Here is a 57,671-nt window from a genome sequence, read left to right on the forward strand (position 1 = left end):
CTATTCCTTTTATGGAAAGGCCGTCTATTGGTAACTGTTGTTCTATTTGTATGCGTCCTTTAAATACTTGATTACCCTCTTTTCTATAACCATTTTCTGGAAGGGTTAAATAGGCAGGGCCATTGGAATACGTGCCATTAGACCATTTAATAGGGTTTCTGTTTGGTGGTAATGATGTCAACCACCTAAACACCTCAGGACTCCCAATTGAATTGATTTTCTCGTCCCTGCCGGATACATCAAAGGACAATTTGGTGGTATTGGTCACCGTAGCATCAATATTGGATCTAAAATTATATCTTTTAAAATTGTCTTCAGGAATGATACCATCCTGGTTCAAAGCACCAAATGATGCCGCATATTGCACTTTTTCAGAACCTCCATTTGCTGATATACTATGGGTTTGCATCAAGGCTGTTTTGTTCAACACCGAAAGCCAATCGCTATCTGGATGTGTGTCTGGTGAACTGCCATCCTGAAACTTTTGAAGGTCTTCTGCTGAATAAATTGGATCATCACCTTGATTGACCAAGGCTTCATTATATAACATTGAATATTCATATGACCCCAAAAACTCAGGGTCTCTCGTTCTCTCTTGAATTCCAAGGTTTGAAGAAACATTGATCTGCATTTTTCCTGCCCTACCTCTTTTTGTGGTAATAAGAACAACTCCATTACCTCCACGTACACCAAAAACTGCTGCACTTGCTGCATCCTTGAGCACTGAAAAAGATTCTATTTCATTGGAATTTAATTGGGAAAAGTCTCTACTGGAACGCACTATCCCATCTATCACATAGATTGGTGATGCATCACCAGTGGTACCAATACCTCTAATAAATATATCGGAGCCATCCCTTCCAGGTTCTCCAGATCGTTGTGTGGCAATAATCCCCGTGGTTTGCCCCACTAGGGCGTTGCTTAAATTAGGAGTAGGGTTCCGGGCTATTTCCTTTTGCTTGATCTCGGAAACAGAACCCGAAATATCGCTTCTCCTTTGTTCACCATAACCTATGACTACCACTTCATCAAGTTGTGCTAGGTCTTCTTCCATAACAACATTGATAGATGATTGACCATTAACCGAAATCGTTTGCGATTTAAAACCGATATAAGAAAATTCAAGGGTGGCGTCAGAAGCTACACCGTCTAGTTGATAGTTTCCGTCAAAATCGGTAACTACCCCTATGGTGGTTCCTTGTACGATAATACTTACTCCGGGTAACGGGCTTCTGTCTGTTGCAGAAGTTACGTTACCAGTTACGGATTGTTGTGCTTGTGTTTTCTCTATTGCAAATAAACATGTGGAAAACAATAAGAGTAACATGAGAATTGGCGAATTGTTTTTCCGCCTCCAATGTTTTTTTAAATAGGATTTTGTTTTCATTTTTAGGATGGTTTGAAAGTTAATCAAGATTAATTAGTATGCAAAAATGCAAGCAATATAACCGGTTGCATTTTCGGTAAATGTATATTTTACATTTATTATTTCAAAATATTTTAAAGAAAAAAATGTGAAATATACATTTATTAGCACAAATAGTAGTATTATTTCAATATTTTATAGAAAGTAGAGTAGGGGTTTTCAATCTGGAAAAGGGCTGACAATATATTCCCCCTACATCCCATCCACTAAAGTTCAGTGGATTTTACAAAGTCCTGTAAAGTAAAGGGGTAATCTCTCCTTTGAATTAAGGGGTATTTTCCTCTTACATCATGATAATCAGAATAATATATTTACATTTATTAACAAACCAACCTGATTTTCCTCGATTTGAAGGAATATCAGGAAACACAAAAACATAAATTATGAATACTAAACTTGTACATGGAATTGTATTGCTGCTATGTATTGGACTCATAGCATGTTCTGGTGAAGATGGTATGGAAGGTCCCCAAGGCCTACAAGGAGAGCAGGGACCGGCTGGACCACAAGGTGAACAAGGACCTCAGGGCGAAACAGGTACTGCCAACGTGAGATATTCGTCCTGGATACCTATAGATTGGAATGTTTTGGACGCAAATACTGTGAAACGAATGGATATTGATATTCCGGAAATCACGGAAGAGTTTATAGAAAATGGAGGGATCGTTCTTTTTTATGTAAGGTCAACTGATAGTGTTTGGGCCGTTCCCATGTCCAGGGATAATTACAGTTTGTATTTTCTGGCTTCCAGTGCAAGCCAGGAGATAAGGTTTCTCGCCAGCCGTATTACAGGTTTGACCGGGGATATAAATGTTAGCTGGATCCTAGAAGTACGTTATGTCCTTATCTTTGATGGAATTCCCTTACAGGGCGAGGTGAGCCTCAATGATTATGAATCGCTAAAAGAATACTACGGGATAACGGACTAAAACTCCTTGATTTGATTACTTTTCAAGTTCAGAACCCGCTGCAAAAGTGTAGGGTGCGAGTAATGCACAAACACATAGGCAGGGTGGGGCGTTAAATTGCTCAGGCTGTTTTTGGATAATTTTTTAAGGGCTGTAATAAGGGGCTTTCCCGCATAGGTTTCTTTGGCAAAATCATCAGCTTGATATTCAAATTTTCGGGAAAAATGATTCATCACTAAACCGGTAATTTCAGAAATGGGACTGTATAAAATCCCAAAAGCGATCAATCCTGCATGAAAACTGGGTTGATTGACCCCTATGGCGAGTGATAATTCAGGGACATTGATAAAAAGAGCAAGGATAAACAAGGTGAATCCTGTTAACAATACAGAAGAAATTATATTAAAAATAATATGATTCTTTTTGTAATGTCCTACTTCATGCGTTAAAACGGCAACAATCTCTTCGCCATCCAAATCGTTGATGAGGGTGTCAAAGAGGGTGATTCGCTTTTGTTTCCCGAAACCGGAAAAATAGGCGTTGGCCTTGGTCGATCGTTTCGAACCATCGATCACAAAAATCTTATCGAGATTAAAACCGGCTTTGTCGGCGTAATTTTCGATACTGCTCTTGAGTGTCCCTTCTTCCAAAGGGGTTTGTTTGTTGAATAAAGGAACAATGAGCTTGCTGTAAAACATATTGATGAAAATGGTGAAAACAGCAATGAATGCCCAAGCATACAACCAGAAATCTTTTCCGGTTTGTTGATAGAACCAGATGATCAGGGAGAGTATTCCGCCTCCTAAAACAATCATGACCCCCCAATTTTTGATTTTATCTAAGAAAAAAGTAGTCTTAGTGGTTTTATTAAAGCCAAATTTTTCTTCAATAACAAAGGTGTGATAATATGAAAAAGGCATGGTCAGCAAGTCACTGGCAAAAGTGATGATTCCAAAGAAAATCAAAGCAATGACAATTTCGTTATTGCTGATCTCTCGAGCGATTTCATCTACATATTCAAATCCGTCCAAAAAGAAAAACAAAAGAGTCAGCATCAATGAAAACAACGAGCTAATACCCGAAAATTTATAATTCGCCTTTTTGTAGGCTTGGGATTTTTTATATTCCCCTTCATCAAAAATGTCATCGAGTTCCACAGGAATAGGGTCGTTAAAATGTTTAGCATTTAAATTCCCTATGATCTTGTCAATAACAAAATCAACAATCAAGATGAAAATGATGATATAAAATAGGGTAGTGGAATCCATAATTTGTTTTTGAAGTAGTTAGTAATGTATGATAATATTGAGTTGTCAGAACCCCCGTTGTCTTTTGGCTTCAAAGATAATAATCGCTGCCGATACTGAAACATTCATGGAGTCAATTTCTCCTTGCATTGGGATAATAATGTTTTGTGTGGAATTTTCCAACCATTCGTCGCTTAAGCCTGTAGCTTCAGTACCAACCACAATGGCAGAAGCTTTTTTGTAATCCACTTTACTGTAGACCTCAGAAGCTGTCAATGCAGCACAGTGAATGGAAATTCCGTTGTCTTTGAGGTATTTGATGATTTCCGTAGTGTTTCCTGTGGTAATATTGTTGGTAAAGACACAACCCACACTCGAGCGGATAATATTCGGATTGTAGAGGTCGGTTTTGGGATTGGCAATAATCACCGCATCCAGATTGGCAGCATCGGCAGTGCGTAGCAAAGCCCCGATATTCCCCGGTTTTTCCGGAGCTTCAGCAATTATAATCAGCGGATTTTCAGTTTTAAAGTCCAATTCTGAAAGGGAGTGTGTTCTGCTTTTTGCTATGGCAATTACTCCTTCAGTAGTTTGACGATAGGCCAGTTTTTGATAGACTTCTCTTGAAATTTGAATTAATTCAGCATTAGATTGCCCTTTTGTCAAAGTGTGTATTTCTTCTTCAGAAATAATATCAGGGGTAAACAAAAAAGTTGAGAAGTCATAACCCCCTTTGATTGCCAATTGTATTTCCCTGACACCTTCAGCAATGAAAAGACCGGATTTTCTTCGTTCCCTTAACTTTTCTTTGAGTTGGAGAATTTGTTTGACCAATGGGTTTTGTGTACTTGTGATTACTTTCAAATGCAAAATTTTGTCAAAAATAAATCAATTTTGACTGAATTATGCATCGGGAGCCGTCATTTCCGATAAAATTCCTTTTAAGTGTGAGGAAACCATTTTCATCAGCAGCTTAAAATTGATTTAGTTTAAGGTTTTCCTTTTAGTGAACGGAATCTAATAGGGGTGTAAAATCATTAATTGGAACTACCTTAGTTGAAGACATCTTATTGTTGTGAAACAAGGGATATTGTTTGCTTTGCATCACTGAAAGCTTACTATCTCGCATCTCAATTTCTTGATTGGACAAGGAAGTGTATGCCAAGCCTTCATTCAAACCATTTTCCCTATATGTTGCTCGAGGATTGGTAAGTAGAACTAAATATTCTAATTTAAAGGAGTCTCCTAATTCTTTTTTTAGTCGGTCTAGTTTATAAGTGTTTGATGAAAAATACGCAGGAATCTGCTGTAAGTTTTGACTTTGAATAGGGACAGCTTCACTTTTAAAAAGAGTGTATGTTAATAAAGTTTTATTTTGATCGGGTTTGATAAATACAAAGAGCTGTACATTCCAATTGTTCAGTAATGTGTCTTGTGAGAATTGCAGATGAGAAGTGATGGCATTGATTTTATTTTTATTGCGATCGAGTTCAACTTCGAAATTCTCTAAAAGGTCGAACTTGCTATAATATTCTTTTTGTTTTTGAACTTCGGATGAATATTTGGTAATACGTTTCTCAGTTTTCCATTTCTCAAAAAAATAAATGCCAGCAACTATACCGATCAAGCCTACGATTCCGATGGAAACCCCAAACAACATTTTTTTTATAAAACTTGAAAGTTGAGGAAATAAAAAAACTGAAACTACACCAATGACACAAATAATTAAGCCTGAGTATAAAAACAGAGGTGTGATATCTCCTAAACCTTTTGATTTATACCTTGTGATAAGGATGATAAAAAGTATAATGCCTAGAGCATATAATAAATAAGCGAAGTTTTTCATGAGGTTCAAATTATTATGTCGTAAAATATATTCTTACTAGGGGGAAATTTAAAGATAGATTTTTAATTATTAGTGAAGTTTAAAATACAAATTAAATTTTTTGTATATCGTAGTTACAACCAATGTCAATGTGACGACGATTTGAATTGGAATAAGGGTTTTTGCTCAGGCAAAACGCCCATCCAAGGAACCAAGACAATTTAGTCTTTAAAAAAAGCCTTGACACATTATCACCAAGGCTTTTAGGTGTTTTTAGGATGTTTTTATTTTTGATTAAACTTTTCTGAATAACGTTTCCACAATTCAGTTTGATGACTTTCAAGACTGATATCCCTTCCCTGGATATATGCTTTTGATAGGATGTTGGTCCTCATGTCCAAAGCATCACCTTCAGAAATAAACAGTGTGGCATCTTTTCCAACGGTAAGCGTCCCGGCGGTATCATCGATCCCTGCAATTTTAGCTGCATTACCGGTAATGAGTTTTACGGCTTTTTCCTTTTCAAGTCCGTAGGCAGCAAATGAACCCGCATAAAAAGGAAGGTTACGAGTATTCATGCGTTCCATGCTTCCACTTACATCAATACTCGTTAACACCCCGGCTTTATCCAAAATAGAGGCGAGCATAAAGGTATGCTTGATGTTTTCGTCTTCTCCCGAAGGCAATCGGTGTGGTCTTCGCAGCAAAACCGGAATATTTTTTGAAGCCAGCATTTTACTCACTTTATCGGCTTGGTCACCACCGACGATCACTACTTTTGATATGCCAATTTTTTCGGCGAAATTAACAACATCGGTGATCTCGCGCTCCCCATTGGTGTGGATATACAGTTTTTGAGTGCCGTCAAACAAACCTTTGGTAGCTTCATGCGGCAGATTTCTCGGATTCATATCCCCTTGTAAATAGGCTTTGGCTGCTGAAAGAAAATTATTTATTTCTTCAACTTCACTGCTGTATTCTTTATTGGGTTTTATGCCCGGGTCCTCACCACGCCACGGATTTCCCCTTTTGGTGGTTCTCGGCCAGTTTAAATAAATACCGTCATCAGTTTTGATTGCTGCATCTTCCCAATTCCAGGCATCAAATTGAACAATGGATGAGGTTCCTGAAATTCTTCCGCCACGCGGAGTGATTTGTCCCATGAGAACGCCGTTGGGTCTCATGGATTCCACTACTTTTGATTCGGCGTTATAGGCAATCAAACTTCGAATGTGTGGAATGAAGGTACCTACTTCGTCTTCATCATCAGTAGCTCTTACAGCATCAATTTCTACCAGTCCCAAAGTTGCATTAAGGGCAATAAAACCGGGATAAACATGCTTTCCGGTAGCGTCGATGACTTTGTTGTATTCGGAAGCATTGATACTTCCGGCACTTCCAACATAGGTTATTTTTCCGTCTATAAAACCAACAGCTGCATTTTCCATGACATTGCCATTTCCGATATGGGCTGTAGCTCCGGTTATCAAAATGAACTCACTTTGAGCAGGTGCCGGTGTCTGCTGTGCAAACGAAATGTAGGTCAGCAAAACGAGTGTTATTTGTATGATTTTTTTCATGCCTTTAAAATTTATTAATGCTCGTTTCATCGTGTTTCTTTTAAAATTATAGTCCATAGATCATCGTGTCGCAGTGGAATTCTTCCTCTTTCTTCGCCTTGGGAGTTTGAGTTTTCATGCCTTTATTTTTGGCACTGATCATCATGTTGATCAACTCATTTTTCTCTGTTTGAATCGCTTTTTCGGTTTGTTGCATTTTTTCATAATCATAATAGATAGCTCCTTCAACAAGAGTTTTTTCTGCGATAGCATAAACCGATAGCGGATGATCGCTCCACAATACCAAATCGGCGTCTTTTCCTTCTTTGATACTACCTATCCTGTCATCCAAATGCAATAATTTAGCAGGATTGATAGTAACGAATTTCCACGCTTCTTCTTCACTCACACCTCCATATTTTACAGTTTTTGCTGCTTCTTGATTGAGTCTTCGCGACATTTCCCCGTCATCTGAGTTGATGGCAACCGTAACACCTTGATTATGCATAATGGCTGCATTGTAAGGAATGGCATCGTTGACCTCATATTTATACGCCCACCAGTCGGCAAAGGTTGAACCACCAACCCCGTGTTCTTTCATTTTATCGGCCACTTTATAACCTTCAAGAATGTGGGTAAAGGTGTTGATATTGAAATCGAATTTTTCAGCAACTTTCATCATCATGTTAATCTCACTTTGTACGTAGGAGTGACACGAGATAAAGCGTTCTTTGTTCAGGATTTCGGCCAGGGTTTCCAGCTCAACATCATATCTCGGGGTTTTTCCTTTAGATTTATTGCTCTTATACGTTTTCCATTGTTCATCATATTCTTTGGCTCTTTGGAAATAATCGGTATAAACCTGCTCCACCCCCATACGTGTCTGTGGGAAACGAATGGTTTGCCTAGAACCCCAATTGGATTGTTTTACATTTTCTCCCAGAGCAAATTTGATAAATTTCGGACGGCCGTCGAGTAAGAGGTCCTCGGGATCTTCTCCCCATTTTAGTTTGATAATGGCTGAACGTCCACCAATAGGGTTGGCCGAACCGTGGAGTATTTGAATGGTGGTTACACCTCCCGAAAGGTTTCGGTAAATGTTAGAATCGCCTGAATTGACGACATCTTCAATACTTACTTCGGCTGAACTGTTATGTCCGGATTCGTTGATGGAAGCCGCGGCTATATGAGAATGTTCGTCAACAATACCGGCTGTAAGATGTTTCCCAGTGGCATCGATAATCGTAGCCCCAGAACCCGATAGATCTTTTCCTATGGACGAGATTTTACCGTTTTTAACCAAAACATCGGTATTTTCCAATATACCGGCATCTTCACTGGTCCACACGGTAGCATTTTTAAAAAGTATGGTTTGTTGCTGCGGAAGTGTATTCACGCCATAAGCTTTGTTCGGGTAGGTCACAGGGAACACTTTAGGAGCTTTTTCTTCATCTTCTTTTTTGGATGAATCCTCTTTTTTGCCTTTTTTAACGGCAGTCCAAGTAGAAGCCTTTCCATTGGTGAGTACAGCTTCACCGCTTAGGTTTCCTTCAGTGGTTACAGCTGAGCTGAGGCGGACAAATTCTTTTTTGTCGTCACTGCTTTCCGGGGTGTAGAACAAATTGATCCATCCGTTTTTGTAGCTGATGTTGGATGAAATCTTCGTATCTCCTTTTTTTAATTCTGATTTTAATTTTTCAAGGGATCCGGAAATTGAAAGTTCGTAGGTTTCACCACTTACATTCAATGTATAATTCCCTCTTACATCAATGGTGTTCATATCATTAACTACATATTTTTCCCCCTGTACCCAGTTTTCATAAAGTGTGGTTTTTTTATCAAAAATATCACCGGAAGTGATCAGGAAATTAGCAAGATACCCTTTTTGAAGTGTTCCTATTCTGTCACCTTTTTTAACAAGCGAAGCAGGAATAGTGGTCAGGGCCTCCAAAGCCTTTGTTTTGTCAAATCCGTAATTGATGGCTCTCAGTAAATTGGATTTAAAATCAGATACTTTTTTTAATCCGGCTGTTGTCAATGCAAATGTCACATCGTTTTCAGCGAGTACCTTCGGATTAGAAGGCGCTTGGTTCCACAGGCGCATTTCACCCAATGAGATTTTATCGGCCATATACGGATCAGAAACATCATAGGCATCTGGGAAATTAATCGGGATGATGTAAGTGGCATGGGTGTTTACAATTTCATCAATGCGCTCAAATTCGTTCCCTCCGCCTTTGATGATGTAGTTCAATTTGAATTCATCACCTAATTTATCGGCTCTCAGGTCGTTCAGTTTATCACCCGCTTCAAAAATCTGTGGAAGTGTTCTGTTTTTAATAAGTGCTTCAAGTGAGAGATCTTTGTTATCTGCATTTCCGCCTTCATACCACTCTGCATCGTGATACATTTGTCGAAGCAATGCGATAGCTCCCATTAACGAACCCGGATAGGATTGTCTGGAAGCACTACTCTTTTTAAAAGAAAGGTATTGAGCCACATCCTGAGCAATAATTCTTGGGTTATCGGCATCCTCTTCATTTAAAGAGACTAGCGCTCCGGTTCCTCTTACAATCCCGTCGGCTATATGTGTATTTACAACGCCAAATCCGGCTTTTAATAGCTCTTCAGCCTTTTTTTTGTCGAAAGCAAATTTTTCAACAGCCCTGTTTTCGGGCATAATGTGGTCGTTCCAGTAATAACCGCTTCTCGAAGGGTCGTATTGAGGTCGGTTTCCTCTTGGTTCCGGTTTGGGCTTTTCAATACCAAAATCAGAGTAAATATCAATAAAGGATGGATAAATGTATTTTCCATCCAGATCAATTTCAACGCTGTTTTCAGGAATAGCAACCGATGTTCCGACAGCATGAACCTTTCCGTTTTGAACGATAAGGGTTCCGCTTTTAATGGTTTTTGTCGGGGAGACATAGATCGTAGCATTTTTAAATGCTGTGTAATTGGAATTTTTAGATTTTACACCGTCATTTTTTGGGAAGTATTCTTGCGAAAATATTGATAAGCAACACCCAAACAGTGCAATCAAGCATAGTTTTAATTTCATCTGTTAATATTTATTTTTTTTAATGGTCTGACCTGCCTTCCGGAAGGCAGGTGGAATGCCCAAATTATAATTTGTGATGATATTTGAAAATTGATCATGGGCATTTCATATTAATTGAATGAGTTATGATAGGTAAAGTAATATTTTTTTAACAGACAATTATGGTTTTAACACTTCATCTATAAATTTTTACCTTTATAATAATTTATAAGCAGAGCGACTACATAACTGTAACTTTTGATACCTTCTTTTTGATTATTTGCTTTTAGAAAAGAATTGAAGGTGTTTTTAAACACAGGCTCTGCCTGTGTTTTATGCCTGCGCCAAAAATTGGCTACTTCTATATAGTTTTTAATAATTCCGGAATTCAGCAGACAATTAAACTCTTCAAATTTTTCAGGATCCCTTCTTTTGGTTTCTCCTAAACAATAACGGAGTACATAGATATAGCCCGAATATTGAAAATAGAGGTCGTCGTTTGCAGTTGCAGCCAAAAAAGCGATAAAATTGGCTTCGTTTTCAGCTGAATACCCCAATTGATGGGCTTCTTCGTGGCAACTTACGGTAGGATATTTGAAATCGATCTGCAAGCCGTTTACCTGTGCTTCATTAGTAAAAGGATTGAGGTAACCACTATAACCCATATAGGTAAGCGCCGTACTATAAAGCGAGGTTTTGATACTTCTCGGGGAATAGTTGAGGTACGGAATTTCCTTGGCAAGGTTTTCATATCCGGAAGAGGTCATTTTGTAGATTTCTGATTTGCTGTAAGGTATTTTGACCATCACCGTATCGTTTTCTGTGAGTTGACGGTGGATGGAGTTGCTTTTTTCAATAAGCTGTTCAGTAAAATCAAAAAGTTCTTCCGTGGAATAATTGTTCGACAAGTCCATTTTTTCATGAATAGGCAAGCGGTAATAATTAAAACCCCAAAACAAATGAAACACAAAATAAGCGAAAGAAACGACTATAAGAACTTCCCTGAAAAACCATCGGGTACTATCAAAAAATAAACGCCCTTTCAGAATCAAAAAACGGATGATAAGTACCAAAAGAACGGTATATAAAAGATCGCCAACAGAAAAAGGAATCCACCCAAAAACATACCTGAACCCTTTGGAAATAAAGACATACAAGTGATTACTGTAGTAGTTTTCTATAAACTCCGGATAATTGGCCAACCATTTAACAAGAATGACTTGGGGGATAATGGATAAGGCTAAGACAGTTTTTAACCGTTTGGACATGAAATCTAAAAATAAGATTAAGTTGAAAGGTAAAGGTAATAAAAAAGCGATGAGTTTTTTTCAGAAAGGAAAATGTTCAAATTTCAATAGCGTCCAAACATTTGTGTTTAATTTATGAAATTTACTGAGTCTGCCGAGGCTTAGACTAAATTCCAAGGTTTTTGGGTTTGGTTCCGGCCTACGATAAAAACATTGAAAATCAAGGAAGCAGCGGTGGCAAGAAGATAAAAATCTGTTTGAGTTCCGCCCTAAGGCGGAGTGAGTTCTTTTTATCCCTGCCTGCCGGCAGGCAGGTGTGGCTGGGGATTCCGTAGTATTTTCTTATGTTTTTATCGTCAGCCTAGACTTTTTTGGTTCTTTTTTGGGCGATGCAAAAAAGAACATGTAAAAATTTATTTAGGACAAAACAGTTCAAATTTTAAGCTTATGCTAACTTTGGTTAATACAACAACTTAAATATAAATTCAATTCTTATTTTTGCGGAAACCTAAGCAGCAAATGATAAATTCAGAAATAAGAGCCCTGGAACCTCAAAAAGTCTGGGAAAAGTTTTCCGATTTAAACGCAGTGCCAAGACCTTCAAAAAAAGAAGAGCAAGTCATTGCTTTTATGTTGGATTTTGGTAAAAAACTCAATTTGGAAACTTTTAAGGACGAGGTTGGGAACGTTATCATAAAAAAACCGGCCAGTCCGGGAATGGAAAACAGAAAAACAGTGGTTTTGCAGTCGCATCTCGATATGGTGCACCAAAAAAACAACGATACTGTTTTTAGTTTCAGTACCCAGGGAATCGAAATGTATGTGGAAGGTGGCTGGGTAAAGGCTAAAGGAACTACACTTGGAGCCGATAACGGACTAGGGGTAGCGGCCATTATGGCGATTTTGGAAAGTAGTGATATTCCACATCCGACGATTGAAGCTTTGTTCACTATTGATGAAGAAACGGGAATGACCGGAGCAAAAGGACTTAAAGGCGGACTGTTGTCCGGTGATATCCTTTTGAATTTGGACACAGAAGAAGATGACGAAATAGATATAGGTTGCGCAGGAGGGATTGATATTTCAGCGGTACGGGAATATAGAGAAGAAAAAACTCCCGGAAATGTCATGGCCTATAAAATATCGGTAAAAGGATTACAAGGCGGACATAGCGGGATGGATATCCATAGAGGTTTTGGGAATGCCAATAAAATAATGAACCGTTTATTGTTTGATGGATTCGAAAACTTTGGGCTTCGTATATCAAAAATAGACGGTGGCGGACTCCGAAACGCGATCCCGAGGGAGAGTGAAGCCATTGTGGTGGTGGATAAAATACATCACGATGCTTTTGCCTTGGAGTTTAACCAACTAGCTACTGTTATTAAAAAGGAATACAAAACCATGGAACCCTCGCTGATGATTATGGCAGAGGTGACGGATATTCCTGAAAAGGTGATGGGAATAGGTGTTCAGGAAGGGATTACCAAGGCTTTGTATGCAGCACACAATGGAGTATATGCGATGAGTCCGGATATGGAGGATTTGGTACAAACGTCTAATAATATTGCCCGGGTTAAGATTATGGGTGGGAAGATCAAAGTGTTGTGCTTAACACGATCGTCGGTGGAGTCTTCAAAGATAGACCTTGCTAATGGATTGAGGTCGGCCTTCGAACTTTGTGGTTGTGAAGTACAGTTAAGCGGGGAATATCCCGGGTGGAAACCCAATGTAGAGAGTCCTATTTTAAAAGTTTTAAACGAAAAATATCAAGAATTGTTCAACGAAACTGCAAAAGTAGTGGCTTGTCATGCCGGACTGGAGTGTGGTATTTTGGGACAGAACTACCCGGAAATGGATATGATAAGTTTTGGACCGACCATCAAAGGAGCGCATTCACCCGATGAAAGAGCAAACATTGCTTCCGTACAGAAATTCTGGAAGTTCTTAAAAGCAATACTGAAAGAGATTCCTGTAAAAGATTAAGGGAAAACACAGAATATCAGAAAAACAAAAAGGCTGTTGAAGTAAAATCAACAGCCTTTTTCGATTATAAAATATGTTATTTATTCCTGAATTTCGAGGATTTCCAAATCGAAGACTAAGTTGGTGTTAGGTGCGATAGGTCCGTATCCTGCCTCTCCATACGCTAAATAGGAAGGAATGAACAGACGGGTTTTTTCTCCGACCTCCATCATCATCAAGCCTTCTTTAAATCCTGGAATGATAGTAGCATCCGGACTGATTTGCATTGGGGAAGGACGGTATAAATCACGTTGAATTTTAGTAGGATTTACATTCCCAAATTTTTCAGCAATACTAAGTTCGCTGGTATCAAAAATGCTTCCGTCTTCAAAATAACCAGTATAATTTACCAATACGGTCTGCCCGACTTTTGGTTTGTTGCCGTCTCCTTTTATCAATACGAGATACTGGAGCCCGGAGTTGGTTTCTTCAGCTTTTTCTTTTTGGGTATCAAATTCTGCTGAAATTTCATTTTTAGCCGTTTCAATAGCTTCCTGTCTTGCTGCTTCTTCAGCAAAATAATCGTTGAAAGTTTTTACTGCGTCAAAATTCTTGGCATCATCTCCTTTTCTGATGATCTCGATATGATTGATCACAACATCTTCCAGAGGTCTGTTTTTCGGATTCTTTGTATCCCCCGTGGTTTCTACATTGGCAATAGTGTCTACAACTTCCAATCCAATAACAACTTCTCCATAAACAGTATGTCTTCCATCTAGGAAAGGAGTAGGTTTTTGGGTAATAAAAAACTGACTACCGTTGGTTGCCGGACCGGCATTGGCCATAGAGAGTATTCCTTTTTTGTCGTGTTTTAGACTGTCAACAAATTCGTCCTTGAATCGATATCCGGGGCCACCTTCTCCGGTGCCACTGGGATCACCACCTTGTATCATAAAATCTTTGATCACCCGGTGGAATATAACGCCATCGTAATACAGTTTTCCCTTGAGGGAATCGCTCACATAGGTGTTGGTGCCTTCGGCAAGGCTTACAAAATTGGCTACGGTAACAGGGGTATGGTTGTAGTAAAGAGCTACGACCATATCACCTTTTGTGGTTTGTATGTCTGCATAAAGCCCATCACCCAATTCAGAATATTTTGAACTGGAGCAGGCGCTAAGTACAAAGGCTATGATTAAGAGAAAACTTAACTTTTTCATATAAATAATTTTAGGTTAAATATTTTATTTTGAATATTATTAAATATTTAGCCAAATAATCACTGCCACTAAAAAAAATTTGATTTATTCATTTCCTTTTATTGAAGCGATTACCCTGGCCATATTAAATCCCTCTGTGAGGGTTTCATACGTTGAAATTTAAAAATGTGTTGTTTAATTATTGATACTATCTGTTGCTTTTTCTTTTATGTCAAGTAAGGATATAGTGCTGATGACAGGTTGGTTTGTACCGATCTTTTTATCGTCTCCATGATATCCGTATGCTAAAGACGAGGGAAACAAAAACGTAGCTTTTTCACCTTTTCTCATGAGTTTTACCGCCGTTCGCAAGCCCGGGAAATAATCTTCCTGATCTACTTTGAAATCAATATTGCCAATTTCATTGCTTGAATATATGGTGTCGTTTGTCAATGTGCGAATATCGTAATTGATCATTACCAGATCGCCTTTTTTAGGTTGGTACGGAAATGTAGAATCCTTTACGTTGTAATAATACCAATAGCCGTTTGACGAGGCGTGATATTTATTGATGGTATCCCTAGCGATAATGCTGTCGATAAGCGCTTCTTCATAATCGAGCAAACTTTTATTCCTTTCGATAGATTCCCTCATAAAAGATCCTGATTTTACACTCACCGGGTGTCGCGCTTCAGGTTGTTTGCACGCTATCAAAAATATGAAGGCTAAAAGAATGGCAGAAATGGGCTTCTTCATGATAATTGGTCTTTGTATTCTTTTACTAATTGTTCAAAACGTTGAGTTGTTTCTTCCAAAGAAAACTCACTTCTTCCCCCGGCAGCGTTTATATGCCCGCCACCGTTAAAATGCTTCCGGGCAAATTCGTTGACCGAGAAATCACCTTTGGAGCGCAACGATATCTTGATAATATCATCCTGGGCACTTTCAATGAAAATCACAGCGAATATAACACCTTTTAAGGAGAGTCCGTAGTTTACAAAGCCTTCTGTATCACCTTTTTTATAGTTGAACTGCTCCAGTTCTTCTTTGGAAAGCGCGATGTAGACCGTGTGATAATCGGGTAATTCCACTAAATTTTTTAAAGCACAACCCAATAAATGAAGCTTTTCTACGGAATTACTGTCAAAAATGGCATTGTGAATTTGGGTGTTTTCCGCTCCTTTATCGATCAACTCAGCTGCAATTCGGTGTGTCGCACTGGTAGTTGACGGAAACCGAAACGAGCCCGTATCGGTCATGATTCCGGTATAAAGACAAGTCGCAATTTCTTTTGATATTTTATCAGTATCACCCATAAAAGCGATGAAATTATAAACCATTTCACAGGTGCTGCTCATGCTCGTGTCAGAATAAGTAAAACGGGCATAACCATCGGGTGCTTGATGATGATCTATCATCACATAATCCCCTTCAAAGGATTCTAAGACAGTAGCCACATCATCAATTCTGCTCAGGGAATTAAAATCCAATGTAAAAATAATTTCTGCTTCTTTGATTTTCCGGGTAGCCGTTTCCGTTTGATACTCATATTTAAGGATGTTGTCTTCCCCCGGCATCCATTTCAAAAAATCGGGATAGTCGTTGGGAGCAACAATACTCAACTTGTGCCCGTATTGTTTCAGGTAATGATATAAGCCTAAGCATGAACCAATGGCATCGCCATCGGGATTTTTATGTGGAATAATCACTATCTTTTTTGGGGTAGACAGTAATGTTTTAAGCGTATTTATTTGATTTTTTTCCATTGAGGGCTAATATACAATTTAATACAATAATGGAGGGTTTGGGCATATAGCTATTTGTCATAATCCGGAAGGAATAATAAAAAAACGCTTAGATTGAATAAGCTGTATAGCTACTTTAGAATGGGTCAAGGGCTGGTCAAACATAGATCAAAGTTATATTTATGGCGTATTTATAGCGTGTATATAGCGTATTTAATATTAAAAACACATTAATACCAGATAGATACTAAAGGCTAAAGTTTGAATAACGCCACTGTGTTAAAATGTTGATTCATAGCAGAAATTGAAAAAAATATCCCCTAAATCCTTTAAACTTAATGAATATGCTGTAATTTTGTGCCCTCAAAAATCATTAAGGAATAGCGATTTGGTAACCGAAAGGAAAAAAGTAGCATTTTATACGCTGGGATGTAAATTGAATTTCTCTGAAACTTCCACCATAGCGAGAGGCTTTACGAACGAAGGCTTTGATCGTGTGGAGTTTTCTGAAGAGGCCGATATTTATGTGATTAACACTTGTTCTGTTACCGAAAATGCCGATAAACGCTTTAAAACCATAGTCAAACAAGCACAAAAGGTAAATCCGAATGCTTTTGTAGCCGCGATTGGCTGTTATGCACAGCTGAAGCCCGAAGAATTGGCAGACGTAGATGGTGTTGATTTGGTATTGGGAGCAACGGAAAAATTCAAAATAACCGATTATATCAACGACCTTTCCAAAAATGATTTTGGTGAGGTACACAGCTGCGAGATTGAAGATGCTGATTTTTATGTAGGAAGCTATTCCATTGGTGATCGTACCCGAGCTTTCTTGAAAGTACAGGACGGCTGTGACTACAAATGTACCTATTGTACCATTCCGCTTGCCCGTGGGATATCAAGGAGTGATACGCTTGAAAACGTGTTGAAAAACGCTAAAGAAATCTCTGAGCAAGGCATCAAAGAAATTGTGCTTACCGGGGTAAATATCGGGGATTATGGTAAAGGGGAATTCGGAAACAAAAAACACGAACATACGTTTTACGAACTGGTGACGACCTTGGATGGAGTGGAGGGAATAGAACGCCTTCGGATTTCATCCATAGAACCAAATTTACTTAAAAACGAAACCATTGATTTTGTTTCGCAAAGTCGAACCTTTGTGCCGCATTTCCATGTGCCTTTGCAAAGCGGAAGCAATCATATCCTTGGATTGATGCGCCGTCGGTACAAGCGTGAATTGTATGTAGATCGCGTAAAACAGATCAAAGAAACCATGCCGCATGCATGTATTGGTGTGGATGTGATCGTTGGTTTTCCTGGAGAAACAGATGAACATTTTCTGGAAACCTATAATTTCTTAAACGAACTTGATATTTCCTATCTGCATGTTTTTACCTATTCAGAAAGAGATAACACCCTAGCTGCCGAAATGGAGGATGTTGTTCCTAAACATGTGAGAGCCAAACGAAGTAAAATGTTACGAGGGCTTTCAGCTAAAAAAAGACGTGCTTTTTATGAAAGTCAGATTGGAACGCAAAGAACAGTGTTGTTTGAAGGCGAAAACAAAGAGGGCTACATCCACGGATTTACCGAAAATTATGTAAAAGTAAAAGCGCCTTGGAATCCGGACTTGGTCAATACCCTGCATAAGATCAAACTTACCGAGATTGACGATGATGGGCTGGTACGCTTCAAAGTTGTGGAAAAAGAAGCACTTGTGTAATATCTAATTCGTTTGAACTTTTTCGTTTCAATCAAAAAAGTTCAAACAAGTTCATAAAAAAAGGATAAAGTATAACTGCCAATCCCAAAAAGATTGGGACGGCAAGTGATTGTTTTTTTGAAGAACTCAGTTTTCCGTTTGACAATACAGTTCCTTGTCAAATTCGTATTCCTACAGGAAGCATATCCTTGTACTCTTTATGTTTTCTAAGGAAACCGGCTATTTGTGGGCTGGTGGGAACAACACTCAATTTCTTCTCTTGAATATGTTTCAATACTGTTTTGATGAATTCGTCTTTGAATTCCGGATCTGTAACCTCTTCAGGGATAACAAGTTTTGTTAAAAAAACTTTTCGTTCTTGAGAAGCATACTCGATTTTTGCTAATTTACCATCAACTCTCGTTTCAAATTGACGCAAAAACTCATTGTCATTAATTACTACTTCATTCATTATATTGAGGGTTTAAAATATCATTTTAATCTCATTGCCAAAAATCACATCCATTTCTTAAAAAAAGATTCTTTCTTAAGAATATAAGAGGTAAAATTTGGTTTAATTAATTTTGGTAGTTAATTATATTGATGAAGAATTCTATACCTTAGCAGTGCAAAGATAAGAAAAAAAATAGCTAATCATTTATTTTTCAACTATTAATATATATGAAAGATGAATTAATACATGTTTACTTCATGCCGGGAATGGCAGCAAACCCCTCTATTTTTGAGCACATCGAGCTGTCTGAAGAAATGTTTAAAACACACTATTTGAAGTGGATTATTCCTAAGAAAGAAGAATCATTACAGGCCTATGCTAAGCGAATGACCGAAAAGATAGTGCATAAAAACCCGGTGCTGGTTGGGGTTTCTTTCGGAGGAATAATGGTACAGGAAATGGCAAAAATCATTTCCGTAAGGAAATTAATTATTATTTCCAGTGTTAAGAGCAATAAGGAATTGCCAAAACGTATGATTTTTGCAAAATACACCAAGGCACATAAACTACTACCTACGCAGATTGTGAACAATATTGAACTCCTGACCAAGTATGCTTTTGGGGAAAAGGCGGTAAAACGGGTGCATTTATATGAAAAATATTTGTCGGTGAGAAATAAATATTACCTCGACTGGGCAATCGACAATATCATAAACTGGGAACAAGAGGTTCCTGTCGCTAATACCATTCATATTCATGGGGAGAAGGATAGGGTTTTTTCGCTTAGCCATATAAAAGATTGCATCGTGGTAAAAGGAGGGACCCATGTTATGATTATCAATAAATTTAAATGGTTTAACGAGAATTTACCATCGTTGATCACGGAAAAATCGTAAATCAAAATTTGTATCTTTGGTGCAAAATCATCCTGAAAAAGATGAAAAATAAATCTACGGTTCTGAAAACTAACTAACTATCGAAGAATCGTGGGGCAAAAGAAAATGCATTGTGTGCGTTTTCGATTTTAAAATTCAATATCAATACATTAATTAATTTATTAAATGAGGGATATTAAAAATATACTAGTAGTAGTTGGAGTTGCAATTGTTTCTGCTGTATTTATAAATGCGGTACAGACAACACCATCACTTGATAACGAGACATATAAATCCAAAGACAAGGATAGCCTTAGCTTGGTGAACGATTATAATGTCTACGCGATAAAAACCCCTAAAAACATAGATTTTGCAGGTGAACGGGTACCTGTTGAAGATCCGGATGTAAAAGAGAGGCTCGATAGAGAACTCTTGGTAAATACCTATTGGCAGTCTAACGGGTTATTACTCATAAAAAGGGCTAATAAATATTTCCCGATAATCGAGCCTATTTTGAGATATCAAGGAGTGCCGGAAGACTTTAAATACCTGGCTGTGATAGAAAGTGGGTTGACACAGGCAGTTTCTCCGGCCGGAGCAACGGGTTTTTGGCAGTTAATGAAAGGGACAGCTCGTGAATATGGATTGGAAGTGAACGACAATGTAGACGAGCGCTACCACATTCAAAAATCTACGGAAGTAGCTTGTGCCTATTTAAAGAAAGCAAAAGAACGCTTTGGTTCGTGGACTATGGCAGCAGCGGCATACAATGCAGGTCAATACGGAATGGCAAAACAATTGGATCGCCAGGAGGTGGATGATTATTATGATGTTTTATTAGGGGAAGAAACCGGACGTTATGTGTTTAGGATTTTGGCACTAAAGGAAATCCTTTCTCATCCTAAAGATTACGGTTTTAATTTTGATCAGGAAGATTTATATAAACATATTCCTGTCAACGAAGTTGAGGTAGATACTGCTGTGAGTAATTTTCCTAAGTTTGCAAAGCAATTTGGTGTCAACTATAAAATATTGAAAATCCACAATCCTTGGCTTAGGGATGCCCACCTAAACAATAGTTCCCGAAAGAAATATTATATAGAAATTCCAAAAGAAGGATATTATCCTCTTGTGAAATAATATAGAATTGAAAGAAAAAAAGGAAAAGCAAAGGCCGAGGGAGAAATTCTTCGGCCTTATATTTTTTTCATCTGTTGTTGCATCATTTTGATCTGATCTTTCAACATCTTTTGTTTATCCAGTTTTTTGGCCTCATTCAGCAACATGGTCGCTTCTCTTTTTCGGCGTTTTTGCATAGCGATACCGGCAAGGCTCAATTTAGCCATGGCAAGGTCATAGTCCATAGAAAGTCCAAGCTTGATAGCCTTTTTGAAATATTTTTCAGCTTCGGTCAGGTTGGTTTGAGAAGACATAATGCCTTTCAGGTAGTTGTAATATCCTTGCTGTTTAACGGTCAATGCGCTCTGCGGATTTTTGATCTTGCTCAACCATTTCCCTGTTCCTTCAAAATCTTGTTTTCGCATTCTTAAAAATGCCAGCAAAATCATTTCATTCCTAAAATACAGGAAAATGAAAATAAGCGACAGCAGTACAAGGGAAATCCCATTTCCTATGTTACCTTCAATAAATTGATAAACGGCATAGGCAATGATTAAACCGGCAATGACTAATTTTATATTTTTGTTGAACATATATAGGTATTTCTTTTGCTGGGCAAAAGTACATAAAATTTTTTCGTTGAAAATTATATATTCTTGCAATGAAAAAAATATATGGACTTTCCCAAAGTGAAATTAAAATTAGTATTTTTTGATTACAAATTTTAATTTTTCACATGAGGAAAGGTAATAAAAACAAATAAAAATATTTTTAAAAAGGTATTTGTCAATGTGAAAAGTCTTTGTATATTTGCGCCCAGCTTTTGTGAGGATATTGCAAGCCATTAAAAAAGATAGAATTACCAAAGAAGATAAAGATATTTTATAATGAAAAGAACGTTTCAACCATCAAAGAGAAAAAGAAGAAATAAGCACGGTTTCAGAGAAAGAATGGCTACTGTGAACGGTAGAAAGGTGCTTGCTAGCAGAAGAGCAAAAGGTAGAAAAAGATTATCTGTTTCTTCAGAACCGAGACATAAAAAATAATGATATTCAAATCATTAAAATATAGAGGTGTTGCTTTTAAAGTAACACCTTTTTTTATATCTGAACAATACTTTATATTTATTCAACACTTTATTAAAAAATGCCAAAAAGAAAAGACCTTAAATGTATACTTATAATAGGTTCGGGACCTATTATAATCGGGCAAGCATGTGAGTTTGATTATTCAGGATCACAATCGCTTCGATCATTGAGAGAGGATGGAATTGAAACTGTGCTGATCAATAGTAATCCGGCAACGATCATGACAGACCCTTCCATGTCCGATCATGTATATTTAAAACCACTTACCACTAAATCACTGATAGAAATTCTTGAAAAACATAAGAATATTGATGCTGTTTTGCCTACTATGGGAGGGCAAACAGCCTTGAACTTGTGTATTGAGGCTGATGAAAAAGGAATATGGGAAGATTTTGGAGTGGAGATCATAGGGGTTGATATTGATGCTATAAACATTACAGAAGACAGGGAGAAGTTTCGTGAGTTGATGGAAAAAATTGATGTGCCCATGGCGCCACAGGCTACGGCTACTTCTTTCCTGCAAGGAAAAGAAATAGCACAAGAGTTTGGTTTTCCTTTGGTGATCAGGGCTTCCTATACATTGGGAGGAGCAGGAGCATCAATAGTGTATGATCCTAAAGATTTTGACGAGATGTTGAGCAGGGGCTTGGAGGTTTCTCCTATTCACGAGGTGATGATCGACAAAGCCTTGATGGGGTGGAAGGAATATGAATTGGAGCTGCTTCGAGACGATAATGATAATGTAGTTATCATCTGTACCATTGAAAACATGGACCCGATGGGAATCCATACCGGAGACTCGATCACAGTTGCTCCGGCTATGACCTTATCTGATAGGACTTTCCAGAGAATGAGGGATATGGCTATCAAAATGATGCGCAGTATCGGGGATTTTGCCGGAGGTTGTAACGTACAGTTTGCTGTGAGTCCGGACGAAAAGGAGGATATTATTGCCATTGAGATCAATCCTCGTGTTTCGAGGTCTTCGGCATTGGCTTCAAAAGCAACAGGTTACCCTATTGCTAAAATCGCGAGTAAATTGGCCATTGGTTATACCTTAGACGAATTGGAAAACCAGATCACAAAATCAACTTCGGCCTTGTTTGAGCCTACTTTGGACTATGTGATCGTGAAAATACCAAGATGGAACTTCGATAAATTTGAAGGTTCAGACCGCACCCTAGGTTTGCAGATGAAGAGTGTTGGAGAGGTGATGGGAATCGGACGTTCTTTCCAGGAAGCGCTTCACAAAGCTGCACAATCGCTGGAGATAAAGCGAAACGGACTTGGAGCCGACGGAAAAGGGTATAAAGATTATGATGTCATTATCGAGAAATTGACAAATCCGAGTTGGGATCGCGTTTTTGTGATTTACGACGCTATTCAAATGGGAATCCCGTTGAGTAGAATCCATGAAATCACAAAGATTGATATGTGGTTCTTGAAACAATATGAAGAATTGCACTATCTCGAAAAGGAAATTTCTACACATACTATAGAAACTTTGCCAAAAAGGATGCTTCTTGAGGCTAAACAAAAAGGCTTTGCCGACAGGCAAATCGCCCATATGTTGGAATGTTGGGAGAGTGAAGTCTATAACAAAAGGGAAGAGCTGGGAATCAACCGAATTTATAAGTTAGTTGATACTTGTGCGGCAGAATTTAAAGCAGAAACACCGTATTATTATTCCACTTTTGAAGATGTTGTTGAAACGGCCGACGGAAGACAATTCTCTGATAACGAAAGTGTGGTCACCGATAAGAAAAAGATTGTAGTCCTTGGTTCGGGACCGAACAGGATCGGACAAGGAATCGAGTTTGATTATTGTTGTGTGCATGGGGTGCTGGCTTCTGCTGAGTGTGGCTACGAAACCATTATGATCAACTGTAACCCGGAAACGGTTTCTACGGATTTTGATACGGCAGACAAGCTGTATTTCGAACCTGTTTTCTGGGAACACATCTACGATATTATCCGCCATGAAAAACCGGAAGGGGTTATTGTTCAGCTCGGTGGGCAAACGGCATTGAAACTGGCCGAAAAACTCGATAAATACGGAATCAAGATCATAGGGACAAGCTTTGAATCCTTGGATTTAGCTGAAGACAGAGGTAGTTTCTCAAAACTGTTACAGGAAAACAATATTCCTTATCCTGAATTTGGAGTGGCTGAAACTGCTGATGAGGCACTTGCCTTGGCAGACGAACTTGATTTCCCTATCCTCGTAAGGCCTTCTTATGTGTTGGGAGGACAAGGAATGAAGATTGTTATCAATAAAAAAGAACTGGAGGAGCATGTGGTTGATTTGTTAAGGAAGATACCAAACAACAAATTGCTGCTGGACCACTATCTCGACGGAGCTATTGAGGCGGAAGCTGATGCGATTTGCGATGGCGAAGATATTTATATCATCGGAATCATGGAGCATATTGAGCCCTGCGGAATCCACTCAGGGGATTCAAATGCAACTTTACCGGCCTTCAATTTAGGGGATTTGGTACTTCAGCAGATAAAAGATCATACAGAAAAGATTGCTTTGGCATTGAATACGGTAGGATTGATCAACATTCAATTTGCCATAAAAGATGATAAGGTATATATCATCGAGGCTAACCCGAGAGCTTCACGAACCGTTCCTTTTATTGCAAAAGCATATAAGGAGCCCTATGTGAACTATGCTACCAAAGTGATGTTGGGCGAGAAAAAGATCAAGGACTTTGATTTTAAACCGAAATTAGAAGGATATGCTATTAAACAACCGGTGTTCTCTTTCAATAAATTCCCGAATGTGAATAAAAACTTGGGACCTGAAATGAAGAGTACAGGGGAAAGCATCCTGTTTATCGACAGTTTGAAAGACGATCAGTTTTACGAACTGTACCACCGAAGAAAAATGTACTTGAGTAAATAAAACTTACAAAGTGTATACCATATAAAAAGCTGTTGGATTTGATATTCGGCAGCTTTTTTTGTGGGTTTTGTTTTCGGAAAAACGCTTTTCAGAAAAACTCAGTATAGCACAGGATAGTGTGAAATTATAAAAACACTTACATTTGAAAGGAACACAGGTCTTTTTTAAATTGATATACTAGAATTATGCTATATAAATGATGAAATTGAAACTACTAAAAGTTTTTTTGGGAATTGTTTTCCTGATGAGTGTTAGTCCGATTACGGCTCAGCCTCCAGGTTGTTTTGATATTAGGGAATACGGAGCTGTTGGCGATGGGAAAACATTGGCGACTGAAGCTATTAACAAAGCGATTGAAGCTGCATCTGAAGCTGGGGGAGGAACGGTTTTCTTTCCTGCGGGGACATTTTTGAGTTATTCCATTCGCTTGAAAAGCAATATTCGGCTCTATCTCGACCAGGGGAGTGTGTTGTTGGCAGCAGATGCTTCTGCAGGAGGACGTTATGACGAACCAGGGAAAGGCGCAGGGAATAAATATCAGGATTACGGACATAGTTATTGGAGAAATAGCCTGATTTGGGGAGAAAACCTTACTGATGTTTCCATCGTAGGACCAGGGATAATTCTTGGAGAGGGACTGAGCCGTGGTTTTTACCGATCAGAAAACTGGGAGGCTAAAGGCATCCCGGCCGGACCTTATATGTGGGATGGTGGAGCCAATAAAGCGATTGCATTAAAATTGTGTAAAAACGTGATCCTAAAGGATTTTACGATTGTTAAAGGCGGTCATTTTGGGATTCTTGCAACCGGGGTGGACAATTTAACCATCGACAACCTGAAAATAGATACAAACCGTGACGGGATGGATATAGACTGCTGTAAAAATGTGCGGATATCCAATTGTACGGTCAATTCCCCCAACGATGATGCGATTGTGTTGAAAAGCTCTTATGCATTGGGCTATGCCAGACTTACCGAAAATGTGATCATAACCAATTGTCAGGTTTCGGGTTATGATGTGGGTTCGCTTGTTGATGGGACATTTCGAAAAAATGAAGGTCATTTGGTGCCGGACCAAGAAGCGCCTACGGGAAGAATAAAACTCGGAACGGAATCCAACGGAGGGTTTAAGAATATCACCATTTCCAATTGTGTTTTCGATCGTTCACGGGGACTTGCCCTTGAAACTGTTGATGGCGGACATTTGGAAGATGTCACCATTATCAATATATGCATGCGGGATATTACCAACTCTCCTTTCTTTTTGCGGTTAGGAGCGCGTATGCGAGGGCCGGAAGATACTCCGGTGGGGCATTTACGAAGGGTTCAGATTAGTAATGTCAATGTTTATAATGCAGATTCTCATTTTTCGAGCATCATTAGTGGTATTCCCGGTCATGATATTGAAGATGTGAGTTTGCGGGATATTAATATTTGGTATAAACCTTTGGATTCTGCTAAAACCCAGATTCAAAAAGTAGTTCCGGAATATATAGATTCCTATCCTGAACCCGCAAAATTTGGGGTAATGCCTGCTTATGGGTTTTTTGTCAGGCATGTAAAGAATATTGAGATGAGCAACATCAACATTCATTTTCTGGGGGAAGAAACGAGAACTGCGATCATTCTTGATGATGTTAGAGGAGCTGAATTGCTAAATATCGAAGCCCAAAAAGCGGAAAAAGCACCGATATTACAACTTCGTAAATCAGAAGAGATTACAATCAGGGACAGTAATGGACTTGATGATGTCCATATTGAAAAGGCTACAACCGCGGATTATTGAAAGCTGTAGTGGAGGAACAAAAGCGAACACACAATAGCAATCCCGAAGCTGAGAAGTGTTCCTATCAAAATATACTCGGTGAGTTTTCGGTCTTTGGCTTCGGTGAGGTCACTAAATCTGAAAATAGATTTGGCGGCAATTAAAAATCCCACACCTTCCCAATGTTCGGTGATGATAAAAGCGAATACCAAAAGCCTTTCGAGCATCCCGATATATTTTCCGGCATTTTCCAGGGAATCCCCTTTGTCCATTTCGGTTTTTGGGGTGTAAACGGAAATAAGCGTTTTAATGAAAATAGAAGTGGGCTCGGTGAGAAAAATAATGGCTGTAATGAGTAATAATGTGTTTTTATCCGCTTGAAATGATAAATCAAGATTACCGTTGAAAAAACATATCAGAAAAATGACCGCGATATGCAATAGCTGATCTGAAAAAAAGAGAATCCTACGGGTTTTATCGGTTTGGATGATGAGTTTTGCTGCATCGATTATCAAATGTGAAGCTCCGATGATCAACGGAACATACCATAAATTCAAATCCCAAACAAAAAGAAAGGCTAAAATGGTGTGGAGTAATACGTGAAGGTATAGTTTAGGGGATTTTAGTTTTTTAGTTTCTTTTTCCGCTACCCATTTTTTGGATTGAAAAACAAAGTCACCCAGTAGGTGTGCCAGTAAAAGTCTTAAGAATAGCTCCATAGGTCGTTAATGTTTTTAAAGGATTTCTATTTTGTTTCGGTACATCTTGTCTAATCTGAATATATCTTCCAAAAAAGCCCTTTTCTGTCGTTCGCTGACAGAATTTTGCTTGATTCCTATCAATTCTCCCAATTCTTTTTGTGAAAAATCAGGGTTTGCAATGTTTAAGTTTACAATTTCAGCAGCATTGGTCGTCCAATTGTCCATCGCAATCAACATCAGTCTGAAATACAAGTTGAGCTCTTCATTGAGTTTAAGGTTTTTGGTTTTGATGGCCAGGTTTATTTTTTCTTTCTTTAGGAGTTCAAATTGTTCTCCTGAAAAAATAAAAGCCTCTCCGGTAGATTCAGAGATGTTAAAAGACCGGTATCTCTTTTTTCCTACACCAATAGATATGCGTACATCCAGTCCGTTTACTGATTTTATAACGGATTTAATCCTGACAGCTGCTAAAAAAGCTTCTCGCGGATCTGGGATTTCCACCTGAAAGCTATCACCCCTGAAAATTTCCCATGCCTTTTGTGTAGGGGTTATTTTTTTTAATAAACCTTTTAAAGGAACAAGCCATTTGTTAGGGTTGTCCACATTTCTGGATTTGATAATATCTCCTGTTATTACACTTGTCATTTTTCAAATATCGTATAAATGTATGATATATGCAAATATCGTCTTAAAACACGATATAATAAAATATCGTTTAAATAAACGATTTATAAATCAATCTTTACATTATAACCTTCCAATTCATGGATCACTTGATCGACTGTGTAGTCTAGCTGACTGGAATATTTTTGACGTTCTTTTTTCAATTCCATGCGTTTGATACTTTTAAAGAAACGTTTCAGATCGTTTTTTGATTCCAATACGAGTCCGGGAACTTTTACGCTTTTACCTTTGTCATCTTTGGCGACCATGGTGATATAAGAGGAATTACAATGTTTTACGGCTCCGTTCTGGATGTTTTCTGCTTCAACACGAATACCAACAACCATAGAGGTGTTTCCGACAAAGTTGATGGAAGCTTTCATGGTGACTAGTTCACCAATTTCAATGGGCTTGAGGAAATCGACCGTGTCAACCGAAGCGGTCACGCAATAGGAACCGGAATGCTTGGATGCACAAGCAAATGCAATCTGGTCTAAAAGGGATAAGATATAACCTCCGTGGATTTTCCCACTGAAATTGGAATGGGAGGGAAGCATCAGTTCTGAAATTTCAACTCGCGAAGCCGATGCAGGTTTAAATATTGTTTTGGTGTCTTTTGTTTTTGACATGTTGGTTAGTGCAAATTTTTAATAGTATTTATTCTTCTATATCTTCGTCAGAGGATCGATCGAGCCATTTTTGGTCAATTTGTTTACTGGCTTTGGCTCCAAGCTTTTTGAGCTTTTCAACCCTACCGAGCAAATTCCCTCTTCCGGTGAGTTTGGTCATGGATGAGGTATAGGTGTTTTGTACGGTTTGCAGTTGTTTTCCCACTTTTTCGAAGTCATCCAACAGGTTCTTAAACTGATCGTACAACCTTCCGGCTTGAACGGCAATATCTAGCGCATTTTTATGTTGTTTATCGTTTTGCCACATGCTGTCAATAGTGCGCAAAGTGGCCAATAGGGTAGAAGGCGTAACGATAACGATGTTCTTTTCAAAAGCGGTGTTGTAGAGTTGAGGCTCTTGTTGCAATGCCATGGCAAAAGCCGGTTCAAGTGGAATGAACAACAAAACGAAATCCGGACTTTCAATTTGATAGAGTTCGTGATAATTTTTTGCGCTAAGCTGATCTACGTGTTTTTTTATCGAATTGACATGCTCTTTCAGCAGTGCCGGTTTTAGGTTTTCATCCTCTTCATTGACATAGCGCTCGTATGCGATCAATGATACTTTTGAATCGACAATCATTTTTTTGTTGTCCGGCAAGTGAATAATTACATCGGGGAGCACGCGTTTCCCGTCGTCTGTGGTAAAACTGTTTTGAACGGTATATTCGCTGTCTTTCTCCAAACCTGATTTTTCAAGTACTCGTTCCAAGACCAATTCGCCCCAATTCCCTTGCATTTTGGTGTCACCTTTTAGGGCTTTGGTAAGGTTGGACGCTTCTTTGGTGATCTGTTGGTTTAGTTCTTTGAGGTTTTTAAGTTGTTCCTGAAGTGCTGAATGACGGTTGATACTCTCTTTGTTAGAGTTTTCTACCCGTTTTTCAAAATGCTGTATCTTTTCCTGGAGTGGATCTAGGATGTTTTTGATGTTTTCCTTATTCTGAAGGGTAAATTTTTCTGATTTTTCCTCTAAAATCCTGTTGGCGAGAATTTGGAAGTCTTTTGTGAACTTTTCCTGAAGCTTTTCTACTTCCTCTTTTTGCTCTTTGTTTTTTTGAAGCAGGTTGTCAAAATCGACTTCTTTTCGGGAAAGTTGTATCGCCAGAGCTTCTTTTTGTTCTCTGATTTCTTCTTTCTGAACGCCTTCTTTTTCCACTTCTTCCTTTAATGAAGTAATGGTGTTTTGCAGTTGTTTTTCACGTTCTTCAGCAGTACTTTTTACAGAGCCGTGTTTTAATCGCTGAATGTAAATTCCGAGGAAAACCCCGGCAATGGCACAAACAAAAGCAATGAGTATAAGAAGAAGATTGTCGGTCATTATCCTGATTGAGTTGAAAGGTTAAATCTTAAACGAATTGTAAAGATAAAAGAATCGTACTGATTTTTTGTTTAGATCAAAAACAATTCTTGTTGTTCGATTTTGGACTTAATCGTCTTTTTTGACCTTAAAACTACCTGAAAGGGTGTCGAATTCCACAAATCCTTTGGGGAAAAGGTGTTGAAAACGGTCATTTTTAATAAGGTTTTCCGGACTGTCCAAGACAGAACCCTGCGGATGGAGGATCAATATTTTATCAGCCAATTGTATGGCGAGATCTATTTCGTGTGTTGAAAAAAGCACCGCTTTTTGGGTCTGATGCGCAATTTTCTTTAGCAGTTTTAACACAGAAACCTTGTGATAGATATCCAAATGTGTAGTGGGCTCGTCCAGGATAACCAGCGAAGTGTCTTGTGCCAGTGCTCTCGCGATCATCACCTTTTGTAACTGTCCGTCGCTGAGCTCAAAACATTTTTTATGTTTCATGGAGTCGAGGTCCATTAGGTCAATAACCTCCCTTACTTTTTCTTGATCGGTTTCAGATAGTTTTCCAACCCAATTGGTGTAGGGTTGTCTACCTAGTGCAATAACTTCAGCTACATTCAGGTTTTTTGCAGGGATATGTTCAGTTAAAACCACACTGATTTCCGTAGCTAATGTCAGCGGACTGTAAGTTTGGATCGGTTTTTTATTAAGGGTGATGCCCCCCGAAAGTGATGGTTGTATATTGGCAAGCGTACGAAGCAAGGTGGATTTCCCAATACCGTTGGCACCGACAATGGCCACAAGTTCTCCTTTTTCTATTTGAAAACTAATCTTTTCGGCTACAGTAATAGCATTTTTCTTGGATTTGTAGCCAATGCTTAAATCCTCAACTTTTAATACGGTATGTTTTTTATCTGTACTGATAACTTAAATTTTTAGAATACCATTTTTCGTTTCCTTACTAAAAGCCAAATCACGACAGGGGCTCCAACAATGGAAGTGATGGCATTGATGGGTAGTGAATGTTCACTGCCAGGTAATTGGGCAATGGTGTCGCATATGAGCATCAAAATACCTCCGTAAATAGCTGTGGCTGGAACCAAGACATGATGGTTGGGGGTATTGAAAATTTGCCTTGTTAAATGAGGTACTGCCAATCCTATAAATGCAATAGGACCGACATAGGCAGTCACACTTCCTGCCAAAATACTGGTAGCCACAATAATTAAATACCGGGATTTTTGGATGTGGGTACCCAAACTTCTCGCATAATTTTCACCCAAGAGCAAGGAATTAAGCGATTTGATGGAGATAACGGCCAGAATCAATCCGACGAGGACTAGAGTAGTGAGTAATATGATCTGGTCCCAACTCAGATTCCCCAAGTTCCCAAAAGACCAGAAAATATATTGTTGTAATTTCTCTTTGTTCGTAAAATAAGAGAGCACACTCACAACTGCAGCCGTAATGCTACCAAACATGAGTCCGATAATGAGCAATGCCATAGTGTCCCTTACCTTGGAAGCAACGATAACGATAGCCAATAAAACAACAAAACTCCCTAAGGTCGCTGCAATAGCTATGGAAAGTTGTCCAACGATCAATGAAGCGGCAACTCCCGTGAGAAGTGAACCTCCCATGATAAACAATGCAACTCCCAGACTGGCTCCGGAACTGATTCCCAAAACAAAAGGTCCGGCAAGCGGATTTCTGAAAAGGGTTTGCATGAGTAATCCACTTATAGACAGGCTACAACCCGTTAAAATTGCAGTGATGGCCTTCGGAATTCGATAGTGGAGTATGATATAGTTCCAGGATTCTTTTTCAACTTCTTGCCCTAAGACTGTATGAATAATTTCTTTCATGGGGATGGAAACCGACCCCAAACTGATGTTCAGCAGAAAGCAAAACAACAGCAAAACACTGATGATAATGAATGCTAAACGATATGTTTTTAATGATTTCAAGGATTTAAAGGCTTAAAAAAGACAGGCTCATAGGTCGGCAGTATTTCCGGATGCAAAATATGAATAATATCTTTTAATACGATATCGGGGCGGTTGGGAGCCAGTTCATAATACAATAAGCCTCCGGTAGCCCCAGTGGAAAGACTGTAAGTATAAATTTTCTTGTTTTTATAAGCATCAAAGCGGGTGTAATGCGGATTCGTTTCTTTCAATTGCTTGTAAGAAGTATACTGTCCTGGACCGATCCAAAACTCGGCATTTTGGCCTTTTTCCAAAACACTTTCAAAGTTGAGGGAGATACTTCCACTACCAGAAGTATCTTTCCATAAATAGTCGGCACCTGCATCTTTCAGGAAATGGGCAGCCCAACTTTCCCCGGTGGGGACATACCAAATATCTTCAAACATAGAACCGCTTAGAACCGTAGGTCGATTTTCGGCTTCTTGTGCCAATGCTTTGGCGGCGTTGTAGGAAGTGACAATCTCATTAAAAATAGAATCAGCTTCTTTTTCTTTATCGAAAAAAACACCAAAAAATTTGATCCATTCTGCTTTCCCCAAGGGATGGTCCTCTACCCAATCCCCGTTATACACAACAGGGATTCCGGCGTGTTCTATAGTGTTGTAGGTTTTGTTTTCGGCCTCAATACTGAATCCCATCACTAAGTCAGGTTTAAGATCGATGAGCACTTCCGTATTGACAGATTCATTCAAGCCGAGCTCTTGTATATTACCATTTTCCACATCTTTTCTCACACTTTTTGAAGAAATATAATCCGTACCCGGAAAACCAACCAATTTATCTTCAATCCCTAAAGATTCCACAGCGGGGATGTGGGTGGTAGAAGTGGCTACAAACCTTTCGACCGGGGTGGGGATGATTGCATCGTAGTTTGAGGCGTCGATCCTTATGGTTTTCATGTCTTTCTTGTTGATCAAAGCATATTCATAGGTCTTATCAGCATTATCCCATGGAGAATTCACTTTGATGACTGTTATTTTCCCTTGTTTGCTGATCGAAAAACCCTGTGCATATGTTACAGGAACCAAAGTTGCTTTTACTTCTTTTTCAGTTTGATTTTCCTTTACATCAGTATTTTTTCCCCCGGTTTCTTTTTTACAAGCCAGAAGAAGTATTACGGATAAGAATATGAGTTTTTTCACGTGTGATATATTTTTTCGGAATAAAATTAACCCTAATGAATAAAGAGGGTATAGAGAGCGCAACAATGAAGGAGCCCTTCATGGGGGGCATCCTTGGTGCTAGCCATTTTCATCTTCTTCATTTTGATTATTGGCAATATTTAACCAGTTGATAAGCGTGTCTAAATATGTTTCTATAATGCTCCAAACGATTTCGTGGTCGATTCCAAAATATTCATGGACAATTCTATTTCGAAACCCTCGAATCCTATTCCATTCAATTTTTGGATTTTTCTCCCTGAAATCGGCGTCAATTCTGTTGGCAGCTTCCCCTATGATTTCAAAATTTCGGATAACTGCGTCAATCGTTTTTTCATCGGATAAAAAATCATCAAAACTAAGTCCCTGTGTATATCGTTTTATCTTTAATGCAGATTGTAGCATATTATCTAACAGTAGTATGGTGTCCCGCTTAGACATATATTAAATCTGAGTTGATTGAATTTAAATATTTCTCTTTGATTCCTTTTTTGGAAACCAAATCGACTTTGAATCCGACAATTTTTTCCAACTCTTCAGCTAAATCAATAAACCTTATACCGATTCTATCTGAAAACTCCACGAGAATATCCAAATCACTGGAATTCTCTTGTTCACTGCGTGAATAGGAACCAAATATCGCCAATGATTTGATTGGGTAGTCTTTAAACAATCTACTTTTGTGACTACTCAATTTGTTTTTTATGTCTTGTAATGTTCTCATACTCCAAAAATACCAAATTTTACTCACTAAGTGAGATTTTAAATGCTCCGATGCTTGTGTCGAAGTATTTTTTACGTTGTGAAGTTAAGTTGTCCTTTCTTGGTTGGTCTTAACCAAATGTTTACTTTTACGCCGAATTTAAGGTTTTCAAATCTGTTATTGGCAGATTTGGATGAAAAGGGAATACGGTGTAATTCCGTAGCTGTTCCCGCAACTGTGTGCTTAGTCCGCCGTCGGCGGATGCTTGATGCACTTCTTTTAACCACTGTTCGTCATGAGCGGACGGGAAGGTAACATCAAGACGCAAGCCAGGAGACCTGCCTGAATTCAAAAATAATGTCAAACTTTCGGGATAAAGGTTTGCGTATGGGTACACTCATACTTTTTTCCCTTTTTAAAACTTCATAAATGAACAAAAGATTTATTTCTATTTGTGCAATCGGGTGTATATGCACATTAGGGATTGCTCAAGAAAACAACAGCACAGAACAAGATGAAAGTATTCCATTGGATGCTGTTGTAGTGTCCGATTCCCGATTTCAGCTAAAGCGGGAAAATTCGGGTAAAACGGTTATCAATATTTCTGAAGAAGAATTAAAACGAAACCAAGGACGATCGTTGGCAGAAATTATCAATTCCAAAAGTGGAATCGAAATTAACGGAAGCCGAAGTAATGCCGGGCAAAACCTTTCTTATTTTGTCCGTGGGGGAAATAACAGGCAAGTGCTTGTCCTTATTGATGGGATTCAGGTGAGCGACCCCTCACAAATCGCCGGGGATTATGATTTGCGTTTGGTCGATCTTTCCCAAATTGAATCCATTGAGATTGTAAAAGGTGCAGCAAGTACACTTTACGGAAATGCCGCAGCTACTGCTGTGATCAATATCAAAACAAAAGCGGCCGGAAAAGACAAGATATCGGGTGTTTTTGAAAGCAGTTTTGGAACCAATCAATCGGCTGAAGAAGATGATTATAAACTTGCTGAATTTTCAAACCGTGCGTCGGTCAACGGAACCTTGGGAAAATTCACCTATCTTGCCGGATTTGGAAATCAATTTACCGACGGACTTTCAGCAGTTGAAGGCGATGAAAGCGATCCGTTCAACAGAATTAATACCAACATTAATCTGGGATATGAATTCTCTGAACATTTTTCATTAAAGGTGTTGGGATATCATGACAAATATAAAGCGGATTTTGACAATTCCTTTCCTTTGCAGGATGATGATTATCGTTCGGTAAGTGAACAACTAAGAGTGGCTGTTGTTCCTAAATACACTTATAAAAATGGAAGCGTTTCTTTGAATGCGGCATACAATACCGTGGACAGGGAGATTTTTTCAGACTTTCCAATAGCCTATAAAGCCAATAGTTTGGTGGCAGATCTGTTCAATAAATACAACTTTAGTGATCAGTTTTACACCATTATCGGAATCAATTACATAAAAAATGAAGCTACTTTAGGCGCGGAAACCGATTTTAATATTACAGACCCTTATGCTAATATGGTTTGGGTGTCTGAATTCGGATTGAATATAAATGCCGGTGCACGGATGAATAATCACAGTGAGTACGGAAGTCATTTTACGTATAATTTCAACCCGTCGTACACTTTAAAGTTTGAAAAAGATTATTTGAAATTTTTGGGGTCGTATAGCACATCCTACATTGCGCCAAGTCTATCCCAATTATTTGGGCCTTTTGGAGCCAATCCGGATTTAAAACCTGAAGAAAACAGGACAATTGAAGGTGGTGTCGAATACAATAAACAAAATTTCAGGATCAGTGCGGTTTATTTCAATAGAGATGAAGAAAACTTTATTGATTATACAGTTATAGACCCGGAGACTTTTGAAAGTATGTATACCAATGTGGAAGAAGCATTTACTGTAAATGGAGTAGAAGTAGAGGTGTTGGCAAATCCGTTTGAGGCACTTTCAGTCAATGCCAATTATACCTTTACGGAAAACAAGGATAAGGTGACCTTGCGTATTCCGAAGCATAAAATAAACGCCGGGGTGCGTTATCAAATACAGGATAAAACAAACTTTGGGGTGGATTATCAATACACCGGAAAGCGTCTGGATACCGATTTCAGTACTTTTGAAAATGTGGAATTGGAAAGTTTTTCACTGTTGAATTTTACGGTGAACCACAGACTTTGTGACAACCTCAATGTCTTTTTGAATGTGGATAACATCTTTAACGAAGAATACACAGAAGTTTTAGGCTATACCACTCGTGGCAGAAATGCACGGATTGGTTTTAGGCTGAATTTGTAATTTGTATAAAGTTCAGAAGGTTGTTTTTAGGATCGTTTTTAACGTATCAATCAATCTTCTGGACTTTTTTCATGCAAGTTATTATGGACAAAAAACGGTTCAAGTTTGCACCTGAACCGCTATTGAATTTATATATTGATGGTTGTTATTATTCTATTTAATTCAATTTCCACTTATCAGCAAGTTCTTTGTTAAAACCTTCGCCTTCTTTAGGGTTGGGCTCTCCTTTACCTGTGGTAATCAATTTGTAAAGACTGTTGTTTATATAATTGTTCCATCCATCCCTACACACTTCAAAACACTCATAGAGAGCCGTTAGCCCCTCTTGGGTAAAAGTCAACCTGGTCTTATCGCCCTCTTTTGAAATATCAAAAATAATTCGGTTTCCAACCCATTCTTCCTTGTCTTCGATGAAGTCGAAACTGTTGTCTATGACCTTCCAAACTACTTTTTTGTTGGGAATCATTTCCACGACTTTCATTTTGCAGAGATGCATATCCTTGTAATGGTAGAACCATTCTTTGTTCAATTCGTCTGTAGGGCCTTCAATTTCTTCAGACCACCATCCGCGAACGTTATTGATGGCGTTGTACACTTCTTTTGGACTTTGATCTACCAAAATGGTAGTGCTGTAATCTTGTTTACTCATAATTGTGTGATTTATTGATTTATACTTACTAATTGTTATTGAATTCATGTTGCTTGTGATTGGCAATGGAAATATTACCAACAGGATTAAAAGTCTCATATTAAAAGTTTTAATTCAGTTTCTTTTCAAGGTTTTCCATATACTGTGTCCAAGCTCCTGAGCAATTCCCGTAGCATTCAAACTTGGGTATAAGTCCCTCGTGGGTAAAGCTTATCTTGGTCATATCACTTTCTTGGGTAATGTCAAACCGCAATTTTGTATTTACCCATTCATCGGTTTTGGTGAGAAACGAGAGCTTGGACTCAATAACCTCCCATACTATTTTTTGATTTGGAACAAGCTCAGTTAGCCTGTGCTTTGAATAGTGAGCTCCGCCACCCGCGCTAAATGAAAATTCATCATTGATCTTCTGGCTCTCGCCAATAATGGTCTCTTCAAAAAGTCCTGACCACCACTTATCGATGACCAAGAGTAAATTGAAGATTTCCTCAGGAGATTTCGGTGTGGTAAAACCGTAAGAAAAATCTTTTGTTCTTACTTTTTTATCCCCGGTTACATACTGTGTTTTCATACTATAATCTTTTTGTGTTGAACTTCTTGTTTACAAATATATATGTCTGTATTATACTTTTATGAGGGTAAATTAGACAAATTAAAAGGTTGATTTAGACAAATCATTTCTTTATTTTTGCTGAAACTTCCAATAATGAAACATCTTACCATACTTGTACCACAGGGACAGAACAATCTGAGTAGTGTCGTGGGGCCGTTTAAAATATTCAATAGGGCCAATGCTTATTTTGAGCAGGCCGGTAGGGAGAAGGTTTTTGATATAGAACTTGTGGGCACTAATGACAAAGTGGATTATTATCATGGCCTATTCACAGTAAATACGCAAAAAAGCATAGGGGATATAGACAAAACAGATCTGATCGTCATTCCTTCACTAAATCATAATTATGAGAGTGCCATTGCCGGTAATGAAGCTTTGATAAGGTGGATTTACAAACATTACAAAACCGGTACTGAAATTGCCAGTATCTGTACAGGTGCCTTTTTACTGGCTGCCAGTGGTGTGCTTGATGGGAAAAGCTGTTCTACTCACTGGGCCGCGGCGGAAAATTTCCGGAAAATGTTTCCTGAGGTCAAGCTTCAAACCGACCAATTGATAACTGATGAAAATGGTATCTATACAAACGGTGGGGCATACTCTTTTCTTAACCTGATGATTTATTTAGTAGAAAAGTACTATGACAGAGAAACTGCCATTTTTTGTTCAAAGGTGTTTCAAATAGACGTAGCCAGGAACCTGCAATCTGAATTCTCAATTTTCAACGGCCATAAAAAACACGATGATGAAGTAGTGCAGGAAGCTCAGGAATTCCTGGAGGAAAACTACCAAGAAAAGATATCAATTGAAACTTTGGCAAAAAAACTGAATGTAGGGAGGAGAAATTTTGATCGAAGGTTTAAAAAAGCTACAGAGTTTACACCATTAGAATATCTACAACGTGTAAAGGTTGAAGTAGCAAAAAAGACCTTTGAAAACACCAGGTTAAACGTTAACGAAGTTATGTATGATGTAGGTTATAGTGACAGTAAGGCCTTTCGGGAAGTATTTAGCAGGATTACCGGGCTTCCTCCAGTGGATTATCGGGCTAAATACAGTAAGGCGTAAAGTTTTGATGTGAGAATTGTTATTGAGTGACCGTTAAAGGGGTACGGTAGCAAGATTCAGGAATCATTGCCTAGAAACCCATTATCTATTTATCCCAAACTTTTACTTAAATAGAAAGCACACAAAAAGCCGCATACTGAGATAAGTCCGGTAGCTTTTCTTGTTTTTTGGAAAGCCTCCGGAATCATCGTGTCCACAATCATTGTGAGTACGGCTCCGGCAGCCAAAGCGGTGGTGCCCGCAGCAAAGCCATTATGCCCGAAATCCATTGTTGACCAAGTTTGAGGTAATAACCGCCCAAGGCACCTATTAAAAGTGCTGAACCGGCGATAAGCCCCCAAAGTGTGGCTTCAAGTGTTTCGTGCATGTCTTTATTTTTAGTGCTTATCCGTAGTTGTTTTCATTGATAAAATTGTCCAAGCTCTATTAGAATAATCTATTTGATTGTATATGGTATATTGTTTGTTTCCATCAATGTACTTAGCGTATGTCATGGTAACATCAATATGGACCTTGGGTTCAGATATTTCTCCAAAGGGAATATCAGTAAAATATCCAGGGTTAAATTTCCCATATTCACTCAGGTTTAATCTTTGGATTTGCTTTTTAATTTCTCTTTCATATTTGACTTGCCCATAGTAAGTGATAGAATCTTTGGTTAATCGAATAAAACTTCTTCTAGCTTTATTTAAAAAACATGAAGAGTCATTTTCTTTTGTATACCATTCTGCACTTATCTTATTTAATTTACTCAGGATATACCCGTTGTTTTGATTACTATAAAAATCCCTTAAATCCTTATGCGTGACAACTCTTTCTTCGGTGCCATAATATTTTGATTTATTCAGCAAAGTGATTTCTGATGGCTTGTTAGGGTGTATTAATATTTCAATGGTGTCCCCTATTTTGTTGTTATATTCTCTATTGTTTACAGTGAGTTTTTTAGTATAAGATTTCCCTGTTGAATCTGAGTATTTGAGTGTTAGTGAATATTTTAGTCTCGATCCAGTTCTGCTTAATCGTCTATAACTGTCTCTATTAAGTACCAATGCACTTGTTTTAATACCTTCATCATATAAGTTGTCTTCGATAATTTCCTGATTAACAACACTAATTATTGTTACCATAATAAATAGTCCAATTCCGACGAAAAGGGAATAATATTTTAATTTTTGTTTGTTAACCTTTCTCATGTTTGATTATACTATACTTTCACTATCCCTTTCAAATATAACTTTTTTCTTTAGGTCTGATTAGGGAGTTTTTGGGGTCGGAACGTAAAAATTTCATTAAATAACGTAAAAATAGAGGGTGAAACACTGAAATGCTTTACTGAATGAGGTGAAATGAAGGCTTAAACAGAAAATGTTTTGTGTTTATCTATGGCTTGGGATTTCAAACCCTCCGTCTTATCCGCTTTAGGCGGATAATCCACCTCCCTTCAGATGAAGGGAGGAGCCAATTCTTGAAAACTCAATCCTTCAACAAGCTCAGGATGACATCATACTCCATTTTAATAATTCAATCTTCAATTTTAAACTTTGAACCTTAAACCTTAAATAAACTGTCCCTTAATCCCTCAATTAACCATTCAACTTTTTTTGGAACTTGGCACTTACTCTTTCAGTTCCACATACATGGTATTTCCAAGTGGGGTTGCTAGTTCGGAACCGTAGAAGGCTTGGGCGGGTTTTTGCAGGGCTTGTGATTTTGCAGCGGTGCCGGTTATGGTTTCTATGGCTTTGGCTAGTAGAGGTTCAGTTTCGTCGCCCAGAATATCCATATTGGTCAGATCTTCGGGTAATGCAATGTCAGGAACCAATCCAGAAGTGTAGTCTGAAAAGCCTTCTGAATTTTCTGTTCTGGAGATCAAAGGTTGAATGGCCCATGTGTGATTTGGATTCAAGCCATCGTCGTCAAACCGAAAAGAAGGGGAATCGTATAAAGTTACCGAGGCTTCGTTTTTTCCGGTGGTGGTACCCCCAATTTGGATGATATCAATATAAGGGTTCAGTCCGTTGATGATAAGTTCACTGGCAGAAGCCGTGCTTTGTGTGGTGATCACATATAGGGTATTCAAATTAAGGTGATTGATTGCACTTCCGCTAAGCTGTTCCCTGAAGTTATAATCCGTATCCTCACTATCGAGTGTATTTGAAATTTTACTGTTGTACCTCAGTTTTACAAACAACTCACCCGAAAATTGTCCGGTGACCATACTGGCAAGATTGGCTGAAGAGTTTACAGATCCTCCGGGATTGTACCGCATATCCAAAATAAGATCAGTAATACCATCAGTTTTAAATTGGGCAAAAGCGTTGTTCAATTCATCATCAAAATTGGCCGTAAACCTGTTGTACATCAAATAACCGATTTGTTGTCCGTTTATAGTAAAAGTTTTGTTGATAAAAACAGGATTTTCCGTTAGGCTGGTTTTGGTGAGCGCCACCGATTCGCCGTTGGCTACAATACTGTTATCCGTTGTAATTTCACCCATGTTCAAGGTATAATCGTTGTTGGCTCCAAATAATAGCTCTTGGTAGTTACCTATCGTTAGATTTTGTCCGTCCACACCAACGAAAATATCGCCTCGTTGAATGTTTTTTGTCGAAGCATCAGAGTTTGGGATGATATAGCGCACATAGCCAAAAATATCATTACTGCCTTCGGAACGACGCCTTAAACCGAATTCCACTCCGGCAGAATTTGAATTTCCCTGCTGTGAGTTTTGGAGTTCTTCATAATTATCTGTGATAAAGCTGAAACGGTCTTCAGTAAACAAAAGGTGGTTGAAAAAAACCGCCGGATCGGGATATTGACTCAGGTAGTTTTCATATTCTTCATCCGAGGAGAAGCGGTCATCGGCCAGATCGGGCACATCTTCTTGCCAAAAATAGTATAGGTTCATTCCTTTCCAGATAAAATCCTGAACTTCCAGTTCTGCATTAGGGGTAAAGATGTTGTCATCCCTATCATCACAGGAATAGCAACAGACCAAGGTGATTATCGAAAGAAAAAGTAATTTCTTCATAGTCATAAGTTTGGGTTTTCAAGGGTAAAATATACAAAAAAACCGCTCGGAGCAGAGCGGTTTAAAATGTTTTTATTGTTTATTGAGGAATTGTTCCTCGCCGGGGAGGACATACATTTCTTTGTTGAACTTTTTGCCCTTGACTTTAGCTTTTGAAATGAGCTGGTAATTGGATTTTAGCTGTTGTGATTTTGCACTTACTCCTCCAAGATGATCCAATGTTGCCCTTAGTAAAGCCTCGTTAGGATCCCCAAAAGGTAGGATATTGGCTGTAAAAGCTGCTTCTTGAATGGAAACATCAGGAGTGAAACCATCGCCATAGTTGCTTTCCTCTTGGCTGTTAAAGATATGAAATACAATAGGCTGTAGTCCAACAGTATGATCCGAACTTCTATTGTTCAGGTTGGTGTAGGCTTCATTGTCGTTGTCTGCCGGAGCATCGACTACAGTAATCGAACCTTCATTCTTTCCAGTGGTAACATCACCTACGAGAACAACATCCATATAAGGTCTGAGTCCGTTGATGATCATCTCGCTGGCGGAAGCGGTACGGTCGGAAGTGATGACATACAATCTGTTTAAGCTGTTAAGCCTGTTCATGGCAACAGAATTTCCCGTATAGCTTCCATCAGATTTATCATAAAGGAAGACCTGATCAAAAAATGGATAAGCGAGTGCATTGTCTGAGTTGCGCTTGTTGTTGTACAATAACAAGGCAAAAATACTGTTTTCACTTTCAGCCGGACGACTACCGTCGATCATACTAGCTAAAAAAGCTGAAGTCAGTACAGATCCACCACCGTTATACCGCAGGTCCAATATCAGTTCATCAATACCCGCATCTACTAATGTGCCAAAAGCATCATTGAGTTCACCGTTATAGGTACTGGTAAAGCTGTTGTAAACCATATACCCGATGTTTTTTCCGTTTTCTTCGATGATGGATGTGTGGTGTACCGGGTCTTCAGAAAGCTGGACAGCGGTCAGGTCAATATCAGAAGCATCCGGGACAAAGTCACCATTTTCATAATGACCAAAGCCCAATGTGATAGAAGTTTCTGTGAATAGATTGTTCAGGATGAGATAATTATTGTCGTTCAATACAGTTCCATCCACTTTATAAACAATATCTCCTCGTTGTATACCGGCATCACTGGCCGGGGAATTGGGAACTACATAAGAAACAAAGGTAACAACTTCATTACTGCCCTCTGCTTTGCGAACAAGTTGAAGACTGATGTTAAGTCCGTATGATTCTGAAATACCACGAAATTCGTTTAATTGTGCTTCGACATCGGGAATATACCATGAAAAATCATCGTCAGCATGTTTAAGACTGCTAAAAAGCCCTTCCGGGGTGTCGAAACCGTTTAAATATGTATAATAGTCATCTTGATTGTCATCTTTGGAGTCTGCCAAATCATTGACACTGCCTTGCCAATAGTACCAATAGTTCATGGAAGACCATATAAAATCATTGATTGGGTTTTCTAGTACTACCTCTTCCTCAGGATTAGGGTTTGGATTATCGTCATCCTTACTACAACTATAAGAGAAAACAAGAAGGAGTAAGAACACCCATTTTAATTTTTTTATTAAATACATCATACAAATTAGATTACGATTAAAAATCAAGCATGCATAAGCATAGCTTTATTCGTTTTTATTACCTTAAAATCACTACATCATGTAGGATTATATACATCCCAATATTTGTGCCAAAATGTTTTTCAGGTTCACTTCAATCGTGTTAACCTGATGTCTTAAAGGTAATTGACTTAGCAAGTCGTTTTAAAGTCGGTGTAATAATACTTACATTTATTTAAATATAAAATTTTTTTGTAACAAAAACCAAGACGGCTCGTCTTGAAGATAGAAAGCCTTTATAAAGCTTTCCCATCAACCAAGAAATGCAACAGACTGAATTTTTACATATTGTAATACCTTTTAAGGATAAATTGTTTCGGCTGGCAAAGCGTTTGTTGGTCTCTACGGAAGAGGCCGAAGATGCTACCCAGGAAGTGCTGCTAAAATTATGGTCCAACAAAAAGAAAATGGACAATTACAAGAATGTGGAAGCATTTGCGATGACCATGACCAAAAATTATTGCCTGGACAGGTTGAAGTCGAAACAAGCCGGAAATTTAAAATTGGTACATACCAATTATAAAGATGAAAGCGTATCATTGCAGAAACAAGTAGAAGTAGACGACAGTCTGCAATGGATGAATAAAATAATGAATACCTTGCCGGAACAACAACGGATGGTGTTGCAGTTAAGGGATATAGAACAATATGAGTATTATGAAATTGAAAAAATGTTGAACATGAAACCCTCGGCTGTTCGGGTGAGTTTATCGAGAGCCCGAAAAGCCGTTAGGGAACAGTTAATGAAAAAACACAGTTATGGCATCAGTTAATAACATAGAAAAATTATTGGAAAAGTACTTTGAGGCTACCACCACAGTAGCCGAAGAGAACGAACTGAGGGTTTATTTTTCCCAAAGTGAGGTCGCGCCTCATTTGGAGCAATATAGACCGATGTTCGCCTACTTTTCCGTAGCCAAGAAGGAAAAAAGCACGCGAGACGTTCCATTAAAACCTAGAAGAAATACGAATTATTTAAAGTGGATTTCTGTCGCCGCCGTTGCCGCAATCATTTTTGGTGTTTATATAAACAGACCTGCAGAGGTTTCCCCGTTGGAAGAAACCTATACTCAAGAGGAGTTGCAGTCTGCCCGTATGGCGCTAGCTCTTTTTACCGATAATTTTAACAAAGGAACCCAGGGTGCAGCCCATTTAGCGGAATTCGAAAAGAATACCAACAGATTTTTGATTAATGAATAAAATTTAAAAAAAAATGAAATGCCATAAGTTAAATTGTAAAACTGAATTGATATAAATTTTGTTTGGGCATTCCATTTCACCTATTGAAAACAAGTAAAAAATTAACAAATGAAAAAGATATTTTTAATAATCGCTTTGGCAGCATTGCCATTTATGTCTTACAGTCAGTCTATTTTTGATAAATATGAGAGTGACGAAAATGTGACCTTTGTGTCCTTACAACCCAAAATGTTCCAAATGTTGAGTAAGATCAACGTGAGTACTAACGATCCTGATGCTCAGGAAGTGTTTGATTTGGTAGAAAATATTACAAGTTTTAAAGTGATAACCACTGAAAAAGCAAACATAACTAAGGATATAGACAGTTGGGTGAGCAATCATTTGCAAAGCTCTAATTTTGAAGAGTTGATGCGCGTTCGCGACGGAGAATCCAATGTGAAATTTTATGTAAAAGAAGGAAAGGATGAAAATCACGTAAGGGAGTTGTTGATGTTTGTAACCGATTTGAATTACGACAATGTTGAATTCAACGGTAAAAAACCGGAAACTGTACTCCTTTTATTGACCGGGAATATTGATTTGAGAAAGATTTCAAAACTGACCCAAAACATGGACCTTCCCGGAGGAGACCAATTGGGAAAAGCAGAGGGAAAACAATAAAAACAACTAAAAAATGAAAAACTTAAAATTATTAATATGTGTTGCGGTAGCGGCTGTTGTAGCCATGTCGTGCAACAACAAGCCGAGCCTACAGGAATATTATGTAGATAATTCCCAAAATCCGAATTTCATATCCTTGGACATACCATCGAGTATTGTGGATGTTTCCAAATCGGCTTTGGATGAAAAACAGAAAGAAGCTTACGAATCTGTAAAGAAACTAAACGTTTTGGCGTTTAAGATCACCGAGGAAAACAAAGCGGAGTATGAGGTGGAGAAAAATACGGTACGTGAGATATTGAAAGATGAAAAGTATGAAGATCTGATGATTATCAACAGTGGAAAACACAAAGGTGTGGTAAAATATTTGGGAGGTGATGATTCCATCGACGAGGTAATTGTCTTTGGTAGTGATGACGAAAGAGGTTTTGCCTTGATCCGTGTTCTGGGAAACAAAATGAAGCCTGAAAATATGATGGCCCTTGTAGAAGCTGCCCAAAAAGGAGCTGTAAAAAGTGGCACATTAGAAAAACAATTGGGTGGATTGTTTGATTAAATAATATCAGTAAAATAAAAATATCCTTTAATCCTGTTTTCTGAATGGGTTAGAGGATTTCTTTATCAAAAGCCGTCAATTCGAGTGATTTTTTCGTAGCTCTGCGAAGAAAAAATTGTATCGAGAATAGGCTTTTGAATAAAAATCACTTGTTCTCTATACATTTTTTATCCCATTTTCATTTCATAAAAAATCGAACTGACGTGATTTTCTTAAATCTAGCTTAGCAGTTTAAATCCCCGTATAATTAGAAGGGGAAATCGCCTTTAGTTCGTTTTTAATGTCTTCGGAAACGTCGAGGGTTTCAATAAAAGCGGCAATAGATTGCTGATTGATCTTCTCGTTGGTACGTGTAAGCCCTTTTAAAGCTTCATACGGATTTGGATAGCCTTCTCTTCTTAAAATAGTTTGGATGGCCTCTGCAACTACAGCCCAGTTGTTTTCTAGATCTTGTTCAAACTTGGCAGCATTCAACAAGAGCTTGTTCAATCCTTTTAAAGTGGATTGAAAAGCGATCAGGGTGTGTCCAAACGGAACGCCAACATTTCTCAACACTGTACTATCTGTTAAATCCCGTTGCAATCTTGAAATTGGGAGCTTACCCGATAAATGCTCAAAAATGGCATTGGCGATGCCTAAATTTCCTTCAGAATTTTCAAAATCAATCGGATTTACTTTATGCGGCATAGCCGAAGAGCCTACTTCTCCTTTTTTGATTTTTTGTTTGAAATAGTCCATAGAAATATAAGTCCATATATCCCTGTTGAAGTCAATCAGGATGGTGTTGATTCTTTTTAGCGCATCAAACAAAGACGCCATATGGTCGTAATGTTCGATTTGAGTGGTAGGGAAGGAGTGGCGTAATTGTAAGGCTTCTTCCACAAAAGAAGATCCAAAAGCTTTCCAATCGATAGCCGGATAGGCCACTTTATGCGCATTGTAATTTCCTGTAGCTCCGCCAAACTTAGCAGCGATCGGGATGTTTTTCAATCCGTTGAACTGTTCGTTTAAACGCACGATAAAAACCTCGATTTCTTTCCCTAAACGTGTTGGGGAAGCCGGTTGACCATGGGTTCTTGCCAACATGGAAACGTCGCTCCACTCTTTGGCGAGGTCATTCAATTTATCGACAACGGCTTCGTAAGAGGGTAGATAAACACCTTCCAAAGCTTCTTTTATAGAGAGCGGGATGGCAGTATTATTTATATCTTGTGAGGTGAGTCCGAAATGGATAAACTCTTTATATTCCTGAATACCTAAGGCGTCAAATTTATCCTTGATGAAATATTCAACCGCTTTTACATCGTGGTTGGTAGTTTTTTCAATTTCTTTGATTGCTGCTGCATCAATAGCAGTGAAATTTTCGTATATGGTTTTCAGGTCACTGAAAAGCGAAGTGTCAAATCCTTTTAACTGTGGTAAAGGGATATTGCAAAGTGCTATAAAATATTCAATCTCTACACGAACCCTATATTTTATCAGTGCTTCTTCAGAGAAATAATCAGCTAGTTTTTCAGTCTTGCTTCGGTATCTCCCGTCTATGGGAGAAACAGCGTTTAATGGCGTTAGTTGCATGTCGGTATATTAATAAAGATGCAAATTTAACCCTATCATTTAAAAGGGTCAACCAAAATGCAGTTTTATTTTACAACTGCTTGTGTTTTAGTGTGATGTTTTGAACCTGAGTTTGATTATTATCACAAAGTCAAAATCAATAAAAGTACTCAGTTACAAGGCAGATTTTTGAGGGATAGCCATAGCTATCGCGATAAAATTTAACGCAGTAAATGGGTGTTTTTATTGCTATAATACAGAATATTCAGTTTTAAACAGCAATCTACTTCACTTTTTTAATCCGCAATATCCCGATATTGTGTCATAAAAAAGTTCGTATCTCACTATATAAAACCGTTTTGACAAAGTGAGAATAATCGAACTCAGGTTTTGAGCTTTTCAATAGCTATGGGAACACCGACGGAAGCTTTTTCAGCAATAATCTCGAGTCCGCTGATGTGGCTTTTGTCAATGCTCGGTTTGGGATCGATAAAATAAACAGGAACATTCGGTTTTTTGTAGTCCACCAGACCCGCTGCGGGATATACCTGCATAGAGGTGCCGATAACCATAAGGATATCGGTGGTTTTTACTTCTTCAATAGCAATTTCAATCATAGGAACAGCTTCACCAAACCAAACAATGTGTGGTCTTAACTGGTGGTTGTGTTCGCAAAAGTCTCCGATCTTGATATCGTTTTTCCAATCATAAACCAAATCTTCATCAAAAGTGCTTCGGGCTTTTAGCAATTCCCCGTGCAGATGAATTACCCGACTGCTTCCGGCTCTTTCGTGCAGGTCATCTACGTTTTGGGTAATGATGCTTAGGTCATATTCTTTTTCCAGATCGGCTAAAGCGAGGTGTGCTTTGTTGGGTTTTACATCTAGTAATTGCCTTCGGCGTTTGTTATAAAAATCCAATACCAATTCCATATTGTTGTGCCAACCTTGAGGAGAGGCCACCTCCATGATGTCGTGCCCTTCCCAGAGTCCGTTAGCATCTCTGAAGGTGTTGATGCCACTTTCGGCACTCACCCCGGCACCGGTCAATACAACAATCTTTGTGTTCATTTCTGTAATTTTAACCTGTATGAAATATATGAATTATCTGTACACTATTGAACTGTTACCAAAGTAAAGGCATATTTATTACTCGAATCTTACCTTAAGACTTTTGTTCTTTGTTAAAATAGACGAGGTAATAATACATTTGTTTTTCTTCGTCCCATCCTTTTTCCACAAATTTTTCAGCGGACTCCGGATTGATAAAATCCATTTTGATCTGAATATTGGTATCCAGGTTAATGACGTTCTTTATCTTTTTTCGGGCATCCGAAACAGCCTTGTTGGCAATAGGGAAAGAGGATACGTCTTCAATACTGTATTTAGGTCCCTTTTCGGTTTTATAGTGTTTGAATTCAGGGATCAATTCCGGATTGTCTATCACCTCATTCAAAAAACCGGTTTCCTCAAAATCGTCGTTCTTGGCAAAGTGGTTCACCGCACGATTCATAAACATCACCTCTTCTTTTTTGTCTTCGGCAGGTAAAACCACGTCTTTGGCAAAATCCTGGCAGAACTTAAGGTATTTTTTTGTAAAGAATGTTTCATCGGTGAGCGCATCAACGCTTAAGAAATTTTCCAACCAATATTTGGTGTCGTAGCGGTTGCTATCTACTGAAAGAATTTTGAAACCTTCTTCTTTATTGGTGTTGAGGATAAGACAACCTTTATCCAGTTTGTTGATATTGATTCCCTGACGGATCAAAATATCCAAATTGGTGCCTTTTTCTTCAAATTCGAGAAAATCGTGTTTCAATTCTGATTTGAAGATCCCAATAGCATCGATTTTTTCATTGTCCAAAACCACATCAGATAGATAAGTGACATATACCTCTCCACTTTTGATATGTGGATGGTTCGACTGATCATATAGATGAGTCGCAATGCTTTTTGAGTTTTTATGAACAGTAGCCGGATCCGTAAAAATATCCGATACGATATTGTAAAGCTCGTTGAATTCGATATCAACATCGTGGGAGAAACTGTAATAGTTTTCTTCTTTTTCGCGGAAGGGTTTAAAGAAATACTCTTTTAGTAAAGCCGTAATCTCATCATTGAGACGGTAAGGCTCTTCTGAAAAAAATGTAGTTTCGTTTTTACTTTTGTTTCCAATTCTGTGTATGGAAAGGCTTTCTATTTGTGTTGGGTATAAATTGATCATCGTTAAGTTAAAAATTAGAGGTTGGAAGTTAGAAGTGAAGAAAAAGTTAGAATCAAAATATTTCTAACTTCGTACTTCTAATTTCGTATTTTGAATTAGTTCCAATGTTCGTCAAAGTCAAAATCGTCATAATTATCAAGGTCAAGTCCTTCGTTGCCGTCTGCATCTGAAAGGTCTTCGGCTTCAAATTGTTTTACGGGAGGCGCATCTGGTAATTGTCCGTGAACAAAAAGTAAATTAGGATACGTATTACCATCTTCTTTTTCGGCGATTTCGGCCAATTCAACAAAGAAGGTCCACATACTCAAAAAATCATAGACATAGATAAGGTTTCTATTATCTTCATCCAGAAGATCTTCAATATAGGTTTCGGCCATCAAGCGCACTTCATTGCCGGTTTCACTCATGTCAAAAAGGGCGATTTCTTCGCCTTGGTTCCATTCTTCATCACTTACGTAAAAGGAAGCCATTTCGGTACCGTCAAAGCCAAAAGCTTGCGCAATGGCATTGTGGAAATCTTCCATAGAGTTGTTGCCTTCTATTTCAATATCCCTAAAAACATCCTCTTCGGCGTCCAGTATAACTCTAAATTTATAGATCATTGTTTTTGATTTTTTCAGCGTGTTGCAAGTTACAAAGATTTCGGCTGAATCCCACTAAGTAGGGGTTTATTCCTTGATGCTCTGTATTGAAATGGGTTAAGGTTTATTCGTGTCATGATAGTTATCTATATTACCCTAAGGCAGTTGATTTTTTATGTGTTTTTGCTTCTAAGAATAAATAAAATTGAATTCCAAACAGTAAAGAAGCTATCACCAAATGAAGCGGCTGACTACCAAAAGGGAAATCAAAATAATACATGGCAATTCCGGTGAGGATTTCTAAAACAATAAGGATTAATACCCAATTCATTTTAGAAAACCCTAAGCCGAGTTTTTTGTTCCTGAAGTATAAAAAACCGTTGAAGAGCAATACCAAAACCGATAACGATCGGTGAATATAAAAATCCATTTCGGGTGTTGCCAACCATAAATTTTTGGCAAATTCCCCTATAGTATCTATTTGTTCGTCTACAAATTGGCGGACTTGTGTTCCCAGAACAATTTGAATAAGCGATAGGATGAGCGCAGCGATAATAACCGATGAGAAAAGTCGATCCCTTTTTAAAGCAGGGCGTTCTTTTTTTGTTTGATAGATGATGACCAAGATCACAGCGATAATCACCAAAGCCATGACCATGTGTAAGGTGATTCTAACGGGAGCCAAAACAGAATAAACTACGGTAGCACCGAGCCAAGCCTGAAATCCCATACCGAATACCGTAAGCCATGACAGAATAGGAACCCATTTGTTTTTACGCCAATACCTAAAGGAAGCAAAGCCCATCAATAGTGTGGCAAAGCCGGCGAGTGCCCCAAAAAGTCTGTTGATATATTCAACCCAAGTGTGGGTAGGGTTGAATTTTGCATAATCATGTTTGGTATAGCTGCTCCAGTTGTTTTTATTGTAGGAATCTGCGGTGGTGAAATCTTCTTTGGCCACTTTTAGGGTTTCATCAACAATAATGACTTGTCCTTTTTTAAAAGGCTTGTTTTGTTGCCATTCCAGTTGCGATATTTCCGTAGGAGGGATATAATGTCCAAAACATTTGGGCCAGTCGGGACACCCCATACCGCTTCCTGTCATTCGTACCACGGCCCCGGCAATAATCACCAAATAGGTGAGGATTAAGGTGGTTTTTGCTATTTTTCTGAAGTTCTTTTTCAAGAGTTATGATGTTTTATAATCATTTTTGTGTGTTGAACATCCCCCTTGCCCCTTCAAAGGGAGAATTAATTGTCCCCTTGAGGGGACCATAGGGGTGTTTCCTTAAAAGGATCGCTAATCATTATTAGCAGGAACAAGCCCCAACTTCTTCCCCCGTTCCAACATAAATTCACGGGCAGCTTCATATTCATTTGGGATTTCGCCCTCTAAAATTGCTTCTTTAATCGCTTCTTTGATAATCCCTATTTCCTTGGACGGTTTTAGGTTGAATGTCTCCATGATTTCAGCACCATCCACCGGAGGTTGAAAATTACGGATATGATCGCGTTCTTCGACTTCGGCTATTTTTTTGCGTACAATCTTAAAGTTGTTGTTGTATTTTTTAAAACGTCTCGGGTTCTTTGTCGTGATATCGGCTTCACAAAGCTTCATCAGGTCTTCTATATGGTCACCGGCATCAAAAATAAGTCTTCTCACGGCCGAATCGGTCACGATGTCTTGTGATAACACGATAGGGCGAGAGCTCATCAAAACCAGTTTTTGTACATATTTCATCTTGTCGTTCAACGGCATATGCAGGCGCTTAAAAAGCTTGTACACCATTTTCGAACCTACAAACTCATGTCCGTGGAAGGTCCACCCAATCTTATCGTCAAACCGCTTGGTCGGGGCTTTTCCGATATCGTGCAAAAGTGCCGCCCAACGCAACCAAAGGTCATCTGTGTTTCTACTGATGTTGTCCACTACTTCTAATGTATGCCAAAAATTATCTTTGTGACGTTGTCCCTCTTTTTCTTCAATCCCTTGCAAATTGGTCAGTTCGGGCATGATGATATGGAGCAAGCCTGTGTCAAACAGCAATTTAAAACCAACGGAAGGCGTTTCACTCAACAAAATTTTGTTCAATTCATCCACAATGCGTTCGTTGGAGATGATCTTGATACGTTTTTTATTTTTTTTGATGGCTTCCAACGAAGCTTTCTCAATATTGAAATGCAATTGAGAAGCAAAGCGTATGGCGCGCATCATTCGCAGTGGATCATCAGAATAGGTAACATCCGGATCAAGCGGAGTGCGAATGGTTTTCTTTTTTAAATCTGAAACACCATCAAAAGGATCGAGAAGCGTTCCATAATTCTTTTCATTCAGGGAAATGGCCAAAGCATTGATGGTAAAATCCCTTCGGTTTTGGTCATCTTCTAAACTACCGTCCTCCACTACGGGTTTTCGGCTGTCAAAATGATAACTTTCCTTACGGGCTCCAACAAACTCGATTTCAAGATCATCGTTTTTGATCATGGCTGTTCCAAAATTCTTAAAAACCGACACTTTTGGTTTTTCGGGAAGGAGGGAAGCCACTTTTTGGGCTAGATCGATTCCGTTGCCCACAGCCACCACATCGATATCTTTAGGCGTATTTCTCTTCAGAAGAAAATCACGCACATAACCACCAATAACATAGCTTTCGACACCGAGTTCGGCAGAAGCTTTTGCTATAGTTTCAAAAATGGGTTCCTGTATGGCTTTTATATAATTGTTTTCTGGCATTATTTTTATTTATGCATATCCATGACTATAGAATTAAAATGTCGCGTCGAGCCTACCTTTGTCGGCAGACAGGCGCAGTCGAGACGTTTTTGTTTGACCCTTCGACTGCGCTCAGGGGGACACAAGCTAATAGGTCTTATAATGGATAATCTTTTTCTTTTTTTAGTGGCTCATTTCCTAATAATCTTGACCAATCCACCTTCACCAATCTTGATAATAGACGACGGACGACTGCTGATTTTTTCGCGTTGCAAATTTACCACATAGTCCACACCTTTAAAAATTTCCTCGTTTATTTCTGAAAAGCTTTTTGGCGTTGGTTGACCACTAATATTAGCCGATGTAGATACGAGCGGCCTTTTGAATTGTCGGATCAATTTTTGACAAAATTCGTCGGAAGCCACCCGAATAGCCAGACTGTCATCATCGGCAATAAGGTTGGGAGCTATATTTATGGGGCGGTCGTAGATAATGGTGGTGGGTTTGTTGGCCAATTCGATAATGTCGTAGGCCGCCTCGGGGATTTCATAGACATACTTTTGTAACATCCTGAGGTCTGAAACCAAACAGATAAGCGCTTTACTGTCACTTCTCTTTTTCAGTTCGTATACTTTTTTTACGGCTTCAGCATTGGTGGCGTCACAACCAATTCCCCAAACGGTGTCTGTAGGGTAGAGTATGAGTCCACCTTGGTTGAGTGTAGTTATAGCTTTTTTTATTTCTGAATGCATACTATTTTAGACCTTTATGTAATAACCACAATTTTATATAACGAGTCATTACGCCATAAGAATTTATATACGCACTGGCAAAACCGGGAAAACCATCTAAAAACCCCCCTCGTAAAATAAATTGATTGAAAAACCGAAAAGAAGGCTTTATTACGAAATGATAGAATGAAGGCTTTTTATTTTTTTTATAATATTCTTCAGCCTGTAACCATGCATATTTATTCTTCTTTGATATAAAGTGGTCAAAACTTCTGTAGGTGTAATGGTCAAAATGATTTTTTAATCTTCCTGTTGTTCCATTAATGACCATATCTTCGTGCACAAGCTTTTTTCCATATTTGCAGAATTCTTTGTTAAAGAAACGAAGCTTCCACTCATTCTTGAATGTACTATATTTCATCCTTTTTCCCATGAAGATATGGGAACACAGTACTTCGTATGCGACATTTTTATTCTCTTTTTGTAAAACTTGCTGGATTTCTTTTTTTAATGCTGAAGGGATCTTTTCATCTGCATCAAGAATAAAAATCCAATTGTATGAAGCTTTATCTATTGCATAGTTTTTCTGTGATGAAAAATCATCAAATTCACGTTGAAGAATTTTTACAGGGTGTTTTTTGGCAAGTTCAATGGTTTTATCTGTGCTGTACGAATCAATTATAATAATTTCATCTGCAAAGCTTGCTGTTAGAATAGCGTCTTTAATAAAAAGCTCTTCATTTAGGGTTGGGATTATAACAGAAAGTTTATTCATTAACGAAGTTTAATAATGTGTATTCTTTTGTAGATTAACAAATATATAAATTAACATTCATATTTTTGTGGACACCTAGTGAAACATCAGTTCAATGAGCGAAATAAAGATTTCAGTCATAATAAGTACGTATAATTCTGAAGTTTGGTTGCAGAAGGTATTATGGGGGTATCAAAATCAGCAATTTAAGGATTTTGAGATGGTCATTGCAGACGATGGGTCCGGCCCGGCAACCAAAGAACTTCTGGAGCAGATGAAGACTGAGGTTTTTTATCCCATAAAACACGTTTGGCAGGAAGACGATGGCTTTCAAAAATCAAAAATTCTCAACAAGGCGATTCTGGTTTGCGATGCACTATATATCGTGATGAGTGATGGCGATTGCATCCCGAGACCTGATTTTTTAGAAATTCACTATACGACTAAAAGAGAAGGACATTTTTTATCCGGAGGATATTTTAAGCTTCCTATGGAAACTTCGAAAAAGATTAACAAGGAAGATATTTTTGCCGGACGGTGTTTTGATCCTGAATGGTTGAAGGAAAATGGAGTGCCATCTACTTTTAAATTGAATAAACTTACGAAGAGCAAGAGAAAAGCCAGTATGCTGAATTTTATCACCCCCACAAAAACTACATGGAACGGCAATAATTCCTCAGGATGGAAAAAAGATATTGTGGCGGTAAACGGATTTGACGAGCGAATGCAATATGGAGGTCAAGATCGTGAAATGGGAGCTCGGATGGTGAACAATGGGGTCAAACCGATACAAATACGTTATAGTTCTACTTGTGTGCATTTAGACCATGCAAGGGGATATAAAAATAAAGAGACACTGGCCAGGAACAAGGCGATAAGAAAAGCAACTAAAGAAAAAAGGGCTGTTTGGACACCTTATGGGATTGTAAAAAAAAAGCTAATTAGATGAAGATATTAATAACAGGAGTAGCAGGGTTTTAACCCATGAAATGATGACAAATAATTTTGCGGAATATTATTATGTATATGTTTTGTTGTCGTTAAAAGATGGTAAGAAATATACTGGTTATACCAAAGATTTGTCATCACGATTTGAGGAACATCAAAAAGGGAAGGTGACATCAACGAAAAATCGACGCCCGTTTAAATTGATTTATTTTGAAGGTTGTTTGAATCAAAAGGATGCATTAAAACGGGAAAAATATTTAAAAACCCACTATGGTAAAATGTATTTGGGCAATCGCCTCAAATCGTATTTCATAGGTCGGGAACAGGATAGTTAGAAATGAAAAATAAAGATTCTAAGAAAAATAAAAGAATATTAATAACGGGATGTGCTGGGTTTATTGGCTCTCATACCGCTGAATATTTTGCTGCACAAGGGCATGAAGTGTATGGAATAGATAATTTTTCTACCTATTACGATCCGCAGTTGAAGAAAATGAATGTTGAAGATGTGGTTGCGGCAGGTGTCACTTTTGTGGAGTGTGACCTTATGGATGATTTGAGCAAAAAGCTTCCGGCAGATTTCGATTATGTTTTTCACTTTGCGGCACAACCGGGTATTTCGGCTACGGTTATGCTGGATGAATATGTTCAAAACAATATTTTTGCCACGCAAAACCTGTTGGATTGGGTAAGAGTTTATAGTCCGAAGCTCAGCATGTTTGTCAATATCGCCACTTCTTCCATCTACGGAAAGGAGGCCACCCTGCCCGAAACCGCTGAACCCAAACCGGTTTCTTTCTACGGAACGACCAAATTGGCAGCAGAGCAATTGGTCCTGGGGGAGCAGCGCACCGGAAAACTGAATGCCTGTTCGTTACGTTTGTATTCGGTTTATGGTCCTAGGGAACGTCCGGAAAAATTATACACAAAACTGATCAAATCCATTTACGAGCAAACCGAATTCCCGTTGTTTGAGGGTAGTGAAAAACACTCCAGAAGCTTTACATATGTAGGTGATATTGTAAGTGGAATGGCCGCTGTAATCGGAAAGGAAGACAAAATAAACGGAGAGATCATCAACATTGGTTCTAATCATGAATACACCACACAACAAGGAATAGAACTGATAGAGATGATCATCGGACTTAAAGCAAAACTGAAGATCACACCGCCACGTCCCGGCGATCAACTTCGCACATCAGCACTGATAAGCAAAGCCGAAAAGTTATTGGGATACAAACTCGAAACCACCTTTGAAGAAGGCCTAAAAAAACAAGTGGAGTGGTATAGGGAGAAGTTTTTGTAGTGGATAAAAAAACAAATTCTAAGCACCAAATTCCAAAATAGGATAATTTTATTGATACTAGAATTGAAACCTTACTAAAAGCTTTTCGGATGTTTAATGCTAAAATAAATTTTGACGTAGAACTGTTAAATCAGAACTTGAACATATCATAGCATCAATGAACTGAACGAAAATTTAACTATTTTTGGGGTATGCAAATAAATGAGGAAAATATCAATCGTATCAAAAAGCTTTGTAAGCAATACAAAGTTCGAACATTTTCTGCTTTTGGTTCAGTGACACGCGATGACTTTAACGATGATTCCGATATTGACTTTGTTGTTGATTTTGAAGAAAACGATCCGTTTAAATACACCGATTTATACTTTCAGCTTAAAGAAAAGCTGGAAAAATTGCTGAAACGCCAAATAGACCTTATTGAAGTGAGAGGGATTAAAAACCAGTTTTTTAAAAAAGAACTTGATGCTACAAAAATCCTGATCTATGGACAATAGAATTAATGCTTGGCTTGAAGATATTATTAGGTCTATTGATGAAATAGATGATTTCCTTCCAGAAAAAAGAAACTTTCTTGAATACCAAAAAGATTTAAAAACAAAAAAAGCAGTTGAAAGAAATATTGAGATTATCGGTGAGGCTGTTAGCCGAATTTCAAAACACAAAGATTGTGATATTGAAATAAAAAACGCTCAAAAGATAATCGGAACACGGAATAGGATAGCTCACGAATATGATAGTATTTCTGACGAAGTTATATGGACTATTATAGTAAAAGAACTTCCGGGACTTAAAAAGGAAATAAAGAATTTAAAAGAGGAATAAATTTAGGGAGTAGGGTAGGTAGCTGTTATAAAAAGATAATAACCTAATTACCGATTAACTCAATTAACTAATTTCTACTCTCCAATCGCCTCAATTCACAATAACGCTCATACACCCCCAGAGTGTTTAGATAACAAATAGTGATCCCTTTACGGCCATCCAAGATTCCCAATCTGAGAATGTAGTGATTGAAGAATTTCCACATCGGACGCGCATATTGATGTATTATAGTCCATTTTTTTCCTTTTTGATGGGTTTCTTTGGCTCTTAGTCGGCCGTATTTCAGCATTTTGCTTTTGTAGTCTTCGTAGTTTTTATAGGAATAGTGAATAAGCTTTTCTTTCAGTTTTCCTTCGGTGCCGTTTATCTTTAGGGTTTCGTGAACGATTCTTTCATCGGTAAATTCACACTTACTTTTTTTGAACAGGCGATAGACTTTATCGGTTTGCCATCCGCTGAAATAAAGCCGTTTGTCCTTGAACATAAAACTGCGATAATTCCAATAAGCATCCTTCGCCTCCGGATGGTTTATCGTCGCAATGATTTCTTGCTGAAGGGCAGGTGTAATGCGTTCGTCGGCATCAAAAAAATACACCCAGTCGTGATTCGCCAGACTTAGCGCGTACGATTTTTGTTTGGTGAAGTTTTCAAAAGGATGTTGAACAGCGGTTATTTGCGGATCATTCTCAAGGTACTCCCAAGTGCCATCAGTGCTAAATGAATCCACAACAATAATTTCATCAGCAAAACGGACACTATCAATACAATCTTTAATATAATTGATCTCGTTGTATGTGATAATAACTGTTGATAATTTTCCGGGCTGATTCAAGACGTAAATATTTTTGTCAAATATACGCTTCTCCGCGACGGAAAAAAAGCCTCCCCGCCTAAGGCGGGAGGTTGACCTATACAGCTACATCATATTCACGTAAAGCATCGTTTAACGATGTCTTTTTGTTAGTACTCGCTTTTCTTTTACCAATGATCAATGCACACGGAACGTTGTATTCCCCTGCAGCAAATTTTTTGGTGTAGCTTCCCGGAATA

Annotated in this window: 56 protein-coding genes and 1 riboswitch (2 of these 57 only partly in view); of the genes, 19 read left to right on the forward strand and 37 right to left on the reverse strand. The window is 38.3% G+C overall.

Annotated features, from left to right (window positions below):
* Nucleotides 1-1,387 carry the beginning of a SusC/RagA family TonB-linked outer membrane protein gene (locus OOZ15_RS00950; protein ID WP_265953807.1) on the reverse strand. 1,691 nt of this gene lie to the left of the window's left edge, so the window shows 1,387 of its 3,078 coding nt (coding positions 1-1,387); its start codon is at nucleotides 1,385-1,387; its stop codon lies beyond the left edge, outside the window.
* Nucleotides 1,388-1,809: 422 nt separating this feature from the next.
* Between OOZ15_RS00950 and OOZ15_RS00955 the strand changes: the two genes are divergently transcribed.
* The gene (locus OOZ15_RS00955) at nucleotides 1,810-2,355 is read left to right on the forward strand and encodes a hypothetical protein (RefSeq protein ID WP_265953809.1); all 546 of its coding nucleotides are present in this window, start codon (nucleotides 1,810-1,812) and stop codon (nucleotides 2,353-2,355) included.
* Here OOZ15_RS00955 and OOZ15_RS00960 read toward each other — a convergent pair.
* From OOZ15_RS00960 to OOZ15_RS00985, 6 genes are all read right to left on the reverse strand, one after another.
* The gene (locus OOZ15_RS00960; RefSeq protein ID WP_265953811.1) at nucleotides 2,352-3,602 is read right to left on the reverse strand and encodes a M48 family metallopeptidase; all 1,251 of its coding nucleotides are present in this window, start codon (nucleotides 3,600-3,602) and stop codon (nucleotides 2,352-2,354) included. The two genes, OOZ15_RS00955 and OOZ15_RS00960, sit on opposite strands and share 4 nt — an antisense overlap.
* Nucleotides 3,603-3,647: 45 nt before the next feature.
* Nucleotides 3,648-4,445 carry a TrmH family RNA methyltransferase gene (locus tag OOZ15_RS00965; protein ID WP_265953813.1) on the reverse strand — a complete coding sequence of 266 codons (798 nt, stop codon included), beginning with the start codon at nucleotides 4,443-4,445 and terminating at the stop codon, nucleotides 3,648-3,650.
* Nucleotides 4,446-4,584: 139 nt separating this feature from the next.
* Nucleotides 4,585-5,427, reverse strand: a complete 843-nt coding sequence (locus OOZ15_RS00970) for a hypothetical protein (RefSeq protein WP_265953815.1) — start codon at nucleotides 5,425-5,427, stop codon at nucleotides 4,585-4,587.
* A 263-nt stretch (nucleotides 5,428-5,690) separates the two neighbouring features.
* Nucleotides 5,691-6,986 carry an amidohydrolase family protein gene (locus OOZ15_RS00975; protein ID WP_265953817.1) on the reverse strand — a complete coding sequence of 432 codons (1,296 nt, stop codon included), beginning with the start codon at nucleotides 6,984-6,986 and terminating at the stop codon, nucleotides 5,691-5,693.
* A gap of 46 nt (nucleotides 6,987-7,032) precedes the next feature.
* Nucleotides 7,033-10,026 (reverse strand): amidohydrolase family protein, encoded by a 2,994-nt coding sequence (locus tag OOZ15_RS00980; protein ID WP_265953819.1) that lies wholly within the window; start codon nucleotides 10,024-10,026, stop codon nucleotides 7,033-7,035.
* A 179-nt stretch (nucleotides 10,027-10,205) separates the two neighbouring features.
* The gene (locus OOZ15_RS00985; RefSeq protein ID WP_265953821.1) at nucleotides 10,206-11,273 is read right to left on the reverse strand and encodes a DUF3810 domain-containing protein; all 1,068 of its coding nucleotides are present in this window, start codon (nucleotides 11,271-11,273) and stop codon (nucleotides 10,206-10,208) included.
* Nucleotides 11,274-11,774: 501 nt separating this feature from the next.
* Here OOZ15_RS00985 and OOZ15_RS00990 point away from each other — a divergent pair.
* A complete protein-coding gene (locus OOZ15_RS00990) occupies nucleotides 11,775-13,238 on the forward strand; it encodes an aminoacyl-histidine dipeptidase (RefSeq protein WP_265954075.1) in 1,464 nt (487 codons plus the stop codon).
* Nucleotides 13,239-13,318: 80 nt separating this feature from the next.
* Here OOZ15_RS00990 and OOZ15_RS00995 read toward each other — a convergent pair whose 3' ends face one another.
* The 3 genes from OOZ15_RS00995 to OOZ15_RS01005 all read right to left on the reverse strand — a co-directional run bounded on the left by OOZ15_RS00995 (nucleotide 13,319) and on the right by OOZ15_RS01005 (nucleotide 16,182).
* Nucleotides 13,319-14,437, reverse strand: a complete 1,119-nt coding sequence (locus OOZ15_RS00995; protein WP_265953823.1) for a peptidylprolyl isomerase — start codon at nucleotides 14,435-14,437, stop codon at nucleotides 13,319-13,321.
* A gap of 174 nt (nucleotides 14,438-14,611) precedes the next feature.
* Entirely contained in the window at nucleotides 14,612-15,172 is a 561-nt protein-coding gene (gldI, locus tag OOZ15_RS01000) for a gliding motility-associated peptidyl-prolyl isomerase GldI (protein WP_265953824.1), read from the reverse strand.
* Nucleotides 15,169-16,182, reverse strand: coding sequence for a DHH family phosphoesterase (locus OOZ15_RS01005; RefSeq protein WP_265953825.1), 1,014 nt, complete (start codon nucleotides 16,180-16,182; stop codon nucleotides 15,169-15,171). The genes gldI and OOZ15_RS01005 overlap by 4 nt, the downstream gene beginning before the upstream one ends.
* Before the next feature lie 367 nt (nucleotides 16,183-16,549).
* Here OOZ15_RS01005 and mtaB point away from each other — a divergent pair, with 367 nt between their 5' ends.
* Complete coding sequence (mtaB, locus tag OOZ15_RS01010) at nucleotides 16,550-17,887, forward strand: tRNA (N(6)-L-threonylcarbamoyladenosine(37)-C(2))-methylthiotransferase MtaB (protein WP_265954076.1); 1,338 nt, start codon at nucleotides 16,550-16,552, stop codon at nucleotides 17,885-17,887.
* Nucleotides 17,888-18,044: 157 nt separating this feature from the next.
* Here the strand turns inward: mtaB and OOZ15_RS01015 are convergent, their stop codons facing one another.
* Nucleotides 18,045-18,338, reverse strand: a complete 294-nt coding sequence (locus tag OOZ15_RS01015) for a GNAT family N-acetyltransferase (protein ID WP_265953827.1) — start codon at nucleotides 18,336-18,338, stop codon at nucleotides 18,045-18,047.
* A gap of 209 nt (nucleotides 18,339-18,547) precedes the next feature.
* Between OOZ15_RS01015 and OOZ15_RS01020 the strand changes: the two genes are divergently transcribed.
* Nucleotides 18,548-19,216, forward strand: a complete 669-nt coding sequence (locus OOZ15_RS01020) for an alpha/beta hydrolase (protein WP_265953828.1) — start codon at nucleotides 18,548-18,550, stop codon at nucleotides 19,214-19,216.
* Between the two features lie 165 nt (nucleotides 19,217-19,381).
* On the forward strand, nucleotides 19,382-20,335 hold the full coding sequence (locus tag OOZ15_RS01025) for a lytic transglycosylase domain-containing protein (protein WP_265953829.1): 954 nt from the start codon (nucleotides 19,382-19,384) through the stop codon (nucleotides 20,333-20,335).
* Nucleotides 20,336-20,391: 56 nt separating this feature from the next.
* On the opposite strand, the gene OOZ15_RS01030 is transcribed toward OOZ15_RS01025, so the two are convergent.
* On the reverse strand, nucleotides 20,392-20,907 hold the full coding sequence (locus OOZ15_RS01030; RefSeq protein WP_265953830.1) for a DUF2892 domain-containing protein: 516 nt from the start codon (nucleotides 20,905-20,907) through the stop codon (nucleotides 20,392-20,394).
* Nucleotides 20,908-21,201: 294 nt separating this feature from the next.
* Here OOZ15_RS01030 and rpmH point away from each other — a divergent pair, with 294 nt between their 5' ends.
* The 3 genes from rpmH to OOZ15_RS01045 all read left to right on the forward strand — a co-directional run bounded on the left by rpmH (nucleotide 21,202) and on the right by OOZ15_RS01045 (nucleotide 26,099).
* Nucleotides 21,202-21,360 (forward strand): 50S ribosomal protein L34, encoded by a 159-nt coding sequence (gene rpmH / locus OOZ15_RS20225; protein ID WP_265953832.1) that lies wholly within the window; start codon nucleotides 21,202-21,204, stop codon nucleotides 21,358-21,360.
* 100 nt (nucleotides 21,361-21,460) lie between these two features.
* On the forward strand, nucleotides 21,461-24,313 hold the full coding sequence (carB, locus tag OOZ15_RS01040; RefSeq protein ID WP_265953834.1) for a carbamoyl-phosphate synthase large subunit: 2,853 nt from the start codon (nucleotides 21,461-21,463) through the stop codon (nucleotides 24,311-24,313).
* Between the two features lie 205 nt (nucleotides 24,314-24,518).
* Nucleotides 24,519-26,099 carry a rhamnogalacturonidase gene (locus tag OOZ15_RS01045; RefSeq protein ID WP_265953836.1) on the forward strand — a complete coding sequence of 527 codons (1,581 nt, stop codon included), beginning with the start codon at nucleotides 24,519-24,521 and terminating at the stop codon, nucleotides 26,097-26,099.
* Here the strand turns inward: OOZ15_RS01045 and OOZ15_RS01050 are convergent.
* The 9 genes from OOZ15_RS01050 to OOZ15_RS01090 form a co-directional block, all read right to left on the reverse strand.
* On the reverse strand, nucleotides 26,093-26,797 hold the full coding sequence (locus OOZ15_RS01050) for a DUF3307 domain-containing protein (protein WP_265953838.1): 705 nt from the start codon (nucleotides 26,795-26,797) through the stop codon (nucleotides 26,093-26,095). The genes OOZ15_RS01045 and OOZ15_RS01050 overlap by 7 nt on opposite strands.
* Before the next feature lie 15 nt (nucleotides 26,798-26,812).
* The gene (locus OOZ15_RS01055) at nucleotides 26,813-27,424 is read right to left on the reverse strand and encodes a transcriptional regulator (protein ID WP_265953840.1); all 612 of its coding nucleotides are present in this window, start codon (nucleotides 27,422-27,424) and stop codon (nucleotides 26,813-26,815) included.
* Nucleotides 27,425-27,507: 83 nt separating this feature from the next.
* Nucleotides 27,508-28,071 carry an acyl-CoA thioesterase gene (locus OOZ15_RS01060; protein WP_265953842.1) on the reverse strand — a complete coding sequence of 188 codons (564 nt, stop codon included), beginning with the start codon at nucleotides 28,069-28,071 and terminating at the stop codon, nucleotides 27,508-27,510.
* Nucleotides 28,072-28,099: 28 nt separating this feature from the next.
* On the reverse strand, nucleotides 28,100-29,428 hold the full coding sequence (locus OOZ15_RS01065) for a DNA recombination protein RmuC (protein WP_265953843.1): 1,329 nt from the start codon (nucleotides 29,426-29,428) through the stop codon (nucleotides 28,100-28,102).
* A 108-nt stretch (nucleotides 29,429-29,536) separates the two neighbouring features.
* Complete coding sequence (locus OOZ15_RS01070) at nucleotides 29,537-30,337, reverse strand: ABC transporter ATP-binding protein (RefSeq protein WP_265954077.1); 801 nt, start codon at nucleotides 30,335-30,337, stop codon at nucleotides 29,537-29,539.
* Nucleotides 30,338-30,348: 11 nt separating this feature from the next.
* On the reverse strand, nucleotides 30,349-31,380 hold the full coding sequence (locus tag OOZ15_RS01075) for a FecCD family ABC transporter permease (RefSeq protein WP_265953845.1): 1,032 nt from the start codon (nucleotides 31,378-31,380) through the stop codon (nucleotides 30,349-30,351).
* Nucleotides 31,377-32,543, reverse strand: coding sequence for an ABC transporter substrate-binding protein (locus tag OOZ15_RS01080; RefSeq protein ID WP_265953846.1), 1,167 nt, complete (start codon nucleotides 32,541-32,543; stop codon nucleotides 31,377-31,379). Before OOZ15_RS01080 ends, OOZ15_RS01075 begins: the two co-directional genes overlap by 4 nt.
* A 99-nt stretch (nucleotides 32,544-32,642) precedes the next feature.
* The gene (locus OOZ15_RS01085; RefSeq protein ID WP_265953848.1) at nucleotides 32,643-33,002 is read right to left on the reverse strand and encodes a HepT-like ribonuclease domain-containing protein; all 360 of its coding nucleotides are present in this window, start codon (nucleotides 33,000-33,002) and stop codon (nucleotides 32,643-32,645) included.
* Nucleotides 32,995-33,312: a nucleotidyltransferase family protein gene (locus tag OOZ15_RS01090; protein WP_265953850.1), complete on the reverse strand. Its 318-nt coding sequence runs from the start codon at nucleotides 33,310-33,312 to the stop codon at nucleotides 32,995-32,997. Before OOZ15_RS01090 ends, OOZ15_RS01085 begins: the two co-directional genes overlap by 8 nt.
* A 97-nt stretch (nucleotides 33,313-33,409) precedes the next feature.
* A riboswitch (cobalamin riboswitch) is annotated at nucleotides 33,410-33,623 on the forward strand.
* Between the two features lie 70 nt (nucleotides 33,624-33,693).
* Between OOZ15_RS01090 and OOZ15_RS01095 the strand changes: the two genes are divergently transcribed.
* On the forward strand, nucleotides 33,694-35,568 hold the full coding sequence (locus OOZ15_RS01095; RefSeq protein ID WP_265953852.1) for a TonB-dependent receptor plug domain-containing protein: 1,875 nt from the start codon (nucleotides 33,694-33,696) through the stop codon (nucleotides 35,566-35,568).
* Between the two features lie 157 nt (nucleotides 35,569-35,725).
* On the opposite strand, the gene OOZ15_RS01100 is transcribed toward OOZ15_RS01095, so the two are convergent.
* Both OOZ15_RS01100 and OOZ15_RS01105 read right to left on the reverse strand, forming a co-directional pair.
* Nucleotides 35,726-36,217 carry an SRPBCC family protein gene (locus OOZ15_RS01100; RefSeq protein WP_265953854.1) on the reverse strand — a complete coding sequence of 164 codons (492 nt, stop codon included), beginning with the start codon at nucleotides 36,215-36,217 and terminating at the stop codon, nucleotides 35,726-35,728.
* Between the two features lie 109 nt (nucleotides 36,218-36,326).
* A complete protein-coding gene (locus OOZ15_RS01105; RefSeq protein WP_265953856.1) occupies nucleotides 36,327-36,788 on the reverse strand; it encodes an SRPBCC family protein in 462 nt (153 codons plus the stop codon).
* A 135-nt stretch (nucleotides 36,789-36,923) separates the two neighbouring features.
* On the opposite strand from OOZ15_RS01105, the gene OOZ15_RS01110 reads away from it, so the two are divergent.
* On the forward strand, nucleotides 36,924-37,895 hold the full coding sequence (locus OOZ15_RS01110) for a GlxA family transcriptional regulator (RefSeq protein WP_265953857.1): 972 nt from the start codon (nucleotides 36,924-36,926) through the stop codon (nucleotides 37,893-37,895).
* Between the two features lie 89 nt (nucleotides 37,896-37,984).
* Here OOZ15_RS01110 and OOZ15_RS01115 read toward each other — a convergent pair whose 3' ends face one another.
* The 4 genes from OOZ15_RS01115 to OOZ15_RS01130 form a co-directional block, all read right to left on the reverse strand.
* The gene (locus tag OOZ15_RS01115) at nucleotides 37,985-38,164 is read right to left on the reverse strand and encodes a hypothetical protein (RefSeq protein ID WP_265953858.1); all 180 of its coding nucleotides are present in this window, start codon (nucleotides 38,162-38,164) and stop codon (nucleotides 37,985-37,987) included.
* 108 nt (nucleotides 38,165-38,272) lie between these two features.
* Nucleotides 38,273-39,088 carry a hypothetical protein gene (locus tag OOZ15_RS01120; RefSeq protein WP_265953860.1) on the reverse strand — a complete coding sequence of 272 codons (816 nt, stop codon included), beginning with the start codon at nucleotides 39,086-39,088 and terminating at the stop codon, nucleotides 38,273-38,275.
* 422 nt (nucleotides 39,089-39,510) lie between these two features.
* Entirely contained in the window at nucleotides 39,511-40,926 is a 1,416-nt protein-coding gene (locus OOZ15_RS01125; protein ID WP_265953862.1) for a S41 family peptidase, read from the reverse strand.
* A 72-nt stretch (nucleotides 40,927-40,998) separates the two neighbouring features.
* On the reverse strand, nucleotides 40,999-42,534 hold the full coding sequence (locus OOZ15_RS01130) for a S41 family peptidase (protein ID WP_265953864.1): 1,536 nt from the start codon (nucleotides 42,532-42,534) through the stop codon (nucleotides 40,999-41,001).
* Between the two features lie 302 nt (nucleotides 42,535-42,836).
* Between OOZ15_RS01130 and OOZ15_RS01135 the strand changes: the two genes are divergently transcribed.
* The 4 genes from OOZ15_RS01135 to OOZ15_RS01150 all read left to right on the forward strand — a co-directional run bounded on the left by OOZ15_RS01135 (nucleotide 42,837) and on the right by OOZ15_RS01150 (nucleotide 44,989).
* Nucleotides 42,837-43,346, forward strand: a complete 510-nt coding sequence (locus OOZ15_RS01135) for an RNA polymerase sigma factor (RefSeq protein WP_265953866.1) — start codon at nucleotides 42,837-42,839, stop codon at nucleotides 43,344-43,346.
* Nucleotides 43,333-43,773 carry a hypothetical protein gene (locus OOZ15_RS01140; RefSeq protein WP_265953868.1) on the forward strand — a complete coding sequence of 147 codons (441 nt, stop codon included), beginning with the start codon at nucleotides 43,333-43,335 and terminating at the stop codon, nucleotides 43,771-43,773. The genes OOZ15_RS01135 and OOZ15_RS01140 overlap by 14 nt, the downstream gene beginning before the upstream one ends.
* A 108-nt stretch (nucleotides 43,774-43,881) precedes the next feature.
* A complete protein-coding gene (locus OOZ15_RS01145) occupies nucleotides 43,882-44,433 on the forward strand; it encodes a DUF4252 domain-containing protein (RefSeq protein ID WP_265953869.1) in 552 nt (183 codons plus the stop codon).
* Nucleotides 44,434-44,446: 13 nt separating this feature from the next.
* Nucleotides 44,447-44,989: a DUF4252 domain-containing protein gene (locus OOZ15_RS01150; RefSeq protein WP_265953871.1), complete on the forward strand. Its 543-nt coding sequence runs from the start codon at nucleotides 44,447-44,449 to the stop codon at nucleotides 44,987-44,989.
* 231 nt (nucleotides 44,990-45,220) lie between these two features.
* Here OOZ15_RS01150 and purB read toward each other — a convergent pair whose 3' ends face one another.
* From purB to OOZ15_RS01190, 8 genes are all read right to left on the reverse strand, one after another.
* Nucleotides 45,221-46,564 carry an adenylosuccinate lyase gene (purB, locus tag OOZ15_RS01155; protein ID WP_265953872.1) on the reverse strand — a complete coding sequence of 448 codons (1,344 nt, stop codon included), beginning with the start codon at nucleotides 46,562-46,564 and terminating at the stop codon, nucleotides 45,221-45,223.
* A 362-nt stretch (nucleotides 46,565-46,926) separates the two neighbouring features.
* Nucleotides 46,927-47,613, reverse strand: a complete 687-nt coding sequence (locus OOZ15_RS01160; RefSeq protein ID WP_265953873.1) for an SIR2 family NAD-dependent protein deacylase — start codon at nucleotides 47,611-47,613, stop codon at nucleotides 46,927-46,929.
* Between the two features lie 94 nt (nucleotides 47,614-47,707).
* Nucleotides 47,708-48,766, reverse strand: a complete 1,059-nt coding sequence (locus OOZ15_RS01165; protein ID WP_265953874.1) for a nucleoid-associated protein — start codon at nucleotides 48,764-48,766, stop codon at nucleotides 47,708-47,710.
* A gap of 95 nt (nucleotides 48,767-48,861) precedes the next feature.
* Entirely contained in the window at nucleotides 48,862-49,368 is a 507-nt protein-coding gene (locus tag OOZ15_RS01170; RefSeq protein WP_265953875.1) for an IS1096 element passenger TnpR family protein, read from the reverse strand.
* Between the two features lie 130 nt (nucleotides 49,369-49,498).
* On the reverse strand, nucleotides 49,499-50,533 hold the full coding sequence (locus tag OOZ15_RS01175; RefSeq protein ID WP_265953876.1) for a COX15/CtaA family protein: 1,035 nt from the start codon (nucleotides 50,531-50,533) through the stop codon (nucleotides 49,499-49,501).
* 114 nt (nucleotides 50,534-50,647) lie between these two features.
* On the reverse strand, nucleotides 50,648-52,081 hold the full coding sequence (locus OOZ15_RS01180; protein ID WP_265953877.1) for a CCA tRNA nucleotidyltransferase: 1,434 nt from the start codon (nucleotides 52,079-52,081) through the stop codon (nucleotides 50,648-50,650).
* A gap of 170 nt (nucleotides 52,082-52,251) precedes the next feature.
* On the reverse strand, nucleotides 52,252-52,812 hold the full coding sequence (locus OOZ15_RS01185) for an L-threonylcarbamoyladenylate synthase (RefSeq protein ID WP_265953878.1): 561 nt from the start codon (nucleotides 52,810-52,812) through the stop codon (nucleotides 52,252-52,254).
* Between the two features lies 1 nt (nucleotide 52,813).
* Nucleotides 52,814-53,566, reverse strand: coding sequence for a glycosyltransferase family 2 protein (locus tag OOZ15_RS01190; RefSeq protein WP_265953879.1), 753 nt, complete (start codon nucleotides 53,564-53,566; stop codon nucleotides 52,814-52,816).
* Between the two features lie 94 nt (nucleotides 53,567-53,660).
* On the opposite strand from OOZ15_RS01190, the gene OOZ15_RS01195 reads away from it, so the two are divergent.
* From OOZ15_RS01195 to OOZ15_RS01215, 5 genes are all read left to right on the forward strand, one after another.
* Nucleotides 53,661-54,494: a glycosyltransferase family 2 protein gene (locus OOZ15_RS01195; RefSeq protein WP_265953880.1), complete on the forward strand. Its 834-nt coding sequence runs from the start codon at nucleotides 53,661-53,663 to the stop codon at nucleotides 54,492-54,494.
* Nucleotides 54,495-54,534: 40 nt separating this feature from the next.
* Nucleotides 54,535-54,828, forward strand: coding sequence for a GIY-YIG nuclease family protein (locus OOZ15_RS01200; protein ID WP_265953881.1), 294 nt, complete (start codon nucleotides 54,535-54,537; stop codon nucleotides 54,826-54,828).
* 2 nt (nucleotides 54,829-54,830) lie between these two features.
* Nucleotides 54,831-55,799, forward strand: a complete 969-nt coding sequence (locus OOZ15_RS01205) for an NAD-dependent epimerase/dehydratase family protein (RefSeq protein WP_265953882.1) — start codon at nucleotides 54,831-54,833, stop codon at nucleotides 55,797-55,799.
* Nucleotides 55,800-55,990: 191 nt separating this feature from the next.
* Nucleotides 55,991-56,293, forward strand: coding sequence for a nucleotidyltransferase domain-containing protein (locus OOZ15_RS01210; protein ID WP_265953883.1), 303 nt, complete (start codon nucleotides 55,991-55,993; stop codon nucleotides 56,291-56,293).
* Nucleotides 56,283-56,621, forward strand: a complete 339-nt coding sequence (locus OOZ15_RS01215) for a HepT-like ribonuclease domain-containing protein (protein WP_265953884.1) — start codon at nucleotides 56,283-56,285, stop codon at nucleotides 56,619-56,621. Before OOZ15_RS01210 ends, OOZ15_RS01215 begins: the two co-directional genes overlap by 11 nt.
* 67 nt (nucleotides 56,622-56,688) lie before the next feature.
* On the opposite strand, the gene OOZ15_RS01220 is transcribed toward OOZ15_RS01215, so the two are convergent.
* Nucleotides 56,689-57,453 (reverse strand): glycosyltransferase family 2 protein, encoded by a 765-nt coding sequence (locus tag OOZ15_RS01220; protein ID WP_265953885.1) that lies wholly within the window; start codon nucleotides 57,451-57,453, stop codon nucleotides 56,689-56,691.
* Nucleotides 57,454-57,529: 76 nt separating this feature from the next.
* Nucleotides 57,530-57,671 carry the end of a 2,3,4,5-tetrahydropyridine-2,6-dicarboxylate N-succinyltransferase gene (locus OOZ15_RS01225; protein ID WP_265953886.1) on the reverse strand. 674 nt of this gene lie beyond the right edge of the window, so 142 of the gene's 816 nt are visible here — the last part of the coding sequence; its start codon lies off the right edge, out of view; the stop codon is at nucleotides 57,530-57,532.

It is taken from the genome of Galbibacter kalidii, from assembly GCF_026241135.1.
Classification (GTDB): Bacteria; Bacteroidota; Bacteroidia; order Flavobacteriales; family Flavobacteriaceae; genus Galbibacter.

Excerpts from the sequence above, each read along its gene's own strand:
- OOZ15_RS00955 (WP_265953809.1), top strand. The coding sequence starts at position 1,810 with ATGAATACTAAACTTGTACATGGAATTGTATTGCTGCTATGTATTGGA.
- OOZ15_RS00960 (WP_265953811.1), bottom strand. The coding sequence starts at position 3,602 with ATGGATTCCACTACCCTATTTTATATCATCATTTTCATCTTGATTGTT.
- OOZ15_RS00970 (WP_265953815.1), bottom strand. The coding sequence starts at position 5,427 with ATGAAAAACTTCGCTTATTTATTATATGCTCTAGGCATTATACTTTTT.
- OOZ15_RS00975 (WP_265953817.1), bottom strand. The coding sequence starts at position 6,986 with ATGAAAAAAATCATACAAATAACACTCGTTTTGCTGACCTACATTTCG.
- OOZ15_RS00980 (WP_265953819.1), bottom strand. The coding sequence starts at position 10,026 with ATGAAATTAAAACTATGCTTGATTGCACTGTTTGGGTGTTGCTTATCA.
- OOZ15_RS00985 (WP_265953821.1), bottom strand. The coding sequence starts at position 11,273 with ATGTCCAAACGGTTAAAAACTGTCTTAGCCTTATCCATTATCCCCCAA.
- OOZ15_RS00995 (WP_265953823.1), bottom strand. The coding sequence starts at position 14,437 with ATGAAAAAGTTAAGTTTTCTCTTAATCATAGCCTTTGTACTTAGCGCC.
- gldI (WP_265953824.1), bottom strand. The coding sequence starts at position 15,172 with ATGAAGAAGCCCATTTCTGCCATTCTTTTAGCCTTCATATTTTTGATA.
- OOZ15_RS01005 (WP_265953825.1), bottom strand. The coding sequence starts at position 16,182 with ATGGAAAAAAATCAAATAAATACGCTTAAAACATTACTGTCTACCCCA.
- OOZ15_RS01015 (WP_265953827.1), bottom strand. The coding sequence starts at position 18,338 with ATGAATGAAGTAGTAATTAATGACAATGAGTTTTTGCGTCAATTTGAA.
- OOZ15_RS01020 (WP_265953828.1), top strand. The coding sequence starts at position 18,548 with ATGAAAGATGAATTAATACATGTTTACTTCATGCCGGGAATGGCAGCA.
- OOZ15_RS01025 (WP_265953829.1), top strand. The coding sequence starts at position 19,382 with ATGAGGGATATTAAAAATATACTAGTAGTAGTTGGAGTTGCAATTGTT.
- OOZ15_RS01030 (WP_265953830.1), bottom strand. The coding sequence starts at position 20,907 with ATGTTCAACAAAAATATAAAATTAGTCATTGCCGGTTTAATCATTGCC.
- rpmH (WP_265953832.1), top strand. The coding sequence starts at position 21,202 with ATGAAAAGAACGTTTCAACCATCAAAGAGAAAAAGAAGAAATAAGCAC.
- carB (WP_265953834.1), top strand. The coding sequence starts at position 21,461 with ATGCCAAAAAGAAAAGACCTTAAATGTATACTTATAATAGGTTCGGGA.
- OOZ15_RS01050 (WP_265953838.1), bottom strand. The coding sequence starts at position 26,797 with ATGGAGCTATTCTTAAGACTTTTACTGGCACACCTACTGGGTGACTTT.
- OOZ15_RS01055 (WP_265953840.1), bottom strand. The coding sequence starts at position 27,424 with ATGACAAGTGTAATAACAGGAGATATTATCAAATCCAGAAATGTGGAC.
- OOZ15_RS01060 (WP_265953842.1), bottom strand. The coding sequence starts at position 28,071 with ATGTCAAAAACAAAAGACACCAAAACAATATTTAAACCTGCATCGGCT.
- OOZ15_RS01065 (WP_265953843.1), bottom strand. The coding sequence starts at position 29,428 with ATGACCGACAATCTTCTTCTTATACTCATTGCTTTTGTTTGTGCCATT.
- OOZ15_RS01085 (WP_265953848.1), bottom strand. The coding sequence starts at position 33,002 with ATGTCTAAGCGGGACACCATACTACTGTTAGATAATATGCTACAATCT.
- OOZ15_RS01095 (WP_265953852.1), top strand. The coding sequence starts at position 33,694 with ATGAACAAAAGATTTATTTCTATTTGTGCAATCGGGTGTATATGCACA.
- OOZ15_RS01100 (WP_265953854.1), bottom strand. The coding sequence starts at position 36,217 with ATGAGTAAACAAGATTACAGCACTACCATTTTGGTAGATCAAAGTCCA.
- OOZ15_RS01105 (WP_265953856.1), bottom strand. The coding sequence starts at position 36,788 with ATGAAAACACAGTATGTAACCGGGGATAAAAAAGTAAGAACAAAAGAT.
- OOZ15_RS01110 (WP_265953857.1), top strand. The coding sequence starts at position 36,924 with ATGAAACATCTTACCATACTTGTACCACAGGGACAGAACAATCTGAGT.
- OOZ15_RS01115 (WP_265953858.1), bottom strand. The coding sequence starts at position 38,164 with ATGGATTTCGGGCATAATGGCTTTGCTGCGGGCACCACCGCTTTGGCT.
- OOZ15_RS01120 (WP_265953860.1), bottom strand. The coding sequence starts at position 39,088 with ATGAGAAAGGTTAACAAACAAAAATTAAAATATTATTCCCTTTTCGTC.
- OOZ15_RS01125 (WP_265953862.1), bottom strand. The coding sequence starts at position 40,926 with ATGAAGAAATTACTTTTTCTTTCGATAATCACCTTGGTCTGTTGCTAT.
- OOZ15_RS01130 (WP_265953864.1), bottom strand. The coding sequence starts at position 42,534 with ATGATGTATTTAATAAAAAAATTAAAATGGGTGTTCTTACTCCTTCTT.
- OOZ15_RS01135 (WP_265953866.1), top strand. The coding sequence starts at position 42,837 with ATGCAACAGACTGAATTTTTACATATTGTAATACCTTTTAAGGATAAA.
- OOZ15_RS01140 (WP_265953868.1), top strand. The coding sequence starts at position 43,333 with ATGGCATCAGTTAATAACATAGAAAAATTATTGGAAAAGTACTTTGAG.
- OOZ15_RS01145 (WP_265953869.1), top strand. The coding sequence starts at position 43,882 with ATGAAAAAGATATTTTTAATAATCGCTTTGGCAGCATTGCCATTTATG.
- OOZ15_RS01150 (WP_265953871.1), top strand. The coding sequence starts at position 44,447 with ATGAAAAACTTAAAATTATTAATATGTGTTGCGGTAGCGGCTGTTGTA.
- purB (WP_265953872.1), bottom strand. The coding sequence starts at position 46,564 with ATGCAACTAACGCCATTAAACGCTGTTTCTCCCATAGACGGGAGATAC.
- OOZ15_RS01160 (WP_265953873.1), bottom strand. The coding sequence starts at position 47,613 with ATGAACACAAAGATTGTTGTATTGACCGGTGCCGGGGTGAGTGCCGAA.
- OOZ15_RS01165 (WP_265953874.1), bottom strand. The coding sequence starts at position 48,766 with ATGATCAATTTATACCCAACACAAATAGAAAGCCTTTCCATACACAGA.
- OOZ15_RS01170 (WP_265953875.1), bottom strand. The coding sequence starts at position 49,368 with ATGATCTATAAATTTAGAGTTATACTGGACGCCGAAGAGGATGTTTTT.
- OOZ15_RS01180 (WP_265953877.1), bottom strand. The coding sequence starts at position 52,081 with ATGCCAGAAAACAATTATATAAAAGCCATACAGGAACCCATTTTTGAA.
- OOZ15_RS01185 (WP_265953878.1), bottom strand. The coding sequence starts at position 52,812 with ATGCATTCAGAAATAAAAAAAGCTATAACTACACTCAACCAAGGTGGA.
- OOZ15_RS01190 (WP_265953879.1), bottom strand. The coding sequence starts at position 53,566 with ATGAATAAACTTTCTGTTATAATCCCAACCCTAAATGAAGAGCTTTTT.
- OOZ15_RS01195 (WP_265953880.1), top strand. The coding sequence starts at position 53,661 with ATGAGCGAAATAAAGATTTCAGTCATAATAAGTACGTATAATTCTGAA.
- OOZ15_RS01200 (WP_265953881.1), top strand. The coding sequence starts at position 54,535 with ATGATGACAAATAATTTTGCGGAATATTATTATGTATATGTTTTGTTG.
- OOZ15_RS01205 (WP_265953882.1), top strand. The coding sequence starts at position 54,831 with ATGAAAAATAAAGATTCTAAGAAAAATAAAAGAATATTAATAACGGGA.
- OOZ15_RS01210 (WP_265953883.1), top strand. The coding sequence starts at position 55,991 with ATGCAAATAAATGAGGAAAATATCAATCGTATCAAAAAGCTTTGTAAG.
- OOZ15_RS01215 (WP_265953884.1), top strand. The coding sequence starts at position 56,283 with ATGGACAATAGAATTAATGCTTGGCTTGAAGATATTATTAGGTCTATT.